Consider the following 44,938-nt stretch of genomic DNA (forward strand, 5'->3'; position numbering starts at 1 on the left):
GAACCAGTTGTTCCAAGGTGACCATTTCTAATTCGTGTTGGAAAGGTGTGGGTGTTTTTAGCATGCCGCTATTAAACCAAAAGGCCTCGCACTTGGCGAGGCCTTTTGGGGTTTGTCAGCAGTCTGAGCCGGAGATTTCTCTCCGGCTTTTGTTTGCGACAAACACAGACGCGAGATCTTAAGTCAACTGATCAAAATTCGCCACTGGAACTTGGCCGTTTGCTTCTACCTTACCAGATAACCAATTTGCCACCGCAGCTATTGCAGGTTCAGCAAAACCATATGTAATCAAGGCTGGAGCATCGATATCCAAAGTTTGAAACGGATTCCATAAGACTAAATGCAAATCTGGTCTCCAAGTTTGACGCGCATGGGCGTTGTAACGAATGCGGACAGTCGATGCCAACATCACAGGGCGACCATCTTGTGGCAAGCTTGCCCAATCGAACGTATTCGCATCATCAAAAGTCACGGTGTCGACATCGTAAATCTGCGCCAACATGGCTGTCACTTTATGCGCTGGAATACCAGCCTCCGACACCCCATCACTGACGACATCAGCACTGATCACCAAACGAATTTTGCTACCAACTTGCGGCGCTACCGGTTGACGATAAGGCGTCAACCCACGTTGCCAAGCTTGTGCCATCAATACCCGATCAGCAGCGTCGGTTTGTGCAGCATACTCGCCACTCAGACTAGGATAAGTTTGTGCTAACTGACTCACCCGCGCCAATTTCTTTTGTAAACTTGCATAGGGAATTTCACCCGCAACGATCGCATTAGTCAGAGCCTCCAACGTTGCAATTTGAGTCTCAGTATTTCCCAACGCCATCACCATATCTGCACCAGCCGCCAAGGCCTTAACTGCTGCAGCGCCGACACCATATCGTCCAGCGATCGCGTGCATATCCATACCATCGGTAATCACAACACCATGGTAATTCCACTCATCGCGCAAAATGCCCGTCAAGATGGTCTTGGACATGGTCGCTGGATTCTCTGGGTCGATTTGCGGATACACAATATGAGCCGTCATCATGGCCGGCGCATTTTTTGCGGCCGCCTTAAAAGGCGCTAATTCAAGCGCATCCAGCTCGGCGCGTGACTTATCCACTTTTGGCAAATCGCGATGTGAATCAACATGCGTATCTCCATGTCCTGGAAAATGTTTAATGCAACAAGCGACGCCTTCGGCCAAACTGCCTTCCATCCAGGCACTCGCCAATTGATGTGCACGTACTGGATCAGCGCCGAACGAACGCTCGGAAATCACTGGGTTATTGACGTTATTATTTAAATCCAATACGGGGGCAAAATTCCAATTAAATCCCAGTGCTTTGACACTTCGCGCCACTGCGGCGCCCACTTGCCGACATAACTCAGGATCACCACTGGCACCCAAAGACATCGCTGCCGGCGGTTGCGGCACCCACGTAGCTCTGACCACGGCGCCACCTTCTTGATCAATCCCGATCAAGGCTTCAGGCCCCATCACTTCACGCAGGTCAGTGGTTAGTTTTGTGAGCTGCTCTTGATTCACCATGTTTTGGCGAAATAGGCAAATTGCGCGAATGTGGTTTTCGCGAATAAAGTTCGCCATGCCTTCACTCAACACGGTTTCAGGCATCCGTATCATGATGGACTGTCCAGCAATACGGCGCGCTTCTTCTTTGCTGATCATGTTTGTCGCTAAATCACTCATTGCTTTTCCAAATAGTGGAATAGAAAAAATTCACTACAGTTAAAATTTTTCAAAAGAAAAGCGGGAATCACATTGTTTGATTTCCCGCTTATTTTGACTAGTTTGTCTTCGTTACTTTGCTCAAATGACGTGGCTTATCTGGATCTAATCCGCGCGCTACTGAGAGTTGTGCCGCCATGACATAGAAAGATTGAATCGCCGCAATCGGATCGAGATCTGGCGTTGCCGCTGTTGCTAAGGTCAGATTGCGTTCTTTCACGTCGGCAGGCGCTGCTAACAACACATTCGCACCCCGTCCGCGCATTTCCTCTGCCAGCGCAATCAAACCAGCTTGTGCAGGTCCACGCGTTGCAAAAATCAGTAATGGATAACCATCGTGAATCAACGCCATCGGACCGTGTTTAATTTCTGCACCGCTAAAGGCTTCAGCCTGAATCACTGAGGTTTCTTTAAATTTCAACGCAGATTCCAAGGCCACAGAGAAGCTAATACCACGACCAACTACCATGATACGTTCAGCTGGTACCAACACATCCAGCGCATTCGACCAATCGAGTTGTGTTGCTGCTTGCAATACCTGCGGCAATTCTTCGATACCGGCTAAAAATGCCGGATCATTTTGCCAATGACCTGCCAGACGCGCACCTGCCACCATAGACGTGATAAAACTCTTGGTTGCTGCCACGCTTAATTCTGGTCCTGCGTGCAAAGGCATAGTCCATTGTGCGCCCTGTGCTAAAGGTGAAGTAGCATCATTGACCAAGGCCACCGTAGTCGCACCATGCTCACGGAAATAACGAATCGGTTCGACCACATCAGGGCTTTGACCAGATTGAGAAATCGCAATCGCCAAAGCGTTCTTCACTTGCAATGGCGCTTTATTCAAAGTCACCAAAGACATCGGCAAGGATGCCACAATATGACCGAGCCGTGCCATGATCAAATAGGCAGCGTAATTGGCGGCATGATCAGAACTACCGCGCGCGACTGTCACCACCGATGAAGGTGGCGTTGTACGCAAAAACTGTCCCAATTCGACTAAACGTTCACGATCTTGACTTAACTGCGCAGCGACAAATTCCCCAGACGAACACGCCTCTTTAAGCATCTTTGAGCTCAATTTTTTCTCCCTCGATATAAACAGCAATTAGATTCAAATCCCGATCAAGAACTACTAAGTCTGCATAAGCATCGTCTTGCAGACGGCCGCGATCAGATAATCCTAAAAAATCTGCTGCGTAGGTAGAAACACGTTTAGAAGCATCGTCTAGCTCTAAACCTATCTTGACTAAATTTCTTAAAGCCTGATCCATCGTCAGGGTGCTACCCGCCAAGGTGCCATCAGCCAAGCGCACACCGCCCAGACATTTGTGCACAACTTGGCGACCGAGCATATATTCGCCATCCGGCATGCCTGAAGCAGACGTCGAATCAGTGACACAATAAACCTTCGGAATCGCGCGCATCGCAGCGCGTATCGCGCCCGGATGCACATGCAATAAATCGGGAATAATTTCGGCAAAATTCGCGTGTGCCAAAGCCGCTCCCACCATACCCGGTGCGCGATGATCGAGTCGCGACATGGCATTGTACAAATGGGTAAAACTGCTCGCACCATTCTCTAAAGCGGCCACGCCATCTTCATAAGTCCCTAAGGTATGACCAAGCTGTACCCGCATGCCTAGTTCGGTCAAAGGTTTGACCATCGCCAGGTTACCTTCAACTTCTGGAGCCAAAGTAATCAATTTAATCGGTGCAATCGCATCGAGTTGCTGTACCTGTGCCAATGAACCCGCATGGGCAAAATCAGGTTGCGCGCCTAATTTTCCTGGGTTGATGTAAGGCCCTTCCAAATGCACACCAAGAACACGAGCAGCACCTGCACTGCGTTGCTGGCACACGCCAGCCAATGCTTGCAACGCGCTTTCCAAATCCGACATCGGTGCCGTCATGGTGGTAGCCAACATACTGGTTGTGCCGTGCTGCGCGTGCATCTTGGCGATCACTTCAACTGCGTCACCCGCTTCCATCGTGTCCTTACCACCGGCGCCATGGACATGTAAATCGATAAAACCCGGCAAAATATACACAGCGTCATTCAAGCTCGGATCGACCGAAGCACCTTGAATGTCTTGAATTTTTTCAGTAAATGAAATGCTACCCGACACCCAACCTTGTGGCGTCAACACATTACCTTCAATTTGCTGCTTATTTTGCCGTACTGAACTCATCTAAACAGCTCCACCACGAAGTCATAATAATCACTACGGCAAAACGAATGCGTTAACTCCACCGCCGCGCCGTTCGCCAAGTAGCCAACACGCGTGATCAACAGCATTGCCGTTCCCTGTTTCAAACCGATTAATTTTGCTTGCTCTGCAGTTGCACTGACAGCGCGAATGTGCTGCAACGCGCGCGTTGGCGCGACGTTATTTTGGTCGAGATAGCCATACAAACTATCTGTAACTAATTTTGGATTGGGCAAGTATAAATTCGGAATCGTTGTGCTCTCAATCGCCATCACCACGTTGTCAGCTGTACGCAAACGTTTTAAACGAGATACCACCGCATGTGGAGACAATCCCAAAGACAAAATTTCTTCCGGTGAAGCCACGCCAGTATCACGTGACAGCCATTGAGAACCTGGCATAAAACCACGTTGACGCAACTCTTCACTAAAGTTCGTCAAGCGCGATAGCGGTTGTTCCAGTTTCGGTGTGATGTAAGTTCCCGAACCATGCTTACGCGTGAGCAATCCTCGCTCACACAACATCTCAATTGCTTTACGTGCTGTGACTCGAGAAATTTCTAAAGTCTCTGCAAGGACGCGTTCAGATGGGAGAGCCTCGTCAGGTTGCCAATATCCATTGTGGATGCCGTTCGCCAATTTATTTGCCAATTGCAAATAGAGCGGCGTGGAATTATCGCCATCGGGTTTAAAATCGAGCAGTTGTGCCAGCATTGTTTTTCCTTTGAATATCCGGATTGCACTACGACTTCATAAATTGGTTTTTGACCAAAATGAGCGCACCAACAGCAGAGTCGCCTAAAGGTTTCATCACTCTCTGCAATAATGTTTCTGGCAGATAGGCCCAAATCGCTTCGGCCAAACCGCCACATAAGGCGATCGGCATAATACCACTTGGATCAAGTGCGTTTGCCATTTTCTCGACTTCTAGCCCAGCCTCTAACAAGATAGAGCGTGCTTTCGCATTACTTCCAGCATACTGAATCACGATGGGAGCCAATTGCGCAAACTTCGTTTGTGTTGCGCCGCCTAACCAAGCAAAAACGGCATCCTTATCGCCTCCGCAAAAATCCACAATCGCCGTGGCGAATTCATCGCTAGGACTACGACCATCTAAAACATGTTGCACGTGGTTAATCGCACGCAACCCCATCCATGCACCGCTAGCTTCATCACTGGAAGGAAATCCCCACCCACCAACTTCACGACGAGTACCATCAGCCTGCATCACCTCACCGACACTACCAGTACCGAGAGCAATAATGGCACCAGGCTTGCCCCGATGCGCGCCCAGCAAAGTGGTACCCGCATCGGTCTCGACAACTAAACCAGCAAAACCAGGATTTGCGGCCACAAACTCAATCGCCCACTGCTTGTTATTGACGCCTGCCAATCCACAGCCGATGGCCATTTGATTTAGTTCTGGGACAGGTAAGCCAGCTTCAGCAAAAGCGCTTTCGATTGCTGCTAGAATGGAGCGCCATGCAGCAGTAGCGCCATGCATTAATCCGGATGGCCCTGCATTGGCGCGTGCCAATTCTGTGCCAAATCGATCGACCACTAAGACGCGTGTTCCGGTACCACCACCGTCAACACCAATGAGGTAGTGAAACTGCGTTTGTTGTTCTATTTGCTGAGCTGCGTTCACGGTATATTCCAAGCCAAAATGCACTGCCTAATGACAGACTAAAGACATAAATTCAAACATAGAAACACTTTAAGAGTTTCCAAAGTGGATGTCAATAGGTATTTAAGTGGTATTTCAAATAATTTGAAAACAACTTCGAATCCTTAACAACTTAAAGGCTTTTGAATTACATTCTCCACAAAATAGAGAACTATCATTTTTTACCTCTGCCAAATCGCGCTAACTTCTAATTAATGCTGAACGGACGCTGAAATAAAAAATCAAACTTCTCAATCGGAATTCGTACTCGTTTTTTGCCCACAGTTTGGAATCATTATGATTAGGTATAAATTGAACTGAAAAAAAAGTGACGAAGCATACTGACCTCGTCACCCTTTTCATTTGCTTTGACAAATGAAACTAGTCATCACCTCAATCATGATGACTAGACCCAAATTACATCTTCGCGCGCAGTGTCAAATAATACTGACGACCACTTTGATAGATAGAACGTGGTTGATTTTCATTCAAAGCAAAATACTTCAAAGTTGGCTTATTCAAGTTATGTGCATCGAATGAAAGCGCGAAGTTTTCATTGATTTTATAACCCAAGGAGGCAGACACAGTACCTGTCGCATCTTGTGAAAATGCTGTTTCACGATCCAAACCACTGTAGAACGCAGAACGGTAACTGTAAGACAGACGCGCATTGAACGTATCATCTTCATAGTAGCCACTCAAGTTATAAGTGTTCTTAGAAGCACCGACCACTTCTTGATCTTTCGCATCTTTGGCATCAGCAAAAGTATAGTTTGCTGCTACGCCAAAATTGGCACCAATCGGCTGCTCGTAGCCTAGTTCAAAACCTTTAACTTTAGCACTTGTATTGATTGGAACACTCATTACATAAGGATACATTTTAGCTTCCTTAATTACTGCGCTTTCTGTCAAGTGATTCTGAGTTTCCTGTCCGATACCGACATAGCTAGTCAAATTCATGTAATAAACACTTCCTGAGAGCAGAGCACGTGGAGCAAAGTACCACTCTAATGAAGCATCAAAATTATTTGAGCGAATTGGTTTCAAATTAGGATTTGCACCGCTGCCGCTACCAGGAACAGTAGCGCTAGCTGGTGGACTTAAACTGATTGCACTTGCCAACGCACCAAAATCAGGACGCGTCATTGTCTTCGAGACAGCAACACGAGCGACTAAATCTTTTTGCACATCAAAACGGAGGTTCAAACTTGGCAACACATCATTATAAGTATTGTCACTCTTCTCAAAATGAAACGTACCAAAATCTGAAGTTTTCTGGCCCGGACCTGGGCCAGTCTTAGTAGAAATTACGCTTTCTTTCGTCTGCACGAAGCGCATACCAACATTACCACTCCAACCCTCACCTTCCATATTTCCCTGAACATAGAATGCGTTCACATTTTCTTTCAGAGCAAACTGTGTGCCGTAATCTAAACGCGTACCGTTATTATCGCGATTAGAGTACTTGTTGAATTCAGCCAATTGCGCTGGTGTGTAGTACCAGATATTCGATGGGAAGTTACCGCCTAAGCCAGAACCGAAATTAGAAGGATACTGACTAACTGTTGATGGAAACTTAGCTGGATCGTTTTGCGCTACAGTACCAACTGGGCACCAGCTCGATTGCGACCAATCCCAAGGAGCTTGAGTACCTGCAGCATTCTTACATCCAGGCCCCTGACCCAAGGCAGCACCGCTATCACGCTTATGCTCTGTAGCACGTGCACCAAACTTCAAAGAAGTAAAGACGCCAGCGTCAAGTTGATACTCACCATCCAACTTGAGCCAAGACTCTTCATCATTGACCAAAGTATTTTGATAACCAAATACCCAGCCCAATGTATCTTTGGAACGACTTCCATAATTCGTATTGCCCAATTTCCAATCGGCGGCATTATCGACACCGTTAATGCGATATGAGGCACCAGAACCGATTCCAACATTCCATTCTGCAACGTCTTGCGTTGGAGTTTTGCCTTTAGCTTTAGATGTACCTAACTGACCGTTGAACTTCAAATCAGCATTTGCTTTCCAAGTCGCATCGGCACTGAAGAAATTAACTTCTGAACCTGCATCAGGACGGGAAATTTGATCATAAACGCCATAAGTAGTGCCCGCAACTGGCTTAAAAGTTGCACTTGTCAGCGTCTTTACGCCATTATTATTTGCGACGGTGTAGCCAGCCTCTGGAGTTTGGCCATTGCCAGCATTAATTACGTTTGCCCCCCAAAACATGTAGTTACGGTTATAGTTAGCCGCATCCAATTTAGAGCTGAAACCACTCAACACGACATCAAACTCATTACTTGGTTTGAACTGTGCGCTCACCAAGCCACCAGTACGATGACGTGTTTGCTCAAACAAAGCGGCACCCATCAAACTAGGATAGTAAGCACCCGACAGATCTGGATTTGTTTTAGCCGTGGCACTATCGGCTTTAATTTGAGACCAGCCTAAAATTTCCTGACCATCGCGACGCAAGCTGCGCTTTTCAGAGAACGCCTGAATCATCAAACCAAATGTATTGGCATCATTTTTCCAATTGATCAAACCACTCAATTGCGGATCTGTTTTCTTAGGCAACTCTGCATAAACAACACCAAGAGAAGCTTCAGCAGTTAATTGCTTTTTGAATTCCAAAGGTTTGCGAGTAATGACGTTAATCGAACCTGCAACACCACCCTCAACCAAACTTGCTTGTGAGGATTTATTGACTTCAATACGACCAACCAACTCAGATGGCAACAAAGTATAGCTGATTGAACGACCAACGCCTGCACCAGACTGATTCAATACAAACCAATCACCAGCAGCCATGTTATGGCCATTGATCAATGTTTGCGTCAAACTTGGATTAGTACCGCGCATACTGACGCGATCATTTTCGTCGAAACCACCTTCATTACCAGACGCAGAACTAGTCGTGACACCGGAAACGCGTTGCAATGAATCCGCAACGTTTTTATCAGGCATCTTACCGATATCTTCGGCAGTAATCACTTCGACATGCGACTCTGCATTACGTTTTTGATTCAAGGACTGTTGCATTGACGCACGAACACCAGTCACCGTGATTTGCTGAGTGTCATCCTTCTTCGCATCAACTTGTTGCGCCTGCGCAGACATGGCAACGGTCATCGCCAAAACAGCAACCGCTGATGCGATTGGCGTCAAACTCGGTTTCAAATTACTTTTCATTTATTCCCCCAAGACTTCCATAAAAAAACATTCAATACTCAGCATTTTTCAAACCCAAAATCTGCTGTGCGCGAATACCAACTTCTTTAGAAACAATTCAAAACACTTGAATCAAATTTGCAAGGACCATTCAACACCATGCAATCCACAAAAAACCATTCAATCCAAGCACAGACTTTCAAACTTCAAACGCAATGGATGCGACTTCGGAAACTCCCCCCACAGGACTACTGATGACACCGCATCTCAAGCTAAAAAACTCTATGCAAGCCAAACAAATAAATTTTCGAAGAGACTTCACTTTAGATTTGCTAATACCAATTGTCAAGCGGTATCCATGTGGTATTAATTTAATTTAATTGGTCTTATAGGATTTTGATGATTGGTATTAGCTATTAAACACACAAAATAACTCTAAGCAATTGTTTTAAAAGACGATTATCAATAAATTTTCATGGAATATCAGGAATGGTATGTTGACTCAATCCAACATACCATTTCGAGGAAAGGTCTGCATTTGGCATTTGCCTTGCTGTTTTGTGGATGTTCGATCGCGATTGCGCAAATATTTACAAAATAAGATTGCTGAAAAGTTAATTTAATGTTCTTTTCATTGACAATAAAGCAGTACAAATAGGTATTTGCACTGCTTTCCAGCACGTACTTGATGCGCCAAATTAAAAATCCGCTTGCGTTCGTAATTCTTAAGCTCAGACTCGATTACACTAAGAGTACGAGCCGATTAAGCGAAGCCAATCGACTAAGTTGATGCTCAGATTTACGAAATAGACCCATGCCAAAACACTACTTAGCCAAACTTACTTCACCCAAACGCAGTCCAAAAGCGAACTTGCATTTAGGCGTGACACTATGCTGGATCGCTGGTGCATTGAATGCTGGGGGATTTCTTGCTGTGGGCGAATACACGTCCCACATGACTGGCTTGCTTTCGAGCGCCGCCGATAATTTAATTTTGGGACGGACGATGCCCGCAATCGCGGCACTTTTTATGCTGTTATCTTTTGTCTGCGGAGCGGCAACAACAGCCCTGATCATCAATTATGCGAAAAGAAATTTCGCCCGCTTTATTTATGCGCCTGTCCTGCTATTGGAAGCTATTTTGCTGTTAATTTTCGGCATGTTGGGTAGAGGTTTACTACAACACGCCATGATTACCGTCTCGTTTACTGCCATTTTGTTGTGCTTTATGATGGGCTTACAAAACGCACTCATTACTAAAATATCACACGCAGAAATCCGTACCACGCACGTCACCGGATTAGTGACCGACATAGGTATAGAACTTGGCAAACTACTGTACTGGAATCGAGATGTGAAGCATGGCGAAGAGATGATGGTAATTGTCAACCGACAAAAACTCAAACTCCATTTACAGTTAGTGACGTCGTTTGCGCTTGGTGCAGTTATGGGTGCTGCAGGGTTTAAGTATTTTGGCTTCATCGCCACAGTTCCGCTAGCATTGGCTTTGGTCGCACTTGCTCTGGCACCTGTCATTACGGATTAAACCCAGATTTTCCATTAGGCGCGTCTTCGACGCTATTTGAACGCTGGCGGCGCATTTTCGGTCATTTTTTTCGTTCTTCGTTGCAAATAGCTCGCTATTTTCGCCTCATTCACGTAAAAACTGCCTAGAAAAGTGCATCCACCATCGTCTCAAATCCAAATGGAAATTCTGGGTTAAACCGGCTCAAAAAAGAATGGCAAAGCGGAACATCGCCTTGCCATTTTTTGCAAGATCACATCATCGAACGACATGCAATTCAAAATCAATGTCGCATCGTCGCATCTGACTTACTTGAGTAAGGTGTTTAGCAGACTCACTTCGAGGCTTTTAGCAATTCCACTCCAGAACCAAATGAGATCGGCGCCTGTGCCGCCATCCACGCAAACACCGCATAGGTTGTTGCTGCCTGATTGATTCTGGCTGGCTCAATCTTGTCAAACGTATCGTCTGGCGTATGGTGCAAATTAAAATAATCATCCGCCTTGAGCGCCAAGCCAAAACTAGCCGCGCCAGCCATTCTCAAATCGCCCATGTCGGGTCCAGGAAACGCATTATTGTCCCCAGGTTCAATGCCTAAAGGCGCCAAAACCGTATGCATTTGTTTGACCAAAGGTAGAGCCTCAGCGCGAACGAAAGATGCCATTTTCGTGACCGGCCCTTGCCCTAAATCCGCTTCCGCTGCTGCCTGTATTTTTGAAATTTGGGTCTGATGCGCCGCCAAATAGGCCTTACCGCCAAACAAACCTTGCTCTTCATTGGCAAATAAGACCACGCGAATACTACGCTTGGGCTTAATGCCATTACGCTTGATGAATTCTGCGGCGGCCATGGTAATGGCACATCCTGCACCATCATCAATCGCACCTGTGCCTAAATCCCACGAGTCTAAATGCCCACCGATCAACACATACTCATTGGGCAATTCAGTTCCGGTCATTTCACCAATGACGTTATAAGAAGTATAGCTACCTGCAGCGCTAGCGCTAATTTCGAGTTTGAGACTCACCGGCTTCCCGCGTTTGATCATACGTGCCACCATGTCGGCATCAGAGTTGGACATCGCAGCTGCAGGAATCTGCGCCACATCCGCATCGTAGGTCATCACGCCAGTGTGTGGAAATCGATGGCTATCCGTCCCAACCGAACGAATCACAATGGCGACAGCGCCTTTACGAGCGGCCTCAGATGCACCTTTTGAACGCCCCGGCACGACCAGACCATACTCATTTGAGCTTTGCATTTTGTGATTGATGAAAACGATTTTTCCACGAATCCGCTCTGACGGGGCGAGCATCATCTCCTTCAAACTTGCAAACTCAACCAACTCAGCGGTAATACCCTGATCTGGCGTCGCGACTGTATTACCAAGGGCTGTGATAACTAGCGGCTGTTGAAATGGTGCGGTAATTTCTGCTTTTTCGACACCTCGCTTCCAAGCTGGAAAAGTCACTGGCTCCTTCCATACTTTATCAAAGCCCAGCTCCTTAAATTTCGCTTCTGCCCAAGCCACTGCGCGCGCATCGCCAGGACTACCAGCCATACGGGGACCGACTTCCGTGGTCAGCGACTCCAAAATTTTGTAACTCATGTTGTCAGCGCGCGCAGCATCTCTGATCCACGCGGCGGTTTGCATTTCTTTTTCGGTAAATACGACCGATTTATTCGCGCTGTCATTGGCAAATCCTGGCGTTACCAAAGCCGAACTAAGTAACAGTGTCACAATTGCAGTTGATGCGGTTTGTTTTAATCCCTTTAAACCTTGATGATTAAACATGCTTTTCCCTTACTGATTGTTTTTTCTATTTTAAAAAATGAAATGCCGCACAGAACGGCATGCTTTACAGACAAGTGATCGCTGGCAAAGTTCCTTGGTTTATGTCTTGTAGAATGTGCCTAAGCAAAAACAGAGAGACCACACACATCCAAGGTAAACGAGTAAAGTATTGATATTAAACAGCTTTCCTATAAAACGATTCTAAATTTCGCGCTTTACTTTACAGTCAGCGATTATCGGCTATACTTAGCAGTATTGCATTAAAGAAATTTTTTAGCCAGTTTTAGTTCAAGTCTTCTATAAGATATAATACATAGGTAGGCTACAATCTCATACCTTCAATTAGTTAGATTCATCGTAACTCGAAGGTATTAATTGAACCTGAATTTCAACACTGCACCAAAGTCGTTTTTGTACGCGGAACCCATGACCGATATAGCCAAATCAGCTTCGACACCAAAACGTGAGTTCTTTATCCAAGGGCTCACCAGTGATGGCAAACAATTCCGCCCTAGCGACTGGGCCGAACGTTTGTGTGGCGCAATGTCATGTTTTCGTCCTGAAGGTGGCCGCAACGCTCATCTACAATACTCCCCTTACGTACGACCAATTCTCCTAAACGGCGTGCGTTCGGTTGTCGTCAATGAAGCCTTACGCGAAATAGAGCCTCTAGCGTTTCATTTTGTGATGAGCTTTGCCAAAGACAATGACTTACAAATTGTCGATGCCTGCTTGTTACCTGATCCGATTCCATCAAAGAATTAAGATCTCCACTCCATTCATACTAAGTCTTCACTGCTTGAGCTCGTTCTGTCATCAAAACGATTCCCTAGGCTCAATTTCCCTATCCATAATCCCAAGCGATGCTTTCGATAAATCGAAGCATTGATAAAAGACTAGGCTACAATCAATACACCAAGGGCTTACAAAAATCTTTCAGGAAACACATGTCCAACCCAAGTCACGTCCAAATGATCGGTGCAGCGTTATTTGCGATTGCGATCATCCACACTTTCTCCACCAAATTCTTTGAACGATTAGCACATGCCAAACCGTCCCATGCTGGCCTCTGGCACTTACTTGGGGAAGTTGAAGTTGTATTTGGTTTTTGGGCCTTAGTCTTAGTGCTGGCAATTTTTGGGCTAGAGGGCTCGCAAGCAGCAACAAGCTACATCGATACGCGCAATTTCACGGAACCCATGTTTGTATTCGCCATTATGGTGATCGCCGGTACGCGTCCAATCATTCGAACTGCGATGTCAGCTGTCGGCTTGTTGGCAAACATATTGCCACTGCCAGGTAGTTTGGGCCTGTATATGATCGTCATGATTTTTGTCCCCTTACTCGGCTCCTTTATTACCGAGCCAGCGGCCATGACCTTAGCGGCGTTAATCATCCTTGATTGTTTTTTCTCGAAAACAGTGTCGACACGATTCAAATACGCGACGCTAGGACTGTTATTTGTCAATATATCGATAGGCGGAACACTCACGCCATTTGCCGCACCGCCCGTCTTGATGGTCGCAGGCAAATGGGGCTGGGATATCAACTACATGATGTCCGCATTTGGCTGGAAAGCGGCGATTGCGGTGAGCGTCAATACTTTAATCATGGCGGGTATTTTTTACCGAGAACTAATTCATTTGCCACGCAATCAATCAGCAAATGAAGAAATGCGCGTGCCACTGGCACTCACGGTCACTCACTTTTTATTCCTGATCGGCGTCGTCATATTTGCTCACCATCCAGCGATCTTTATGGGGCTTTTTTTATTCTTTCTCGGCATTACCCAAGCCTACCAACGATACCAAGATCGATTGATCTTGCGCGAAGGCTTACTTGTCGCCTTTTTCCTTGCTGGCCTAGTGGTATTGGGCGGACAGCAACAATGGTAGTTGCAACCGCTGCTGATGAGTATGAGTAGTGATCAGGTGTTTTACGGTGCCACAATCTTGACCGCATTCACTGACAATGCGGCCTTAACCTATCTCGGTTCCTTGGTCGAAGGGTTATCAGACAGTTTTAAATATGCATTGGTGACAGGCGCGGTTACAGGTGGTGGTCTAACGATCATCGCAAACGCACCAAATCCCGCTGGTTTTGCGATTTTAAAAGGGAGCCTTGAGGATGAAGCGATTCATCCTATTGGGCTATTATTAGCAGCGGCAGTGCCAACCTTGGTGGCTGCACTCGCCTTCAGAATACTCTGATTTTCTTTATTCGAACGATATGATTATTGGTCATTTACATCAGGCTTCCACAACGCAATCATCGGCCTCTGCCGACATTGAGCGGGTTCTACAACATTTGCGCGATACCGACTACAACAAAATAAGTCCCGGAAAATACCCGATTGATGGCGAGCGTATGTTCGCCATCGTGCAAGACCCCATCACGCAAAATTGGGATACAGGCTTACCAGAATTTCATGCCCGTCATATCGATGTGCAATGTCTATTGAGTGGCGAGGAAGCCTTAGGTTTTTTGCCCGCCAATCCGAGCTTAGTGCCGTGCGATGATTTTTTGAAAGAGCGTGATATCGCCTTCGTACCAGCGCAACTCAACGAGACGCGGATCGTGCTAACGCCTGGCATGTACGCAGTATTTTTCCCCGGCGAATTACACCGCCCTTGTCGTGCCGTAAATCAATCCATGCCCATAAAAAAAGTTGTGATCAAAATTTTGTCCAAATAACCGAAGATTTTCGCAGACACTCTGAGGTATGCTGCGCAAGTTCTTTATTTTCTTATTTTTTTAGGAGTCATCACAATGAAACGCTTACTGTTAATCATCGCCTTAATTACTAGCATCACAAGCTTAACTGGCTGTGGCTACAATACGTTGCAAACTCAAGATGAATCAGTCAAAGCCTCTTGGTCAGAAGTTTTAAATCAATACCAACGTCGCGCCGATTTAGTACCTAACCTCGTGCAGGTCGTACAAGGCTACGCCGATCATGAGAAAGAAGTCTTGCTAGGTGTAACCGAAGCGCGAGCAAAGGTCGGTAGCATACAAATGACACCAGAGCTGGCTAAAGATCCAGAAGCACTGAAAAAATTCCAAGAAGCACAAGCTGGTATGACATCTGCGTTGTCGCGCTTGATGATGATTTCAGAAAATTATCCAGCTTTGAAAGCCAACGATAATTTCCGTGACTTATCCTCACAATTGGAAGGCACGGAAAATCGCATCACAGTGGCACGCAATCGTTACATCAAGGAAGTTCAAACTTACAACGTCACGGTCCGTTCCTTCCCAAGCAATTTGACGGCAAAAATGTTCGGCATGGATGTCAAACCGAACTTTACTGTTGAAAACGAAAAAGCTTTGTCCACTGCTCCTAAAGTTGACTTTGGTAAAAAATAATGTTGAAGCTGAAGTCATTCGCTGCCTTCTGTATCGTACTGCTACTCCCAATCTGTTTCGCGCTAGGGAGTAGCGCTGCGATTGCCGAACAAATTCCCGTCCCCAAGCTATCGAAACGTGTTACCGATCTGACGCAAACCCTGAGCGCTGAGCAGGTGGAAACACTGGCGAAAAAATTGACCGCTCTAGAGAAATCCAAAGGCAGTCAAATTGCGGTGCTGATAATCCCCACGACAGGTGAGGAAGGGATAGAACAGTTTTCTATCCGTGTGGTCGACGAATGGAAGCTAGGGCGTAAAGGTGTTGCCGATGGTGTACTCTTTTTGATCGCAAAAGATGATAAACGAGTTCGAATTGAAGTCGGCCGGGGCTTGGAAGGTGCATTAACTGATGTCACCAGCGCCAGAATTATTCGTGAATTTGTACGTCCTGCATTCAAACAAAATGATTTCTTTGGCGGTATCAATGCAGGCGTCGACAAGATTAGTGCTGTGATCGATGGTGAAGCGCTACCAGCCCCACCACCGAGTCAAGGCCACTCTGCCAACTACAACAACGATGTCAGCATCTTGGGACTTCATCCATTAGTGTGGTTAGGTTTATTGATCGTTGGTTTAATACTCAGTAAAGTCCTGGGTCCATGGCTAGGACGTGGTGGACTAGGTTTAGGCAGCGCAGTGGCGGCGATGTTTGCAGGGACACCAATCGTCATGGCTTTACTAGCCGGATTGTTGATGATTGTGTTGGTTAGCCTATTATCAAGCCGAATCTTTTGGGATATTGCTGGTGCAGTCTTGCAAAGCGGTGCCGTTGGTGGTTTCGGCGGTGGCGGTGGCAGTGGCGGAGGTGGTAGTGATAACGACAGTTTCAGTGGTGGCGGTGGTGATTTTGGTGGCGGTGGCGCCTCGGGAGATTGGTAATGGACAATAATCGACTATGGAAAAATCTGCGCTCACAACTCTTACCCAATCCTTATCGCCAGCACTTCAATTCCGAAAATAGAAAGCTGCTCAGCAATCATATTGCAGAAGCCGAAGGCGGTCATCGAGGTGAGATTCGATTAGTCATCGAATCTCAAATGCCGCTAACGATGGTGATCAACAAAATCTCACCACGTCAACGTGCCATCGCTTGGTTTGCAGATTTGCAGGTATGGGATACCGAAGAAAACTCGGGCATTTTGTTATACCTCTTGCTTTCCGAGAGAAAGATAGAAATTATCGCGGATCGTGGCATAGCCAAACGCGTTGAGCAAGCTCAATGGGATCAAATTTGTCAGCAATTGCAAAACCAACTTGGTGCCGAACATGTGGTCGATGGCCTAACACAAGCTTTACAGCAATTTGGCAATCTACTTCGTCTTCACTACCCTATCGATCTCTTGGCAGACAACCCTGATGAACTCAGTAATGAGTTGATCTTCATTCCCTAAACTTGTCTCACCAATGGCAGCTCACACCAGTGATCTGCCATTTTTGCATTTTGCCCACACCATTTTCCCGTTTATCCCAAAGTCGTTCTGCTAGCACCAATGTCCGTGCTACAGTGGCCGCGTTGTTTTTCGTTTTTTTCTTCGACAAAATCTCAATTCGATCTGGAGCATGCTCATGAAAATGGTCAAGACTATCCTTGCATCTAGCCTATTGGCACTGTACGCCGCCAGCGCCTTCGCTGACACTCAAACTACCAAATATTTAATCTTCGTCGAAAACGGCAAACAAGCTGGCGAGCAAATGGTGCAACGCGACGATAGCGGCTTACATAAAGTCAGATTCATATTCAAAGACAATGGTCGCGGCCCTGAGCTGAACGAAGAATTTCGCTTAGGTGCAGATGGTTTACTTACCGATTACAAAGTCACGGGTAACTCGACCTTTGGCGCGGTAATCAATGAAAGTTATAAGCGCGTAGGTGATAAAGCAGAATGGAAATCGACATCAGAAAAAGGCAGCAAAACCGTCAGTGGCTCGGCCCTATATATTCCACTCAATAGCTCTTTTGCCATTGGATCAATCTCAATTAGCGCCTTAGCAAATTCTACTAACAAACATTTACAGTTACTTCCATCCGGTACGCTATCGCAAAGCAAAATCGGTGAACTAGAAGTCGTCAATGGCGACAAAAAACAAACCGTGCAGTTAATTGCGCAAACCGGTATAGGCCTTTCACCTAGCTTTGCCTGGGCAACAACGGGCGACAATCCCCGCCTCTTCGCCGTAGTCATTCCTGGCTACATGAAAGCGATAGAAGAAGGCTGGCAAGCAAATGGCGACGCGATGGCCAATTTTCAAAAAGCAGCCGAAAGCAAAGTCTTAGTCGACTGGGCAAAAAAATTACAACACCCTTTGTCTGGTTTGACCGTGATTCGTAATGCCCGCATTTTCGACAGTGAAAAAGCCAAAGTCGGCGCGGCATCCGATGTCTATGTATTGCGTGGTCGTATCACCGCAATTTTGCCAGCAGGCTCGCCAGTGCGCGGTGCGACCTCCGAAATCGATGCGGCAGGTCGTATTTTGTTACCAGGTTTATTTGATATGCACGGTCACGTTGGACGTTGGGATGGTGGTTTAAATATCGCTGCTGGCGTCACTAGCGTACGCGATATGGGTAATGACAATGCACAGATGCAATTGATTCTCGATGAAGTTAATAAAGGTGATTTGCTAGGACCACAAGTCGTCCCAACGGGATTTTTGGAAGGTGAAAGTCCATTTTCTGCCAATAATGGTTTTGTGATCAAAAACCTGGCAGAAGCCAAGAATGCGATCGACTGGTATGCGCAACATGGCTATCCACAACTGAAGATTTACAACTCCTTTCCTAAAGAAATTTTGAAAGACACCGTTGCTTACGCCCACTCGCGAGGCATGCGCGTCTCCGGTCACATCCCTGTTGGTTTGCGCGCATTTGAAGCTTTGGATGCTGGCTACGACGAGATTCAACATATCAATCAAGTGATGTTGAATTTTTTAGCGACACCCAAAACCGATACCCGCACGCTAGATCGCTTCATTTTGCCATCTGAAAAAACGGCTGATCTGGATTTCGATTCTAAGCCTGTGAAAGACTTTATCGCCCGCTTAAAAGCGAAGCAAATTGCGATCGATCCTACGCTAGCGACCTTCTCTTTTTTGCGTCAACAAGATGGCACGATCAATGAACCCTTCGCCACCATCGCCGATCACATGCCGCCTGATGTGCGTCGAGGTTTCTCGGTTGGCACCATGAAAATTGCAGATGACGCCACGCATAAGCGCTATGAAAAATCCTATGCCAAGATGGTCGATTTCGTCGGTCGTTTGTACAAAGCAGGCGTCCCCATCGTGGCAGGTACCGATGAATTAGCAGGTTTTACCTTGCATTCTGAATTGGCGCTATTGGTGAAAGCCGGATTGACACCAGCGCAGGCGCTACAAGTCGCAACCCGTAACGGCGCTATCTATACCCGCACCCAAAACGAGCGTGGTTCTATCTCCGTTGGTAAATTGGCAGATTTGGTTTTGGTCGATGGTGATCCCACTAAAAATATTGAGGATGTGCGCAAAGTGTCAGCAGTCATCACACGTGGCTACTTAATCTATCCAAGCGAGATTCACCAAAACATGGGGATCAAACCCTTTGTCGATAGCAAACCCGAGTTAAAAGCCTTAAAACCGGTATCGGCAAGCAATGCCATCGGTATCAATGAAGGTGCCATGCAGCGATATTTCGGCACAGCACGTCACGACTAAAGCATGTAACAAGACGCTGGCAGGCTAGTGCAGTCTGTCAGCATATTGCAATCCGAAATGCAATTCTAAAATTTGAACTAAAAATCAAGTAAAACGGTCATAAACCCACATTTCCAATGGAGGGTGACATGGTAAGACCACTAAAAAAATCCGTAATACAACTCAGTTTAAGTTTATGTCTGGGAGCAACATCCCTATCAAGCTTCGCCGCCAACACCGACTATCGCAACTTTGAAACGATAGAAAAACAATTACAAAGCCTCGCGCAAAAACATCCTGAGCGTATCAAGCTGCAAGCCGTGGGTAAAAGTGCTGGCGGCCGCTCGCTGTATTTCGTACAAATTGCAGGCGCAGGCAAAGTCAACGCAGACAAGCGCCCTGCTTTATTTGTAGGTGCCAATATCGCCGGATTTCACAATGCTGGTTCTGAAGCTGCCATGCATCTGATCGAGACTTTGGCAAACTCCAATGAGAAAAAGCATGAAGACCTATTATCCAAGAGAACGATTTATGTTGCGCCTATCTTAAATCCAGACGCTCATAATGGTTTGTTCGCTATGCCGCGCCAATTACGCGCAGGTAACGACGGCAAACTCGATCGCGACCTTGATGGCTTAGTCGCAGAAGACGGCGATGATGACCTCGATGGTAATGGCATCATCACGCAGATACGAATTAAAGATCCTAGCGGCGACATGATTGTCGATCCGAAAGACCCCCGCCGCATGATTAAAGCCGATATCAGCAAAGGCGAACGTGGTACCCATCGCGTGTTTATCGAAGGTAAAGACGACGACAAAGATGGCACGTATAACGAAGACGGCATCGGCGGCATTCACCCTGATCGTAATTTTCCTGCAGGTTTTCCTGTGGCAGACACAAGTGCAGGTGCCTGGCCCGGGGTGACGCCAGAAACCAAAGCGACGATGGATGCGGTGCTTTCTCACAAGAATATTGCCATGGCAGTTGTGTTTGGCCCGGCTAATCAATTGCTATCCGCGCCAAATGGTTTTGATCGCATCACTCCACCTGGTGCAACACCTGCGGCTGAAGCCAACAAACTCGAAGCCGATGATCTGAAGGTACTAGCCAACTTAGGTGAAGCCTACAAAAAATCCATAGATCAGGCGGGATTGGACAGCAAGCGCAGCGCCAAACAAACTGGCAAAGGTAGCCTCGCAAATTGGTTGTACTTCCACTATGGCGTACAAACTATCGAGTTAGATGTTTGGGGTGCACCAGTTGCCAAAGCTAGCGCACCGGAAGCCAATGCAGCTCCTGCAGCTGCCCCTGGGTCAACCTCTGCCGCCAACGTAAGCGGAAACCCAGCGCGCCCAAGCGGTGCCAATCCTGCAGCAAAAGCGAGCGATGCTGAAAAAGATCTGATCAGCTATCTGACCAGCAACTCACCAGAATCTATCATCGCTTGGAAAAAAGTAAAACTCCCTGACGGTACTGAAGTTGAAGTCGGCGGCACTGATCCTTATGCTCAATACACTCCAGCTGCCAAAGTATTAGAACCTGCCTTAAAAGTCCACACCGAACAAATCTTAAGCTGGGGCGAAAAACTCGCGCAACTGGAAATATTAGAAACCAAAGCCATCGCCAAAGGCGACGACGTCTGGCAGATCACCGTCATCGGTGGCATGCAAGGTGAATTCCCAACCCACAGTAAGTTAGCTACCAGAATGCGCAACAAACTCCCTGTGCGCTTAGAAATGCGTCCGGGCAAAGGCGTCACCGCGCTCACTTTAAATCGTGCAACAACCGCAGAACGTTTAGAGCCATCTAGCACAATTAAAGGCGAATGGTTAGTGAAAGGTGCAAGCGGTAGCACGGTTAACGTTGGTCTATGGACAAACCAGGCTGGACAAGCACTGACAACGATTACTTTAGGAAAGGCGAACTGAGATGAAAACGACAATAAAAACCCAAAGACAAATTCAACTCAGCGCCATCGGCCTTGCTTGCGCATTGTTCGCAGCACCTAGTTTTGCCGATACTGCCAAAGCACCGCAACCGCATTTCAATCGTGTTCATCACAATAAAGAAATTGTGGAATACATGAAGGCCTATGCCGCTGCCTATCCGAATCTGGTGACAGTAAAAAGTTTAGGCAAAACCGCGGCCGGCACCGATATGTGGATGCTAACCATCAACAATGAAAAGACTGGCAAAGCTGGTGATAAACCCGCTACCTATGTCGATGGTGCGATCCATGCCAATGAAGCACAAGCTGCCGATACGGTCCTCTACACCATTGATTACATCCTCAAGAATTACGGCAAGCTAGACAAGATTACCGAAACAGTTGATCGCTCAACTCTGTACTTTGTGCCTAGTGTCAGCCCGGATAGTCGCGCCAAATGGTTTGATGAACCCGCCACGGCAAGTTATCCACGCTCGTCACCATGGCCGTTTGATGACGACCGCGATGGTAAAGTTGACGAAGATGGCCCCGTCGATATCAACAAGGACGGTGTGATCACTAGCATGCGAAAAAAAGTCCAAATGGGCATGGGTAACCGTAAGCTAGATCCAAAAGATCCACGCGTTTTACTTCCCTTAGAGCCAGGAGAACTCGGTGACTATTTGTTACTCGGCCAAGAAGGCGTTGATCAAGATGGTGATGGCTTAATGGGGGAAGACAGTATTGGCTATGCCGATCCAAATCGTACTTGGGGCTATGACTGGGCACCGCGTTATATTCAAAATGGCGCGACTGATTATCCACTACAGATTCCAGAAACACGCAGTATCGCCAATTGGGCGCTCGATCATCTGGAAGTCTCGAGCGTCATCAGCTTTCACAACTCGGGCCGCATGATTTTGCGCGGTCCGGGTTCACCGACACAAACACCCGTCAGTGCCGCTGATAATCGCACTTTCGATTATCTCGGTCGCGAAGGTGAAAAAATGATGCCAGGCTATAGCTATATGATTACTTGGCGTGATCTATACACCGCTTACGGCAGCACCACCGATCACTTCTACGGCGTAGTTGGCGCTTTCGGTTTTGTGCCTGAATTGTTCGGTCGCGTAATGGACGATAACAATATCATCCGATTTGACCCAGCACCCAAAGTCGGCGATCCGGTGCGTCCTGCGCCAACCGGACCGAAAGGTTACGATCAAGTTAAATGGAACGATATGTTGACCTTTGGCCGCCAATTCATTCCATTCAAAGAAGCTGATCATCCGCAATACGGCAAGATAGAAATCGGCGGCTGGCGTCAAGATACGGGTCGTATGCCAGAAGGCTGGATGCTGGAAGAAGAAACACATCGCAATGCCGCCTTTGTACTACTCAATGCGATGAACGTGCCGAAGCTACGCTTCTTAGAGCCGACTGTCAAAAAAGTAGGCGCAAATTTGTGGCACGTCGAATTACCGTTGATTAACGAACGTGCGATTCCTAGCGTCAGCAGTATCGTTATCGCGAATAAATTACATCGTGTCGATCTAGCCACCGTCAATCACGGCAAAGTCATTTCCAGCGGTATCGTGCGCAATCCGTACACCCAGCAAATTGATTTACAACACAACCGACCAGAACGGTTAATGGTGGATGGTGTTCCAGGTTTTGGAAACACAACTTTGTTCTTTTTAGTGGAGAGCAATGGCGGTGATATCGTCGTCAATTACGATAGTATTAAAGGTGGCAAATTGAGCCAAAAAATAAGTTTAAAATAAGTCAGCCTGAAATAAGTCTGCACCAAATAAAAGAGCCACCATGACAGTTGCATGGTGGCTCTTTTTACAAAACTGTTTTTAATTACCAGGCGTAATGCTCTTCACCACTTTACCCGCCTCGTCCAACATCTGAATCTCAGCCTGCCCAGCAGCGCTCACCACGAGCATGATGCGAGTGCGCCCCTTTGCATCTTTCAAGCTTAAAGCAGAACCCTTATCTCTAGTATTACCGAGAAAGATCCGATTTTCAGAAAGACGGCCTTCGTCGGTCAATTTTTTCCAATATGCCGCTTGCTCGGCCGCCGACAATTTCTCCGCCTCAGCTGCAAATTTCTTCATGTCATCCAATGACGTCGTTTTATACATGGGCACATCATTAATGCGTATCCCGGTCGATTGATGATTTGCGCTATCGGTACTAATTAATTGCAAAGCTTGATCTTGGCGGAAACGATCAAATGTTAACGATAAACCTGCATCGATTTTTCCATTTTCTCCGATGCTTCCCTTTTGAATGAAACCACCATTTTCGGTACCTTCTTCATTCACAAAAATCATTCCCGCAAAACTACGACGATCTGGACGAGCGCCTTCTTTCCCTTGATGGAAATCGCCTGGAAATTGAGCACGATTAGAAATTACCATGCGCTTTGTACCATCGGGCTCAACGATATTAATCCTGCCCACAGTAATTTCATCAAATCGCTCATGCTTAGCTGGCTCTCTCGCGCCAGTTAAAGCAAACACGGCAGCTAGGGCTACTGCCATCGTCGTTGCACCTGCAAAGAAAGTTCTGAGTTGTGACATGGTTTTCCTTAAAAAATAGAAAAGTGAAACGAAATTTAATAGACCGAATAAAGTTTGACCCAATGTTTTTTTTGGGCCAAATCTAGAAATTAAACAACCGAGTTAAAAGAAAGAGACTCTAAAGAATATGTAGAAATTACTGCGTTTGGAGTTTGCGTAGTCGCCATTCCATAAAGAACCCTAAAATTCCTGCAAAAATGAATAGGCCACCCATAAACTGTAAAACCCGATTCTCAAAAGAACGGACATAGGTCACATGAACTCGATCAAATTTACGCCGACCTCCCTCAACATCCTCATAGAAGACAGTGCCATAATCACGGCTCTTCTCCACCACCAATGGGCGTTTTCGCTTCTCGTTAAACTCAGCAAGCTGCCGCGATGCTTCTTCGGATGTAACGATTTTTGCGCCAAACTTCATATTGAGAATTTTTTCAAATTGTTCAAATACATCCTCTGCTTCATTTTTCAGAAACACACCCGGTGATTCATACTTATACAAATTATTGGAAAAAAAGATGCCTTCGTTGGCACCCAGTAGAAAAGCAAAACCCAAAATGCAAGAGAATGCTGACCCGAACAGCCACTGCTTAACGCTGTGTGTCTTAACGATCATGCTTGTATTCAAATAAGCAGCGACTTCGGGAATTTGCTTTAGCGAAGTCTGCAGAATTTTGCGATCAATATCCTTCAGAAATTCTCTGGGATCCATGTCCAAGGATCGCAAAATCGCTTGAAACATATCTGCTGAAGGAACCGATTTATCGTTTTCTAGTTTCGACAAATAGGATTGTTCAATGCCAATTGCCTCCGCCATTTGCGGTTGAGTCATGTTTCTCTGCGTACGAATTTGCTTTAATTTGTCACCAAAATTCATGGATGTGCCCTTTTAGTTTACTGTTTTCTGATTTGATTTAGGCACCGCAAAACGCAATGTCCAAGCCATATTCTTGGATATTCATGCAGAAATTGGAAGTTGAATATGGCTGAATATCGATGAATATGATGATATCCACATCAATTTTGAATTCGCAGACAAAAAAAGGGAGGCGATTTGCCTCCCTTCTTTAACCGATCACATCGAATGTAAATTAGGGCAAAGTACACATGCAATGCGCCATCACCATATAGCTACGATTCTCTTTTCTTAAATCGGCCAACCACGCCAGATCCTTAATCATCTCTGTCGCTGCGGCTGGTGGAATACCACTTGGTGCAACGGCGACTTTAAATTGATCATTGATTGCTCGCGCCGCAGCCTTTGCCGCGCCATCTTCGAACATGCTAAAGAAACGGTCAAATTTAGACGGCTCACGTTCAATATAAGTAACACGATAGTCGCTACCCAATTTAGCTAGCGTCGCTGCTGATTTCAAAGCATCTTTAAAACTACCGACACGATCAACCAAGCCGCGCTCTTTCGCTTGTTCACCGGTCCAAACTCGCCCCTGCGCAACTTCATCAATTTTTTGTGGTGTCGTTTTGCGCGCTGCCGCTGCTTTTGTCGTAAATTCAGAATAAATGTTATTAATGCCTAACTGAATCACTTCACCAAACTTTGGATTCATCGGACGCAAAGGATTAAAGGAGTCACTCATCCAAGTGGTGGTCGTGCCAGCGGTATGCACGCCAATTTTATCCATCACTTTATCTGCGGTTGGGAAGATCGCAAATACACCAATCGATCCAGTAATTGTCGCGGCATCAGCAATAACTTCATCCGAAGACATCGAAATCCAATAGCCACCTGATGCGGCAACGTTACCCATCGATATCACGACTGGCTTACCAGCTTTACGGGTCAACTCTAATTCTTGACGTATCAATTCAGAACCAAATGCACTGCCGCCGGGTGAATCAACGCGAACTACTACGGCTTTCACCTGATCATCCTCACGCGCTTTGCGTACCAGATTTGCAGTAGACAAACCACCAATGGCGCCAGGTGAAGCATTGCCCTCGCTGATTTCACCTTCAGCCACAATCACCGCAATATTCGGACCGAATCCAAAATGACTTTGCATCTGCAAATAATCATCAAAATTAATTTGCTTAAAGCTTTTGGTTTGCGCATCTTTGGCGCCCATACCCAGCATCATTTGGCGCAAATCATCACGTGACTTTAAGCCGTCTATCAATTTCGCATTAACAGCAAATTGTGCCACGCTGCCGTTGGCGGCTTTCAACATGTCAGGCAAATTATTAATGCTGTTCATCACCGTACCCGCAGGCAATTTACGCGCCTGCTCTACCCCATCCGTATACAACTTCCACATCGCGTTGTATAAAAATGCATCTGCTTCTGAGGAAGCTGGTGAAGGCCCGTTCGCAATGTAGGGCTCGGCAAAACTCTTAAAAGTCCCCACTTTTAAGACATTAACGGTGATGCCAATTTTATCCAAAGCGTCTTTGTAATAATTGCGGTAGCCACCAAAACCACTGAGCATCACATTACCCATAGGATGCATATACACTTCATTCGCATGTGAGGCTAAATAGTATTGACGCTGATCAAAACTCGAACCCCAAGCGATCACTTTTTTGCCGCTGGCTTTGAAACGCTCGATGCCACCAGCAACTTCTCTCAACATTGCCAAGCCAGCACCCTGCATACCATCCAACATCAAAACCGCGCTGGTAATTTTCGGATCTCTACTGGCTGCATCCAACACCGTTAAGATATCGCGCAACTGGGTAGAGCGTTTATTTTCCCCCTGCACTTCGGCTAAGAAGGCATCGCTAGCGCTACCGGCGTGTTGTTCAACAATTTGTCCTTTGAAATTCAAAATTAACGCTGTTCTATCGTCAATTTTGACTTTATCCGATGAAAACATCGCATTGAGCAAAAAGATGACCAACAACAAAAAAATCAAATTAATCAAAAAGCGTCGGCTTGCATCTACCGCATTCCAAAACCATTTAATACCTTGTCCGATTGCGCGGAAGGGCGAGAAAGCCATAATAACTCCTGATAAATAACAACACTTTGATAATCTTTAGCAGGGATCGGATTAATAACACCCCGTCCATGCTCTAGCTTTGAATTAATCCACCAAACTTTGACAGCAAATGCCTTCATTTTATCCATACTCAAGGGATATTCTAAAGTAAGTTCGCGGTTCGACCTTTAACAAGGTCAATAATTATAAAAATAAAAACGAAATTCTAACGAATCACGACTGCTTTAGCGCGACCAAATCGAAAACCAGAAATACGGTTAAAATCACAAGCGCAAAAATTCAAACCAACTTATCACCAACAAGAGAACAATATGAAAACCAAAGCCGCGATCGCCTGGGAAGCCGGAAAACCCCTGACAATTGAAGAAGTGGATTTACAGGGTCCACAAGCAGGCGAAGTCTTGGTCGAAATCAAAGCGACGGGGATTTGCCACACTGATTACTACACTTTATCGGGCGCTGATCCTGAAGGTATTTTCCCAGCGATTCTTGGACATGAAGGCGCAGGCATCGTGGTTGATGTTGGTCCTGGCGTGAAGAGCCTGAAAAAAGATGACCACGTCATTCCGCTTTACACCCCTGAATGTCGTGAGTGCAAATTCTGTCTCTCACAAAAAACCAATCTGTGCCAAGCAATTCGTAGTACTCAAGGACGCGGCTTGATGCCCGATGCGACTAGTCGTTTTTCTATCGACGGCAAACCGATTTTCCATTACATGGGAACATCCACTTTTTCCAATTACATCGTGGTTCCAGAGATCGCACTGGCAAAGATTCGTGAAGATGCGCCGTTTGATAAAGTTTGCTACATCGGTTGTGGCGTGACGACGGGCGTGGGCGCTGTCTTGTTCACAGCAAAAGTGGAAGCTGGTGCTAATGTCGTGGTATTTGGTTTAGGCGGTATTGGATTAAACGTGATTCAAGCAGCACGCATGGTCGGTGCAAATAAGATCATCGGGGTTGATATCAATCCAGCACGTGAGAGCATGGCACGCAAATTTGGTATGACACATTTTGTCAATCCGAAAGATGTTGCCAATGTCGTTGATGCCATCATCGGCTTGACCGATGGCGGTGCCGATTACAGTTTTGAATGCATAGGCAACACCACGACCATGCGCCAATCCCTAGAGTGCTGTCACAAAGGCTGGGGTCAATCCATCATCATCGGCGTCGCTGCTGCTGGTCAAGAAATCAGCACGCGTCCATTCCAATTAGTCACAGGCCGCGTCTGGAAAGGTTCCGCATTCGGCGGCGCACGTGGTCGTACCGATGTACCGAAAATCGTTGACTGGTACATGGAAGGCAAATTGAATATCGATGATTTAATTACGCACAAATTGCCTTTGGAAAGAATTAATGAAGGCTTTGATTTGATGAAGAGTGGAGAATCGATACGCTCTGTCGTAGAGTTTTAAGCATCATCCCATCACACATTAAATGTATTAAAAAACTATCAGCTTCGATTGTTTATCAGGAAAAGCGAAGCTGATAGTAGTTAATTATCACTAAAAGCTAGCAGTTCGCTTCATTCTGCCCACGCAAAAATAAGAAGCCGCTAGGTCAGCATGTTAAAATGCGCGGTTAATTTCTACTACAGAACTCCCGCAATGACCGATATCACCAGCACTCCAGAAAGCAACGACGAGCTAGACAGCGTTGCCATTAAAAAAGTCTCTACCGACCTGATCCGCAAAGAAGTTGCGCGTCGTCGTACTTTTGGCATTATTTCCCATCCGGATGCGGGTAAAACCACGCTCACCGAAAAACTCTTGATGTTCTCGGGCGCGATTCAGTTAGCAGGTACGGTCAAAGCACGTAAGAGTGGTCGCCATGCGACGTCTGACTGGATGGAAATTGAAAAGCAACGCGGTATCTCGGTCGCGTCCTCCGTCATGCAGTTCGAATACCGCGATCACGTGGTCAATTTGCTTGACACACCGGGTCACCAAGACTTTTCCGAAGATACTTATCGCGTATTGACCGCGGTCGACTCTGCATTGATGGTGATTGATGCGGCTAAAGGTGTGGAAGAACAAACGATCAAGCTGTTGAACGTTTGCCGCATGCGCAATACGCCGATTATCAGCTTCGTCAACAAAATGGACCGTGAAACCCGCGATCCTTTGGAATTGTTGGATGAGTTGGAATCGGTCTTAAAGATTGATTGCTCGCCTGTCACTTGGCCTATCGGCATGGGTAAGACTTTCCGTGGTGTGTATCACATCTTAAAAGACGAGATCATGTTGTTCACGCCTGGTAGTGAACGCGCTGACCAAGAATTTGAAGTCGTCAAAGGTATCGACAATCCACGCCTTGCAGAATTGTTCCCACTCGAAATCGAGCAGTTAAAAATGGAAGTCGAATTGGTGCATGGCGCGTCGCATCCTTTCGATTTAGAAGCGGTGTTAGCCGGCACACAAACACCGGTATTTTTCGGTTCGGCAATTAACAACTTCGGTGTACGTGAAATCTTGAACGCCCTACTCGATTGGGCGCCAGCACCACGCGAACGCAATGCCACTATTCGTACAGTAGAACCAACGGAAGAACCCTTCTCGGGTTTCGTCTTCAAGATTCAAGCGAATATGGACCCAGCGCATCGCGACCGTATCGCCTTCTTACGCGTCTGCTCTGGTCGCTTTGAACGCGGCATGAAACTCAAGCATTTGCGCATCAATCGCGACATCAAAGTTTCGTCTGTTGTCACCTTTATGGCGTCTTCTCGCGAACAAGTAGAGGAAGCTTACGCAGGCGACATCATCGGCTTACCAAATCACGGCAATATGCAAATTGGTGACAGTTTTTCCGAAGGCGAATTATTGCAATTCACTGGCATCCCTTACTTCGCACCCGACTTCTTCCGCATTGCCCGCATTTTGAATCCACTCAAAACCAAGCAGTTACAAAAAGGTTTGCAGCAACTAGGTGAAGAAGGCGCGGTACAGGTTTTTAAGCCGATCGTCAGCAGTGATTTGATCCTTGGTGCGGTTGGTGTTTTGCAGTTTGAGGTCGTCGCTAGTCGTTTGAAGAATGAATATGGTGTGGATGCCGTATTCGAAGGTACCAGCATCAGTAGTGCACGTTGGATCACTTGTGAAGACAAAAAAATGCTGGCCGATTTTGAACGCTCTAGCGCAGGTGCTAACGTGGCTTATGATGCGGCTGGCAATATGGCCTACCTTGCCAGTTCGGGTGTGAATTTACGTTTGACGCAAGAACGTTGGCCCGACGTGGTGTTCCATGCGACACGGGAACATGCTGCCAAACTAGACTAATCGCCCTAGCAGCAAAATAAAAAAGCCGTAATAGCGATCGCTGTTGCGGCTTTTTTGCTTTACATCAGTTCAATTATGCTATATCTAAGCGCATACGCTCAAACCGTATCGCCACGCCATCAGGCAAGGTATCTGACACATCCTCGACCTTTTCAAAGCCCAAGACCTGATAAAACGGCACGCCAGGCAACGTCGCCATTAATTCTAAGCGCGTGAATCCTTGCGTTAATGCCGCCTGTTTGCAGGCTTCAAAAATGGCACGACCAACCCCTTGGCGTGCCGCAGTAGGCGCAATAAAGAACGCTCGAATTCTCGCCGCATCCTTTGCAGGATCTAAAAATTCATCAGCCCCCACTGGCCTTTGATCACCACCATACAGCGTACGGCGACGACTCCAACCGCCACAGCCCGCCAATTTACCATCTAGGGTCGCAGTAAAATAACTTCCATCTTTCACCAAAGCGGTATCGACACCAAAAACATAGCGAATCGCTGATTCTGCCTCTTGATCTGTATAAAATCCCTTACTCAATTGACGTGCAGATTCAACAATCAAATCATTTAAAATCGGTACCTCTTCGAGTGTACTCAATCGCACGTCCAAATTCTGTGTTCGCTGCAGTGTCATAACGATTTACTCCAATCTTCAACGGGATGCTAAAGTTTTTATGGTCAGGTGTATTTTCTACCACACACAATTTAATATATAACAATAACACCGAATGCAAGCACCTATAACATGCCAAATGCGACATAATTAAGCGAATTTCCCTTACTAATGAAAAGCACAACGCGCGATAGTCAAGGATGGTAACCGCTCAGATATGCTCGTCATGTCTACACTAAGGTGACCAGATTAAACTAGTTCAAAACCGATAGGTAAATAGAATACGTTGAGGACACTTCACAAAGACCAGATAGGCTCAGGAACAAAAATCAAGGCTGCAACACCCATCTTCAAAATAAGAAAATGAAACGATACATTCGCTTACTTACGATCTCGTTATTGATCGGCTCGTTGATGCCCGCCTCGGCTTCAAAGTTACAAGATACGACTGTGCGGCCGCAAACAACCATCCTAATTGGTGGACAAATTTCACAATCAAAAAAGGCTCTCACTCTCAACAAGACGACAGCGAGCTTTATCGACTATCTAGAGAAGGAACTCAACACCAAATTCACGCTTAAGCAATATCCATGGCTCAGGGCGATGGATGCAGCCGAACGTGGTGAAGGGATGATTTTTGGGATTTACAAAAACAAAGAACGAGAACAGAAATTCATTTTTTCCGAGCCAATTTTCGCCGATACGATTTGGCTGGTAACACTCTGCGACAAGCAATTTCGATTCAATAATATTTCAGATTTACAAGGAAAAACAATAGGTCTACAGCCTGGCTCTAGCGGAGGCGCGGACTTTGATCGAGGCATCCATTCCGTTTTTAAGCCAGAATATACGACAACCGACCTGACGGGTAGCTTTTTGCGTCTATATCAGGAGCGCATGGATGCCTTCATTTTTTACGAAGATTATCCCCGTGGAATTGAGTTTGCTCTTGCTCGTTTCAACAGGCAGTATGCAGTCAAAGGAACAGAGCAGTCACAACCGATTTTTTGCAAAATTGAACAGCCGGTAACAAAAATCGACAACTATTTTGCCATCGGTCGCAAGGCAGATCCGAGCATGATACAAAAAATTAATCAGGTCCTACTGCGGGCAAAGAAAAATGGGGATCTAGACAAGATTTTCAAGCGATATTAGCAAGCCGAGAAAATAGCAAAACTCTACTAGCCGATCTTAGACAGCGATATTGAAGAGTGCAAAAAAACGCGGCAGCGAAATTTCAACTCGCTGCCGCTAACTCTTGCTCTGAATGTGCGGTTAGCCTTGTGTAAAAGCTAGACCACCATCCACCACATCCACCACGATCACATCCTTAGGCCCAAATTTGCCTTGCAACATTAGCTTAGACAAAGGATTTTCTATCTCTTGCTGAATCGCACGTTTTAAAGGACGAGCGCCATACACAGGATCGAAACCAGCCTCTGCGATTTTCAACAGAGCAGCATCGGTGACTTGCAAGCCCATGTCCATTTGCGCCAAGCGTTTATTCAAAGTTTCCAACTGTATCTTGGCGATAGCCCCGATATTTTTCGCATCGAGCGCATGGAAGACCACAATCTCATCGATACGATTGATAAACTCAGGACGGAAATGTGATTTCACTTCACCCATCACCGCCATTTTAATCACACTAGGATCACTGCCTTCCATCGCTTGAATCTGATGCGAACCCAAGTTCGAAGTCATGACAATGACGGTATTTTTAAAGTCCACCGTGCGTCCTTGACCGTCAGTCATACGACCGTCGTCCAAGACTTGCAATAAGACATTAAACACATCGTGATGCGCCTTCTCTACTTCATCGAGCAAGATCACGCTGTATGGCTTGCGACGCACGGCTTCGGTCAAATAGCCACCTTCTTCGTAGCCGACATATCCCGGCGGTGCACCAATTAAGCGAGCGACGGAATGCTTCTCCATAAACTCACTCATATCGATACGAATCAATGACTCTTCGGTATCGAACATAAAATTCGCCAAGGCTTTGCACAATTCAGTTTTACCCACGCCGGTTGGCCCCAAAAACAAGAAAGAGCCATACGGACGTCCGGGATCACCCAGTCCTGCACGTGAACGACGAATCGCATCGGATACGGCCGTAATCGCTTCATGCTGACCGACCACGCGTTTGTGTAAAGCATCTTCCATTGCCAACAATTTTTCGCGCTCACCTTGCATCATGCGAGAGACTGGAATGCCAGTTGCGCGGGAGACGATCTCAGCGATTTCTTCAGCGCCAACCTGCGTACGCAACAATCTTGGTTTGCCGCCTGTTTCCGCATTTTTCGCCGCTTGTAGATCCGCTGATTTCAGTTGCGCTTCCAGCTCAGGCATACGCCCATATTGGAGTTCCGACATCGCTTGCCAATCGCCTTTACGTTTGGCATCTTCCATTTGCAGACGAACTTTTTCTATTTCTTCTTTAATGTGTGTACTGCCTTGAACCATCGCTTTTTCAGCTTTCCACACTTCTTCCAAATCAGCATATTCACGCGAAAGTTTTTTGATCTCTTCTTCAATTAAAACCAGACGCTTTTTAGAGCTGTCGTCTTTTTCACGTTTGACCGCTTCTTTCTCAATCTTTAATTGAATCAGACGGCGATCCAATTTATCCATCACCTCTGGTTTAGAATCAATTTCAATCTTGATTTTTGCCGCTGCTTCATCGATCAAGTCGATGGCTTTATCGGGCAAGAATCGATCAGTAATATAGCGATGTGAAAGTTCCGCTGCCGCCACGATCGCTGGATCAGTGATATCGACCCCATGATGAACTTCATACTTTTCCTGCAAACCGCGCAAGATCGCAATGGTTGCTTCGACGCTAGGTTCATCGACGATAATCTTTTGGAAGCGACGTTCGAGTGCCGCGTCTTTTTCTATGTACTTGCGATATTCATCCAAGGTCGTGGCACCGACGCAATGCAACTCGCCACGCGCCAAGGCTGGCTTTAACATATTGCCCGCATCCATTGCGCCTTCGGCTTTACCCGCGCCGACCATGGTGTGCAACTCATCAATGAAGACGATAGTTTGGCCTTCATCCATCGCGATTTCTTTGAGTACGGATTTCAAGCGCTCTTCAAATTCACCACGGAATTTTGCGCCTGCCAGTAACGCTGCCATATCGAGTGAAAGGACTCGTTTTGACTTCAAACTGTCCGGCACTTCGCCATTCACAATACGCTGCGCCAAGCCTTCGACGATCGCGGTTTTACCGACACCTGGCTCACCGATCAACACCGGATTATTTTTACTGCGACGTTGCAAGACTTGAATCGCACGACGAATTTCATCGTCACGTCCAATCACAGGATCTAGCTTGCCGAGTCGTGCACGTTCTGTCAGGTCTAAAGTATATTTTTTTAAGGCTTCGCGTTGACCTTCTGCCTCGGGAGAGTCGACATTCGCACCACCACGTACACCTTTAATTGCGGCTTCTAAAGCACTGCGCGTCAAACCATTTTCACGTGCCAGTTTGCCTGCTTCCGATTTATCATCGACGAGGGCCAGCAAGACCATTTCGCTAGCTAAAAACTGATCACCACGTTTTTGTGATTCTTTGTCCGCGAGGTTTAACAAACCCATCAACTCGCGCCCAATTTGTACTTGGCCATCAGTTCCCGTGACTTTAGCGATGCGATCCAAGGCTGCCTTAAGGCTATTTAACAGACCATTGATATTAACGCCTGCACGTTGCAATAATGAACGTGCCCCGCCGTCATCTTGATTGATCAGAGCAAGTAAGACGTGCACTGGCTCTATATATTGGTTATCATTACCCACTGCCTGACTCTGTGCATCTGCCAAAGCTTCTTGCAATTTTGTCGTTAATTTATCCAAGCGCATAATGCCTCCTAAAACGGATACGATGATTGATTGCCTGATAGATTAGGTGGTACAGACGGTTTTCAAGAACTGATTCAACAAAATTTCCATGCGCTTTGCGCTACATCAATAACTTATGCATCTCGAACAACTTAATCTAACTTATCACCTCGCTGAAGATCGTATTTTGCTCAGAATTGGTTTTTCTGTGAAAGATGCCGAACAAGAAAAGCAGCAAATCCAAATTTTTATCACCCGTCGCATGTTGCAAAGACTGTGGCCAATATTGATGGAAGCGATTGCTTCCCATATGCGTCTGAATCGTCCAGAAACCGCCTTTGCCAGCGACGAATTAGTCAATTACGAACATCAAAAAGCGGTCGATGCCATCAAAGAGAGCGGCAATTTCGGCAAGTCATTTGAGTCCGATAAACGTAAACCTCTTCACGGCGCGCAACCGCTACTTTTAGAGACAATTAAGTTTCACCTCAAGGCCAATGCGCCGCTATGGATGCAGTTCATCACACACAAAGGTGAGATGGTAGATTTAAAATTAGAAACAGGCCTACTGCACGGTTTTTGCAAATTACTGATCGATGCCGAGAAAGCTTCTGAATGGGGATTAGATATCAGCTTGCCAAAGATTGAAGAAATTAGCGTGCCTGCACATTTATTAAATTAAAAAATCTGTGCGGCGACATGATCGAAGAGTCAAAAAAACCCATCGTTCAAGATGGGTTTTTTTATTGGCATTTCTAGAATTAAAGAAACGATAAACCAAAGTAAATCGCCAATTCATCAAGATCAAATACGCGCCTTAATCAATTTACCAATTTTTTCGATTCCTTCGTTAATACGTTCTGGCGACACCGTCACAAAACTTAGACGGAAAGTATTGGTCTCCGCTTCGTTTGCATAGAATGGCCCGCCTGGGACAAACGCCACATTTTGAGCAATCGCCGCATCCAATAATTCTTTGCTATGAATATGCTTAGGCAAAGTCACCCAAATGAACATCCCGCCGATCGGACGCGTCCAGCTCACACCTTCTGGGAAATGCGTCTTCATCGCCGCCAACATCACATCACATTGCGCGGAATAGAAACGACGGATGCTTGGAATATGCTCGTCGAGGAATCCATCCTTGATCACTTCGTACACCGCCATTTGCGTCAATGTCGACGTATGTAAATCCGTGGCTTGCTTGGCTTGTTCCAATTTACGAATCAAGGGCACTGGCGCGACCATGTAGCCAAGACGAATACCTGGCGTCAAGATTTTTGAAAAAGAACCGAGATAGATCACGCCATTTGGGTTCATATTCAAGAGTTTAGGCAAAGGTTCGCCGCTGTAGCACAAATCACCGTAAGGATTGTCTTCAATCAGCGGAATTCCCATGCGGGCGCAGATTTCCACCAACTCTTGACGGCGTTCAACCGACAATGTACGACCTGTTGGATTTTGGAAATTTGGTAAAGCGTAAAATAATTTAGCGCCCTCACCTTTCGCTGCAACCGAGGCAGGAACCACGCCATCGTCATCCATTTCTATCGATACAAACTCAGGACGATAGACTGAGAAGGCTTGCAAAGCACCGAGGTAACTTGGTGTTTCCACCAAAATTTTGCTACCTTCATCGACCAACACTTTAGCGATCAAATCCAAGCCTTGCTGCGAACCCGATACCATCATGATTTGATCGGCGGTGATGGTGCAATCGGCTGTCGATAAAGACTTAGCGATAAACTCACGCAAAGGTGCGTAGCCATCAGTCGTACCATATTGCAAGGCTGTCTTGCCATTTTCTGCCAACACTTTGTCGAAGGCGGCGCGCATACGATCAACTGGGAAGGTTTCTGGTGAGGGCAAACCGCCCGCAAAAGAAATCACTTCAGGACGCATGGTCACTTTGAGAATTTCACGGATAGCGGAACTTTGTAACTGTTCTGCGCGTTCGGAAAATTTCCAATCTATTGGTTTTAAATTTGGCAGGCTCATCTGGTTCACTTCATAAAATAGACAACAAACTGGTGCAAGCATTTATGACAAAAAATCTTGTACGCAAAAAATTTCCGTTTCAAGTCAAAATCGACTTTGCGAAACAGAAAGGATTTCCTTCGAAATTATGCGATTTCCGCAATCATTTCGATTTCAACACAAGCGCCCAAAGGAATCTGCGCCACACCAAAAGCGGAGCGTGCATGCTTGCCTTGTTCGCCAAAAATCTCACCGATCAATTCAGAAGCACCATTGGTCACCAAATGTTGTTCCGTAAATTCGGAAGTTGAATTGACCAAGCTCATCAGTTTCACGATGCGTTTCACGCGATTTAAATCACCACCGCAAGCGTCTTGCAAAGTGGCCAGCAAATCAATCGCGATCGCGCGTGCTGCGTCTTTGCCTTCAGCCGTTTCCATATTCTTACCTAACTGACCAACCCAGACCTTGCCATCTTTTTTGGCAATGTGGCCAGACAAAAACACCGTATTTCCAGTTTGTGCATGCATAACATAAGCTGCTGCTGGCGCCGCGACGGCTGGTAATTCGATATTCAGGGCTTTTAACTTTTCATAAACTGACATATGGATTCCTATAAAGATTTCCGCCGGTTTGGCGGTCATTGGACAATGTGAAATTAAGAGAAAATAAGGACAGCCGACATTGTAATGGGCAAGCAGCGCCTCAACCAACTTGGAATTCAAAAACAACTCAAATACTGGGAATGAACAGGTATTTTTGATATAAAAAGGGAGGAAACTACAAGTTTTAAACAAAATTAGTAACAAATTAAAAGCAATTTTGTGCCTCTGACATACCACCAAAAACCACTGTCTACGCATCTGACCAGCTAAGCTTTATGCTATGCTACCCGCAAAAACCAATACAGTACCAATACAATTACAGAAATAGATTTCACACTGTCACGGCAATCTAACCAATACAGAAAAGATAGCATCACATGCGTTCAACCTCCAAACTCACGATAGGCAATGTCGTCTCACGCGACTCTGGTGGCTCTTTGGTCGAACAAATTGTTCGATCTGTAGCTTGCCGAATTGACGACAAGCTCCTGCGAACCGGATCTCGCATGCCCTCGATCAGACAATTTGCTGATGAACAAAAAGTATCACGCTTCACTGTCGTTGAGGCCTATGATCGCTTGGTTGCGAACGGGTATCTGGAGTCGCGCCGCGGATCAGGTTTTTTTGTACGCGAACGCGCCTCTTTGATCAACGCCCCTAGTTCCCACACACAAGAAATACCTAGCTCGCAACAACCCGATGTGGTTTGGCTGGTGCGCAATATGTTGCGCCAATTGCCGCAACAAAAAATGCCTGGCTCTGGTCTACTGCCACATGAATGGTTAGATGGGGAATTAGTTGCCAATGGTCTGCGTGCGGTAAGTCGTTTGAATCAAAGCCTGCTCCTGCACTACGGCACCCAACAAGGATTTTTGCCTTTCCGTCAGCAGCTACAATTAAAGTTAGCAGAGCTAGAAATCGCTGCTGCGCCCGAACAAATTGTGACCACGAATGGCGTGACACAGGCGCTAGATTTGGTCGCGCGTGAATTCACCCGACCGGGCGACACTATTTTTGTTGACGATCCGGCTTGGTTTTTAATGTTCGGGACCTTCGCTACCTTAGGGACAAAAGTGATCGGCATTCCACGCCTCCACGACGGCCCCGATGTGGCAAAGTTAGCGGAGCTAGCCGCACTGCATAAGCCCAAGCTCTACATCATTCATTCGGTCTTACACAATCCAACGTCGACCTCGCTGTCGGCGGCGAAAGCTTTTCAGGTTTTAAAAACTGCAGAGCAGCATGATTTCATGATTGTGGAAGACGATATTTACTGTGATATGCACCCGGGTTCTGCGGTACAAGCAGCGACTCGACTTTCGTCATTAGACCAACTCAACCGCGTAATTTATCTGGGCGGCTTTTCCAAAACCTTGGCAGCCAATTTGCGTGTCGGCTTTATCGCCACTTCACGCGAAACGGCGATACGACTGTCTGACCGCAAAATGTTATCGAGTTTAACGACCAATGAAATTAGCGAGCGCGTGGTACACAAAATCCTATCCGAAGGTCACTATCGCAAGCATGTCGATCGTATCCGCAGCAAACTCGATAGCGCCCGCGATGAAGTCACCGCACGGGTAGAAAAGATAGGAATGAAAGTGGAATATCGTACCCCAGCTGGCATGTTTTTGTGGGTCGATACCGGCACAGACACCATCGAGTTAACAGAGAGAGCATTCGAAAAAGGTTTTCTATTGGCTCCCGGAAGTTTGTTTTCACCACATCAGCTTCCTTCGACTCATATGCGTCTGAATGTCGCGGCCATGTCCGATTCTAGTGTTTGGGATTTTTTAATACGAGAATTAAACTAAGGTGAACAACAATTTCCATGCGAACCCGTTCAAACTGGCGTCTAGCGTTTGCACTTAAATCGGAAAGATACCGATTCCAATTTCCTGAACGAACCTCAACTTTAGCCAGGAAATAAAACGAAACTGGAAAATATCTCAGTTTAAGCAAACACTAACGACTGATTTTGCGTTTCTGACTCATCAAGTAATGTGTTTTGAACACGTTTTAAATCGTCCTCCGCCCGTCTCAGCATGTTTTCTACATTATCGCCTTCTTGCAACGTAGTGACGCCAACTCTAGTGCTGATTTTGATTTCTCGACCCGATACTGCAACCGGCATCGCTGCAATTGTGTATTGTGCTCTGGCCGCGATTTTCGTGGCAACTTCTGCGAAGGCCTCTGGCAACAACACGACAAATTCTTCTGTTCCAAAACGAGCCAAACAATCATAGTTGCGCGTCGCACGTTGCATGCGTTTACTCACCTCGACTAACACCATATCAGCAGTACCGGCACCAAATTGCATATTAATTTGCTTCAAATCTTCTATATCAAACATCAGGACCGACATCGTTTTACCAAGCCGTTTATGTCGCTGCAATTCATTTTCCATATTGCGTAAAAACTCACGCCGATTGGCAAGTCCCGTTAGTGGATCGGTGATTTCTTTGCGCTGCAATTCAAATTCAGCACTCAACAATTTCAAGCGAAATTTTTGCAGATAGGCGGCCACGGTTTGTCCCGTATAGGTACTCAAAATCAACACCACAAATAAGGTCGCTTGGTGTACAAAGGAAGGAAAAATTTTAGTCAAACAAAGTGCGGTCATGGCAAACCAATAGGCATAGACTAAACCTAGCAGGTTTGCCGCGCGAATAGGAAGAACGATAGAGGCGACCATACAAATCCAGACATCAATAACAAAATGTCCGAGATAAGTCAGTGGCGACAGAAAGTCGCTAATTATTTGCACTGACAGTACCAAGATTGCCCAATAGAACAAATATTGTTCTAAGTTAGCCGACGCCAACCGTCGTTGACTAGCTCGTAAAATCCACCAAGCAGAAACAAACGCGACAGAGCGAAGACACGCCAAAACAACAAAGCTTTGCCCCATCCCCAGCAATAAAAAATCAATGTACAGTAGTGGCAAACTCAAACCCATCACAAAGCGCAATACGCGGTGTGCCTGCGCCCTGTCATTTTTTTGATATTGCGCTCGAAATTCGGCTTCTGTCACATCGGGATAAGTTGCATGCATAAATCCCCCGGTTCTTTTATGTTTTATCGTTTTATCTCTGACTACAAAGGCTTGCTCTCAAGCATGAATCCAGTGTAGCGATTTGACAGATAAATTCAATCAAATTGGCGCAAACCCATCAAATTTACGCAACACATGCACAAGCTCAAATGCCCATCTAAATAAAAAGTTATGACAATTTATCCGCTGTCATATGGCTATAAGTCAATTTAAGCGATAATAACGAGCTTGTCACTGTGAATGAACTATCACATGGCATTATTTAGTACCAAATCCATCACTAACTCAATTAAGTTTATTAACAAATGGCTATGCAACTCTACGACAACTGGGAACGCTCCCTACGACCTTTCTCTCCTATTCATCAAGATTGGGTCGGCTTGTATTGTTGCGGTCCAACCGTGTATGACTTCGCCCACATCGGCAATCTGCGTACCTATCTGTTTGAAGATATCTTGCGCCGCGCCTTAGAGCTCAACGGTTACAACGTGCGCCATGTAGTCAACATTACCGACGTTGGCCATCTCGTCTCCGATGGCGACGACGGCGAAGACAAGATGGAAAAAGGCTCGCGCCGCACTGGTCAAACGGCTTGGGAAATCGCCGAAAAATACACGGTCGCCTTCAAAGAAGATGTGCAACGCTTAAACATCTTAGAACCAAAAATCTGGTGCAAAGCGACCGACCATATTGTCGAACAAATTGATTTCATCAGCGTCATCGAAGAAAAAGGCTATACCTATCGCACCTCCGATGGCATTTATTTCGACACCTCGAAACAAGACGACTACGGCTATCTCGCTCGCCTCAATCGCGACGGCTTAGAAGCGGGCAAACGCGTTGAGATCGGCGAAAAGAAAAACCCAACCGACTTCGCGCTTTGGAAATTCAGTCCAGAAGGCAGCACGCGTCAAATGGAATGGGACAGTCCATGGGGTCGTGGTTTCCCAGGTTGGCATATCGAATGCTCAGCGATGTCTGCTAAATATTTGGAACCTTGGTTTGATATTCACTGCGGCGGCGAAGACCATATCGCGATTCACCACAGTAACGAGATCGCACAAAACCAAGCTTGCCACGGCACACGTTTAGCGAACTTCTGGATGCATGGCTATTTCTTGCAAATCGACGCAGGCAAGATGTCCAAATCCAGTGGCGACTTTTTGCGCTTGCAAACACTGATCGATGACAACATCGACCCACTCGCCTACCGTTGGTTATGCCTGTCTGCCCACTATCGCAGCCAACTCAACTTTAGTTGGGAGTCTTTAAAGGCTTCACAAACAGGCTTGAATCGCCTACGCGAAACTTACTTCAACTTGCCTGCTGGCGGCAGCATCAACCAAGACTACGCGGACCGTTTCAAGGCTGAAGTCGATCAGGATTTGAATCTGCCGAAGGCGATTGCGGTCATGTGGGAAATGTTGAAATCGAATGTCAGCGACGCCGACAAGAAAACGACCCTCGACTATTTCGATCAAATGTTGGGTTTGAACTTGAAAGCTTGGGAACCGAAGAAAACCGAAATCCCTGCGCATATTTTGGAACTCGTCGAAGAGCGTAAGATCGCGCGTCAAAACAAAGTTTGGGCAGAGTCGGATCGTTTGCGTGATGCGATTAAGGCAGCTGGGTTTGAAGTGGAGGATACGCCTGCTGGGATGGTGGTGAAGGTGGCGGGATAGAAAAGCAATAACGAGGTTGAAGAGCGCAAAGAAATTCGAATTCTTTGCGCTTTTTTAAACAAAAAAATGCGTTTCTAAGAATGTCGACGCATCACCAAAACCGCAAAATACCCCAGCAAAGGTCCTGCCCCAAAGCCAATTAAAGGCATGGGCGTCGAACCTAGGTAGGCACAGATCATGATCACGATGTAGTACAGCGCAATCGGCATCAATTCATGTTCGTTGCGTTTGATACCGACATAAAACAAGCCAATCGGAATTAGTGCTACGCTCAATACAGCTGCTAGCATCGCGAAGATTCCCGCACTCCCCGCTAGCTGAATCACGCCCTCGACATAAGGCACTGGCTGCAGCGGGTCTGGTTGCTGCCAGCACCAAAAGCATAACAATCCCAAAACGACACTGATCGCCACTTTCAACGCCAAGCCGCCAGCTCGATGCCACACAATGAACAGCGCCGCGAACGCGAAACTGATCAATTGCGAGAAGTCGGGTTGAAATGTCAGTAGTACTGAAAACACTAACATTAGAACCACATTGGCGTTTGCAGAAAACTGTAAGCGCCAATGGAGTCTGACGAGCACAAGCAAGGCTAAAGGTAGAACGGCAGCTGAAAAATACAAACGTAGTCCGCCGAGCTTTAGCCAGCGACTTGGATTTCCTACTTCGAAAGATGCGAAACACGCCGCCAAGCCAAACAACATCATTGCGAGCATCAACACCGAATTGCGGATTTGCTGTGGTATCGACGACCCCGTTTCGGCGTCTTGATTTCGACGCATTTTGTCCATCCATAGTACGAAGGCGATGCCTATCAAGGCCACAACAATCTGCTGCACTTGTAATGCCTGCCCTGCACCAGCCAGTCTCATCAGTAAAAGACTACCGATGAGACTGGGCAATGCAAATAGAATCAACAACCAACTTGTGCGCATCAACTTTCTCCTCAAATTTTTGCGGATTAAAACAAAATTCTATTTACCCAAGGTACGTGAACGAAGAGATCGCATCGCTGGCGTGCTGACCCAGCGTTCCAACACTGCACCTAACAACAAACAAGCCACGACCACAGGCACATATACGACGAACGTCCAGCGCATATTTCCACCGAAATAAGCACGATATGCAGTGCAGACGCTTAAGACAATAAACATATGGGTTAAGTAAATTTCATAGCTGAGACGTCCCATGTTCGCCAACCATTGCCAGCCCCAACGTGATCGTGGTGTTAGGCGCTGCGCGGCAAACACCAATAGGCAAGCAGACAGGCACAAAATCAGCATGCTGTATCCATGAATCACTTTCCAGATTTCGCTGCCGAAGAAATAAATCGCGATTAACCCCATACCGCCCAAGACGGCAATCGTTCGTGCAAACTGTTCGCTGGTTTTCCAGACTTGCGCCAAAAGCGCCGTCAATACGCCGAAAGCAATAGCCGACATGCCTGGCAAGTGGGCTTTCTCTTTCCAAATTTCATTGCCGATGATGGCTTCCCGAGTCCAAGGTAAAGAGAATGCCAAGATCAACAAAGCTGCCACCAACCAACGTCGAGACAAAACAGTACAGAACATCGGAAACGCGAGGTAAAAAACTTCTTCGATCGACAAAGACCACAAGACATCCCAAGCGGCTGGCAACCAAGTTGTTTGACCTTCATACCAATTCAGATGCAAGCCTAAAGCAGACAACAAAGCACGCCATAAAGTTTGGCCTTTTTCTTGGACCACGTAGCCGTCAACGCCAAACAAATGCATGAGGCTCAATACGACGAGTAAAAGTGCGAGCAGTGGAAAGATACGGCTAAAACGTTGACGGTAGAATTGACGCCAGTTAATCGCACTGAGTTCACCATAAGTTTGTAAGCATCGCTGTGTAATCAGAAAACCAGACAAGACGAAGAACAGGAAGACTGATTCATAGCCATTAAAGCTAATGCCATTGATGATGCGCTTACTCAAAAATTCACCCGCTAAGCTGGGTTGTAAAGGCAAACGAAAACTCATCGCGAGGTGATGAATGACGACGAACAAAATAGAAAACCCGCGTAGCAGGTCGATACCAAAATTCCGTTGGCTTAAGCTAAGGTTCGTTGAAATTGCGTCTTGAGGCGGATGCATGAGGCGTAGTAAGCGTGGGCGAATCCGCATCCTACACAAAGCGGGAGGATAAACCAAGCACCGGCTATTTGCTGCCGACTACGCCCACAGATTTATCGTAAAGTGGTTGGTTCTTTTCGACGATATGAACAGTGAACAAGGTCAACGAGGTATCACCAACAACCTTGAAGCCGCCATGTGGCACCATCCGTAAATTCATCAGGCTAGCACCCGTAGTGAGACTAAGCGGCTCTTTTCCTGGCACTTGAATCTGAGCGCCCTGCACCACATACAAGGCTTCGATACCGTGATGAAGATGTAAATCGATACCCTCACCGGGCTTATATTCTGCGACGGACGATATTACTTCCATGCCGGTAGAAATGCCATTAGGTCCTAGCAGCTCAACTCGTTGTTTTTCTTGGCGCTGCGGAGAATCGTTCAAGGCTTGCGCAAGTAGAGTTCCGCCGCTGCCAATCGCGACCAAACAAGTTGCCATCAACGCTTGCCGTATATTAAGTCTTGCCATGAAGTCCCCCCAGCAGATCTCACTAAAATATGTCACTAAAAGCGCGAACCATCTTCTTTCAGAAACTCCATTTCTTCCGCTGTTGATTCTCGTCCCAGTATGGCATTACGATGCGGATAGCGACCAAAACGATCAATGATGCGCTTATGCTTTAACTCGAATTCATAATTACCTTGGGGCGCGTGCTCATGAAACAGCTTCTCAGCATATACGTGGATAGCTCGAGATTCGCTATGCATGAATGGCATGTAGAGAAAATTTCTTTCGATAGCCGTTAAACCTTGATCTGCCTGCGCTCGGATCGCTTCTTGTGCCAACGCTAAGGCCATGGCATCTTGCGCAAATGCTTGCGGCGTATTGCGATACACATTGCGTGAAAACTGATCGAGGACGATGATTTCTGCGAGCCGACCATGGTCATCAGAACGCCACTGATAAAGCTCGCCTGCGGCGGCCTGTAGCATTGTAAACCTCCCTTAATCAGTGCCAGGTATTACTAGAGTTTTGAGGTTGGTGAAACAACCGGAATTCAACAGGGGTCATCCCGTTGAGTGAATCATGTGGGCATTGCTCGTTGTAATCGTTCATCC

At 46.5% G+C, this 44,938-nt stretch carries 34 protein-coding genes and 1 pseudogene; 16 read left to right on the plus strand and 19 right to left on the minus strand.

The features are described 5' to 3' along the window. Positions 1–178 precede the first annotated feature (178 nt). From nagZ to H8K52_RS18740, 6 genes are all read right to left on the minus strand, one after another. Positions 179–1,705 carry a beta-N-acetylhexosaminidase gene (nagZ, locus tag H8K52_RS18715; RefSeq protein WP_246464687.1) on the minus strand — a complete coding sequence of 509 codons (1,527 nt, stop codon included), beginning with the start codon at positions 1,703–1,705 and terminating at the stop codon, positions 179–181. A 97-nt stretch (positions 1,706–1,802) separates the two neighbouring features. Further along, positions 1,803–2,813 (minus strand): SIS domain-containing protein, encoded by a 1,011-nt coding sequence (locus tag H8K52_RS18720; protein WP_186924469.1) that lies wholly within the window; start codon positions 2,811–2,813, stop codon positions 1,803–1,805. Further along, positions 2,806–3,936, minus strand: a complete 1,131-nt coding sequence (gene nagA / locus H8K52_RS18725) for an N-acetylglucosamine-6-phosphate deacetylase (RefSeq protein ID WP_186924440.1) — start codon at positions 3,934–3,936, stop codon at positions 2,806–2,808. The genes H8K52_RS18720 and nagA overlap by 8 nt, the downstream gene beginning before the upstream one ends. Beyond that, a complete protein-coding gene (locus tag H8K52_RS18730) occupies positions 3,933–4,667 on the minus strand; it encodes a GntR family transcriptional regulator (protein ID WP_186924441.1) in 735 nt (244 codons plus the stop codon). The genes nagA and H8K52_RS18730 overlap by 4 nt, the downstream gene beginning before the upstream one ends. Before the next feature lie 28 nt (positions 4,668–4,695). After that, positions 4,696–5,601, minus strand: coding sequence for a glucosamine kinase nucleotide-binding domain-containing protein (locus H8K52_RS18735; RefSeq protein ID WP_343044254.1), 906 nt, complete (start codon positions 5,599–5,601; stop codon positions 4,696–4,698). A gap of 435 nt (positions 5,602–6,036) precedes the next feature. Next, positions 6,037–8,817, minus strand: coding sequence for a TonB-dependent receptor (locus tag H8K52_RS18740; protein WP_246464688.1), 2,781 nt, complete (start codon positions 8,815–8,817; stop codon positions 6,037–6,039). 793 nt (positions 8,818–9,610) lie between these two features. Here H8K52_RS18740 and H8K52_RS18745 point away from each other — a divergent pair. Continuing rightward, positions 9,611–10,342, plus strand: a complete 732-nt coding sequence (locus H8K52_RS18745) for a YoaK family protein (RefSeq protein WP_186924442.1) — start codon at positions 9,611–9,613, stop codon at positions 10,340–10,342. A gap of 313 nt (positions 10,343–10,655) precedes the next feature. Here H8K52_RS18745 and H8K52_RS18750 read toward each other — a convergent pair whose 3' ends face one another. After that, positions 10,656–12,116 carry a M20/M25/M40 family metallo-hydrolase gene (locus H8K52_RS18750; protein ID WP_222613844.1) on the minus strand — a complete coding sequence of 487 codons (1,461 nt, stop codon included), beginning with the start codon at positions 12,114–12,116 and terminating at the stop codon, positions 10,656–10,658. A 426-nt stretch (positions 12,117–12,542) separates the two neighbouring features. Here H8K52_RS18750 and H8K52_RS18755 point away from each other — a divergent pair, with 426 nt between their 5' ends. The 9 genes and pseudogenes from H8K52_RS18755 to H8K52_RS18795 all read left to right on the plus strand — a co-directional run bounded on the left by H8K52_RS18755 (position 12,543) and on the right by H8K52_RS18795 (position 22,906). Next, complete coding sequence (locus tag H8K52_RS18755; RefSeq protein WP_186924443.1) at positions 12,543–12,881, plus strand: DUF3579 domain-containing protein; 339 nt, start codon at positions 12,543–12,545, stop codon at positions 12,879–12,881. 182 nt (positions 12,882–13,063) lie between these two features. Beyond that, positions 13,064–14,326, plus strand: a pseudogene (locus H8K52_RS18760) (putative Na+/H+ antiporter). A gap of 19 nt (positions 14,327–14,345) precedes the next feature. Beyond that, positions 14,346–14,810: a NanQ anomerase/TabA/YiaL family protein gene (locus tag H8K52_RS18765; protein ID WP_186924444.1), complete on the plus strand. Its 465-nt coding sequence runs from the start codon at positions 14,346–14,348 to the stop codon at positions 14,808–14,810. A gap of 75 nt (positions 14,811–14,885) precedes the next feature. Then, entirely contained in the window at positions 14,886–15,482 is a 597-nt protein-coding gene (locus H8K52_RS18770) for a LemA family protein (RefSeq protein WP_186924445.1), read from the plus strand. Continuing rightward, positions 15,482–16,402, plus strand: coding sequence for a TPM domain-containing protein (locus H8K52_RS18775; RefSeq protein WP_186924446.1), 921 nt, complete (start codon positions 15,482–15,484; stop codon positions 16,400–16,402). The genes H8K52_RS18770 and H8K52_RS18775 overlap by 1 nt, the downstream gene beginning before the upstream one ends. Next, entirely contained in the window at positions 16,402–16,914 is a 513-nt protein-coding gene (locus tag H8K52_RS18780; RefSeq protein ID WP_186924447.1) for a TPM domain-containing protein, read from the plus strand. The genes H8K52_RS18775 and H8K52_RS18780 overlap by 1 nt, the downstream gene beginning before the upstream one ends. Positions 16,915–17,089: 175 nt before the next feature. Further along, positions 17,090–19,213 carry an amidohydrolase family protein gene (locus H8K52_RS18785; protein WP_246464690.1) on the plus strand — a complete coding sequence of 708 codons (2,124 nt, stop codon included), beginning with the start codon at positions 17,090–17,092 and terminating at the stop codon, positions 19,211–19,213. Positions 19,214–19,341: 128 nt separating this feature from the next. Beyond that, on the plus strand, positions 19,342–21,123 hold the full coding sequence (locus H8K52_RS18790; RefSeq protein ID WP_186924449.1) for a M14 family metallopeptidase: 1,782 nt from the start codon (positions 19,342–19,344) through the stop codon (positions 21,121–21,123). A 1-nt stretch (position 21,124) separates the two neighbouring features. Beyond that, on the plus strand, positions 21,125–22,906 hold the full coding sequence (locus tag H8K52_RS18795) for a M14 family metallopeptidase (RefSeq protein ID WP_186924450.1): 1,782 nt from the start codon (positions 21,125–21,127) through the stop codon (positions 22,904–22,906). Between the two features lie 78 nt (positions 22,907–22,984). On the opposite strand, the gene H8K52_RS18800 is transcribed toward H8K52_RS18795, so the two are convergent. The 3 genes from H8K52_RS18800 to sppA form a co-directional block, all read right to left on the minus strand. After that, positions 22,985–23,713 carry a hypothetical protein gene (locus H8K52_RS18800; RefSeq protein ID WP_186924451.1) on the minus strand — a complete coding sequence of 243 codons (729 nt, stop codon included), beginning with the start codon at positions 23,711–23,713 and terminating at the stop codon, positions 22,985–22,987. A gap of 136 nt (positions 23,714–23,849) precedes the next feature. Then, positions 23,850–24,590: a helix-turn-helix domain-containing protein gene (locus H8K52_RS18805; protein ID WP_186924452.1), complete on the minus strand. Its 741-nt coding sequence runs from the start codon at positions 24,588–24,590 to the stop codon at positions 23,850–23,852. A gap of 214 nt (positions 24,591–24,804) precedes the next feature. After that, a complete protein-coding gene (gene sppA / locus H8K52_RS18810; protein WP_186924453.1) occupies positions 24,805–26,673 on the minus strand; it encodes a signal peptide peptidase SppA in 1,869 nt (622 codons plus the stop codon). A 311-nt stretch (positions 26,674–26,984) separates the two neighbouring features. On the opposite strand from sppA, the gene H8K52_RS18815 reads away from it, so the two are divergent. Both H8K52_RS18815 and H8K52_RS18820 read left to right on the plus strand, forming a co-directional pair. Beyond that, a complete protein-coding gene (locus H8K52_RS18815) occupies positions 26,985–28,091 on the plus strand; it encodes an S-(hydroxymethyl)glutathione dehydrogenase/class III alcohol dehydrogenase (RefSeq protein WP_186924454.1) in 1,107 nt (368 codons plus the stop codon). Positions 28,092–28,283: 192 nt separating this feature from the next. Continuing rightward, on the plus strand, positions 28,284–29,951 hold the full coding sequence (locus H8K52_RS18820) for a peptide chain release factor 3 (protein ID WP_186924455.1): 1,668 nt from the start codon (positions 28,284–28,286) through the stop codon (positions 29,949–29,951). Between the two features lie 73 nt (positions 29,952–30,024). Here H8K52_RS18820 and H8K52_RS18825 read toward each other — a convergent pair whose 3' ends face one another. After that, complete coding sequence (locus H8K52_RS18825; protein WP_186924456.1) at positions 30,025–30,579, minus strand: GNAT family N-acetyltransferase; 555 nt, start codon at positions 30,577–30,579, stop codon at positions 30,025–30,027. Between the two features lie 393 nt (positions 30,580–30,972). Between H8K52_RS18825 and H8K52_RS18830 the strand changes: the two genes are divergently transcribed. After that, on the plus strand, positions 30,973–31,713 hold the full coding sequence (locus H8K52_RS18830) for a substrate-binding periplasmic protein (protein WP_281387988.1): 741 nt from the start codon (positions 30,973–30,975) through the stop codon (positions 31,711–31,713). Between the two features lie 120 nt (positions 31,714–31,833). On the opposite strand, the gene clpB is transcribed toward H8K52_RS18830, so the two are convergent. Then, on the minus strand, positions 31,834–34,425 hold the full coding sequence (clpB, locus tag H8K52_RS18835; RefSeq protein WP_186924458.1) for an ATP-dependent chaperone ClpB: 2,592 nt from the start codon (positions 34,423–34,425) through the stop codon (positions 31,834–31,836). 115 nt (positions 34,426–34,540) lie between these two features. Between clpB and H8K52_RS18840 the strand changes: the two genes are divergently transcribed. Continuing rightward, positions 34,541–35,086, plus strand: coding sequence for a hypothetical protein (locus H8K52_RS18840; protein ID WP_186924459.1), 546 nt, complete (start codon positions 34,541–34,543; stop codon positions 35,084–35,086). 122 nt (positions 35,087–35,208) lie between these two features. Here the strand turns inward: H8K52_RS18840 and H8K52_RS18845 are convergent, their stop codons facing one another. Continuing rightward, on the minus strand, positions 35,209–36,402 hold the full coding sequence (locus tag H8K52_RS18845; RefSeq protein ID WP_186924460.1) for an aminotransferase-like domain-containing protein: 1,194 nt from the start codon (positions 36,400–36,402) through the stop codon (positions 35,209–35,211). 125 nt (positions 36,403–36,527) lie between these two features. Beyond that, positions 36,528–36,986: a RidA family protein gene (locus H8K52_RS18850; protein WP_186924461.1), complete on the minus strand. Its 459-nt coding sequence runs from the start codon at positions 36,984–36,986 to the stop codon at positions 36,528–36,530. Positions 36,987–37,363: 377 nt separating this feature from the next. Between H8K52_RS18850 and H8K52_RS18855 the strand changes: the two genes are divergently transcribed. Next, positions 37,364–38,800, plus strand: a complete 1,437-nt coding sequence (locus H8K52_RS18855) for an aminotransferase-like domain-containing protein (RefSeq protein WP_186924462.1) — start codon at positions 37,364–37,366, stop codon at positions 38,798–38,800. A gap of 140 nt (positions 38,801–38,940) precedes the next feature. Here the strand turns inward: H8K52_RS18855 and H8K52_RS18860 are convergent, their stop codons facing one another. After that, positions 38,941–40,041, minus strand: a complete 1,101-nt coding sequence (locus H8K52_RS18860) for a GGDEF domain-containing protein (RefSeq protein ID WP_186924463.1) — start codon at positions 40,039–40,041, stop codon at positions 38,941–38,943. A 305-nt stretch (positions 40,042–40,346) separates the two neighbouring features. Between H8K52_RS18860 and cysS the strand changes: the two genes are divergently transcribed. Then, positions 40,347–41,723 (plus strand): cysteine--tRNA ligase, encoded by a 1,377-nt coding sequence (gene cysS, locus H8K52_RS18865; RefSeq protein WP_186924464.1) that lies wholly within the window; start codon positions 40,347–40,349, stop codon positions 41,721–41,723. A 74-nt stretch (positions 41,724–41,797) separates the two neighbouring features. On the opposite strand, the gene H8K52_RS18870 is transcribed toward cysS, so the two are convergent. The 4 genes from H8K52_RS18870 to H8K52_RS18885 are packed head-to-tail and all read right to left on the minus strand — an operon-like array spanning position 41,798 to position 44,812. Further along, positions 41,798–42,658 carry a hypothetical protein gene (locus H8K52_RS18870; protein ID WP_186924465.1) on the minus strand — a complete coding sequence of 287 codons (861 nt, stop codon included), beginning with the start codon at positions 42,656–42,658 and terminating at the stop codon, positions 41,798–41,800. A 39-nt stretch (positions 42,659–42,697) separates the two neighbouring features. Then, positions 42,698–43,870 (minus strand): acyltransferase family protein, encoded by a 1,173-nt coding sequence (locus H8K52_RS18875; RefSeq protein WP_222613845.1) that lies wholly within the window; start codon positions 43,868–43,870, stop codon positions 42,698–42,700. A gap of 34 nt (positions 43,871–43,904) precedes the next feature. Then, positions 43,905–44,348, minus strand: coding sequence for a cupin domain-containing protein (locus tag H8K52_RS18880; protein WP_222613846.1), 444 nt, complete (start codon positions 44,346–44,348; stop codon positions 43,905–43,907). A gap of 35 nt (positions 44,349–44,383) precedes the next feature. Further along, positions 44,384–44,812, minus strand: a complete 429-nt coding sequence (locus H8K52_RS18885; protein WP_186924467.1) for a DUF924 family protein — start codon at positions 44,810–44,812, stop codon at positions 44,384–44,386. Between the last annotated feature and the right edge of the window lie 126 nt (positions 44,813–44,938).

Origin of the sequence: Affinundibacterium seohonense, assembly GCF_014284305.1 — a bacterium.
In the GTDB taxonomy this organism is placed as follows: domain Bacteria; phylum Pseudomonadota; class Gammaproteobacteria; order Burkholderiales; family Burkholderiaceae_D; genus Undibacterium; species Undibacterium seohonense.

What these genes read in the sequence shown, in the direction of transcription:
- nagZ (WP_246464687.1), bottom strand. Translation starts at nt 1,705, where the DNA reads ATGAGTGATTTAGCGACAAACATGATCAGCAAAGAAGAAGCGCGCCGT.
- H8K52_RS18720 (WP_186924469.1), bottom strand. Translation starts at nt 2,813, where the DNA reads ATGCTTAAAGAGGCGTGTTCGTCTGGGGAATTTGTCGCTGCGCAGTTA.
- nagA (WP_186924440.1), bottom strand. Translation starts at nt 3,936, where the DNA reads ATGAGTTCAGTACGGCAAAATAAGCAGCAAATTGAAGGTAATGTGTTG.
- H8K52_RS18730 (WP_186924441.1), bottom strand. Translation starts at nt 4,667, where the DNA reads ATGCTGGCACAACTGCTCGATTTTAAACCCGATGGCGATAATTCCACG.
- H8K52_RS18740 (WP_246464688.1), bottom strand. Translation starts at nt 8,817, where the DNA reads ATGAAAAGTAATTTGAAACCGAGTTTGACGCCAATCGCATCAGCGGTT.
- H8K52_RS18745 (WP_186924442.1), top strand. Translation starts at nt 9,611, where the DNA reads ATGCCAAAACACTACTTAGCCAAACTTACTTCACCCAAACGCAGTCCA.
- H8K52_RS18750 (WP_222613844.1), bottom strand. Translation starts at nt 12,116, where the DNA reads ATGTTTAATCATCAAGGTTTAAAGGGATTAAAACAAACCGCATCAACT.
- H8K52_RS18755 (WP_186924443.1), top strand. Translation starts at nt 12,543, where the DNA reads ATGACCGATATAGCCAAATCAGCTTCGACACCAAAACGTGAGTTCTTT.
- H8K52_RS18765 (WP_186924444.1), top strand. Translation starts at nt 14,346, where the DNA reads ATGATTATTGGTCATTTACATCAGGCTTCCACAACGCAATCATCGGCC.
- H8K52_RS18770 (WP_186924445.1), top strand. Translation starts at nt 14,886, where the DNA reads ATGAAACGCTTACTGTTAATCATCGCCTTAATTACTAGCATCACAAGC.
- H8K52_RS18775 (WP_186924446.1), top strand. Translation starts at nt 15,482, where the DNA reads ATGTTGAAGCTGAAGTCATTCGCTGCCTTCTGTATCGTACTGCTACTC.
- H8K52_RS18780 (WP_186924447.1), top strand. Translation starts at nt 16,402, where the DNA reads ATGGACAATAATCGACTATGGAAAAATCTGCGCTCACAACTCTTACCC.
- H8K52_RS18785 (WP_246464690.1), top strand. Translation starts at nt 17,090, where the DNA reads ATGAAAATGGTCAAGACTATCCTTGCATCTAGCCTATTGGCACTGTAC.
- H8K52_RS18790 (WP_186924449.1), top strand. Translation starts at nt 19,342, where the DNA reads ATGGTAAGACCACTAAAAAAATCCGTAATACAACTCAGTTTAAGTTTA.
- H8K52_RS18795 (WP_186924450.1), top strand. Translation starts at nt 21,125, where the DNA reads ATGAAAACGACAATAAAAACCCAAAGACAAATTCAACTCAGCGCCATC.
- H8K52_RS18800 (WP_186924451.1), bottom strand. Translation starts at nt 23,713, where the DNA reads ATGTCACAACTCAGAACTTTCTTTGCAGGTGCAACGACGATGGCAGTA.
- H8K52_RS18805 (WP_186924452.1), bottom strand. Translation starts at nt 24,590, where the DNA reads ATGAATTTTGGTGACAAATTAAAGCAAATTCGTACGCAGAGAAACATG.
- sppA (WP_186924453.1), bottom strand. Translation starts at nt 26,673, where the DNA reads ATGGCTTTCTCGCCCTTCCGCGCAATCGGACAAGGTATTAAATGGTTT.
- H8K52_RS18815 (WP_186924454.1), top strand. Translation starts at nt 26,985, where the DNA reads ATGAAAACCAAAGCCGCGATCGCCTGGGAAGCCGGAAAACCCCTGACA.
- H8K52_RS18820 (WP_186924455.1), top strand. Translation starts at nt 28,284, where the DNA reads ATGACCGATATCACCAGCACTCCAGAAAGCAACGACGAGCTAGACAGC.
- H8K52_RS18825 (WP_186924456.1), bottom strand. Translation starts at nt 30,579, where the DNA reads ATGACACTGCAGCGAACACAGAATTTGGACGTGCGATTGAGTACACTC.
- H8K52_RS18830 (WP_281387988.1), top strand. Translation starts at nt 30,973, where the DNA reads ATGCCCGCCTCGGCTTCAAAGTTACAAGATACGACTGTGCGGCCGCAA.
- clpB (WP_186924458.1), bottom strand. Translation starts at nt 34,425, where the DNA reads ATGCGCTTGGATAAATTAACGACAAAATTGCAAGAAGCTTTGGCAGAT.
- H8K52_RS18840 (WP_186924459.1), top strand. Translation starts at nt 34,541, where the DNA reads ATGCATCTCGAACAACTTAATCTAACTTATCACCTCGCTGAAGATCGT.
- H8K52_RS18845 (WP_186924460.1), bottom strand. Translation starts at nt 36,402, where the DNA reads ATGAGCCTGCCAAATTTAAAACCAATAGATTGGAAATTTTCCGAACGC.
- H8K52_RS18850 (WP_186924461.1), bottom strand. Translation starts at nt 36,986, where the DNA reads ATGTCAGTTTATGAAAAGTTAAAAGCCCTGAATATCGAATTACCAGCC.
- H8K52_RS18855 (WP_186924462.1), top strand. Translation starts at nt 37,364, where the DNA reads ATGCGTTCAACCTCCAAACTCACGATAGGCAATGTCGTCTCACGCGAC.
- H8K52_RS18860 (WP_186924463.1), bottom strand. Translation starts at nt 40,041, where the DNA reads ATGCATGCAACTTATCCCGATGTGACAGAAGCCGAATTTCGAGCGCAA.
- cysS (WP_186924464.1), top strand. Translation starts at nt 40,347, where the DNA reads ATGGCTATGCAACTCTACGACAACTGGGAACGCTCCCTACGACCTTTC.
- H8K52_RS18870 (WP_186924465.1), bottom strand. Translation starts at nt 42,658, where the DNA reads ATGCGCACAAGTTGGTTGTTGATTCTATTTGCATTGCCCAGTCTCATC.
- H8K52_RS18875 (WP_222613845.1), bottom strand. Translation starts at nt 43,870, where the DNA reads ATGCGGATTCGCCCACGCTTACTACGCCTCATGCATCCGCCTCAAGAC.
- H8K52_RS18880 (WP_222613846.1), bottom strand. Translation starts at nt 44,348, where the DNA reads ATGGCAAGACTTAATATACGGCAAGCGTTGATGGCAACTTGTTTGGTC.
- H8K52_RS18885 (WP_186924467.1), bottom strand. Translation starts at nt 44,812, where the DNA reads ATGCTACAGGCCGCCGCAGGCGAGCTTTATCAGTGGCGTTCTGATGAC.